Annotated in this window: 40 protein-coding genes and 1 pseudogene (2 of these 41 cut by a window edge); 14 read left to right on the top strand and 27 right to left on the bottom strand. The window is 45.9% G+C overall.

Annotated features, from left to right (window positions below; genetic code table 11):
* Together menD and ATB74_RS20900 are read right to left on the bottom strand one after the other, a co-directional pair.
* Window positions 1–1,221, bottom strand: partial view of a 2-succinyl-5-enolpyruvyl-6-hydroxy-3-cyclohexene-1-carboxylic-acid synthase gene (menD, locus tag ATB74_RS20905; RefSeq protein WP_061019611.1) — the 5' portion only. 504 nt of this gene lie to the left of the window's left edge; only the first 1,221 of its 1,725 coding nucleotides appear in the window; its start codon is at window positions 1,219–1,221; its stop codon lies off the left edge, out of view.
* Window positions 1,218–2,525: an isochorismate synthase gene (locus ATB74_RS20900; protein ID WP_081090156.1), complete on the bottom strand. Its 1,308-nt coding sequence runs from the start codon at window positions 2,523–2,525 to the stop codon at window positions 1,218–1,220. Before ATB74_RS20900 ends, menD begins: the two co-directional genes overlap by 4 nt.
* 296 nt (window positions 2,526–2,821) lie before the next feature.
* Between ATB74_RS20900 and ATB74_RS20895 the strand changes: the two genes are divergently transcribed.
* The 3 genes from ATB74_RS20895 to ATB74_RS20885 all read left to right on the top strand — a co-directional run bounded on the left by ATB74_RS20895 (window position 2,822) and on the right by ATB74_RS20885 (window position 6,207).
* Window positions 2,822–4,054, top strand: coding sequence for a pyridoxal phosphate-dependent aminotransferase (locus ATB74_RS20895; protein WP_019824769.1), 1,233 nt, complete (start codon window positions 2,822–2,824; stop codon window positions 4,052–4,054).
* 169 nt (window positions 4,055–4,223) lie between these two features.
* Window positions 4,224–4,808 (top strand): 5'-deoxynucleotidase, encoded by a 585-nt coding sequence (yfbR, locus tag ATB74_RS20890; RefSeq protein ID WP_061019609.1) that lies wholly within the window; start codon window positions 4,224–4,226, stop codon window positions 4,806–4,808.
* Window positions 4,809–4,863: 55 nt separating this feature from the next.
* Window positions 4,864–6,207 (top strand): anti-phage deoxyguanosine triphosphatase, encoded by a 1,344-nt coding sequence (locus ATB74_RS20885; protein ID WP_061019608.1) that lies wholly within the window; start codon window positions 4,864–4,866, stop codon window positions 6,205–6,207.
* 26 nt (window positions 6,208–6,233) lie between these two features.
* Here ATB74_RS20885 and ATB74_RS20880 read toward each other — a convergent pair whose 3' ends face one another.
* The gene (locus ATB74_RS20880) at window positions 6,234–6,833 is read right to left on the bottom strand and encodes a tRNA-uridine aminocarboxypropyltransferase (protein ID WP_061019607.1); all 600 of its coding nucleotides are present in this window, start codon (window positions 6,831–6,833) and stop codon (window positions 6,234–6,236) included.
* 9 nt (window positions 6,834–6,842) lie between these two features.
* On the opposite strand from ATB74_RS20880, the gene rrtA reads away from it, so the two are divergent.
* Window positions 6,843–7,391 carry a rhombosortase gene (gene rrtA / locus ATB74_RS20875; protein ID WP_061019606.1) on the top strand — a complete coding sequence of 183 codons (549 nt, stop codon included), beginning with the start codon at window positions 6,843–6,845 and terminating at the stop codon, window positions 7,389–7,391.
* Here rrtA and ATB74_RS20870 read toward each other — a convergent pair.
* From ATB74_RS20870 to ATB74_RS24530, 8 genes and pseudogenes are all read right to left on the bottom strand, one after another.
* Entirely contained in the window at window positions 7,382–7,681 is a 300-nt protein-coding gene (locus tag ATB74_RS20870; RefSeq protein WP_061019605.1) for a ComEA family DNA-binding protein, read from the bottom strand. The genes rrtA and ATB74_RS20870 overlap by 10 nt on opposite strands.
* Before the next feature lie 180 nt (window positions 7,682–7,861).
* Complete coding sequence (ppiD, locus tag ATB74_RS20865) at window positions 7,862–9,727, bottom strand: peptidylprolyl isomerase (RefSeq protein WP_061019604.1); 1,866 nt, start codon at window positions 9,725–9,727, stop codon at window positions 7,862–7,864.
* 219 nt (window positions 9,728–9,946) lie between these two features.
* The gene (locus tag ATB74_RS20860) at window positions 9,947–10,240 is read right to left on the bottom strand and encodes an HU family DNA-binding protein (RefSeq protein WP_012604504.1); all 294 of its coding nucleotides are present in this window, start codon (window positions 10,238–10,240) and stop codon (window positions 9,947–9,949) included.
* Between the two features lie 169 nt (window positions 10,241–10,409).
* Complete coding sequence (gene lon, locus ATB74_RS20855; protein ID WP_019824784.1) at window positions 10,410–12,761, bottom strand: endopeptidase La; 2,352 nt, start codon at window positions 12,759–12,761, stop codon at window positions 10,410–10,412.
* Window positions 12,762–12,893: 132 nt separating this feature from the next.
* A complete protein-coding gene (gene clpX, locus ATB74_RS20850; RefSeq protein WP_009847283.1) occupies window positions 12,894–14,174 on the bottom strand; it encodes an ATP-dependent protease ATP-binding subunit ClpX in 1,281 nt (426 codons plus the stop codon).
* A gap of 81 nt (window positions 14,175–14,255) precedes the next feature.
* Window positions 14,256–14,882, bottom strand: a complete 627-nt coding sequence (gene clpP, locus ATB74_RS20845; RefSeq protein WP_004736080.1) for an ATP-dependent Clp endopeptidase proteolytic subunit ClpP — start codon at window positions 14,880–14,882, stop codon at window positions 14,256–14,258.
* A 105-nt stretch (window positions 14,883–14,987) separates the two neighbouring features.
* The gene (gene tig / locus ATB74_RS20840; RefSeq protein ID WP_017106221.1) at window positions 14,988–16,286 is read right to left on the bottom strand and encodes a trigger factor; all 1,299 of its coding nucleotides are present in this window, start codon (window positions 16,284–16,286) and stop codon (window positions 14,988–14,990) included.
* 294 nt (window positions 16,287–16,580) lie between these two features.
* Window positions 16,581–16,763: pseudogene (locus tag ATB74_RS24530) on the bottom strand (hypothetical protein); the annotation flags it as partial.
* A 163-nt stretch (window positions 16,764–16,926) separates the two neighbouring features.
* Between ATB74_RS24530 and ATB74_RS20835 the strand changes: the two are divergent.
* The 3 genes from ATB74_RS20835 (at window position 16,927) to ATB74_RS20825 (ending at window position 20,461) form a co-directional block, all read left to right on the top strand.
* A complete protein-coding gene (locus ATB74_RS20835) occupies window positions 16,927–18,747 on the top strand; it encodes a sensor histidine kinase (protein ID WP_061019603.1) in 1,821 nt (606 codons plus the stop codon).
* A gap of 29 nt (window positions 18,748–18,776) precedes the next feature.
* Window positions 18,777–20,123 carry a sigma-54-dependent transcriptional regulator gene (locus tag ATB74_RS20830; RefSeq protein ID WP_061019602.1) on the top strand — a complete coding sequence of 449 codons (1,347 nt, stop codon included), beginning with the start codon at window positions 18,777–18,779 and terminating at the stop codon, window positions 20,121–20,123.
* Window positions 20,124–20,278: 155 nt separating this feature from the next.
* Window positions 20,279–20,461 carry a hypothetical protein gene (locus tag ATB74_RS20825; protein WP_017106218.1) on the top strand — a complete coding sequence of 61 codons (183 nt, stop codon included), beginning with the start codon at window positions 20,279–20,281 and terminating at the stop codon, window positions 20,459–20,461.
* 74 nt (window positions 20,462–20,535) lie between these two features.
* On the opposite strand, the gene ATB74_RS20820 is transcribed toward ATB74_RS20825, so the two are convergent.
* The 3 genes from ATB74_RS20820 to ATB74_RS20810 form a co-directional block, all read right to left on the bottom strand.
* A complete protein-coding gene (locus ATB74_RS20820; protein ID WP_048661477.1) occupies window positions 20,536–21,897 on the bottom strand; it encodes a TRAP transporter large permease in 1,362 nt (453 codons plus the stop codon).
* A 2-nt stretch (window positions 21,898–21,899) separates the two neighbouring features.
* Window positions 21,900–22,655 carry a TRAP transporter small permease gene (locus ATB74_RS20815; protein WP_048664262.1) on the bottom strand — a complete coding sequence of 252 codons (756 nt, stop codon included), beginning with the start codon at window positions 22,653–22,655 and terminating at the stop codon, window positions 21,900–21,902.
* Window positions 22,656–22,719: 64 nt separating this feature from the next.
* The gene (locus ATB74_RS20810; RefSeq protein ID WP_061019601.1) at window positions 22,720–23,715 is read right to left on the bottom strand and encodes a TRAP transporter substrate-binding protein; all 996 of its coding nucleotides are present in this window, start codon (window positions 23,713–23,715) and stop codon (window positions 22,720–22,722) included.
* 356 nt (window positions 23,716–24,071) lie between these two features.
* Here ATB74_RS20810 and ATB74_RS20805 point away from each other — a divergent pair, with 356 nt between their 5' ends.
* Window positions 24,072–24,479, top strand: coding sequence for a thioesterase family protein (locus tag ATB74_RS20805; protein ID WP_048661480.1), 408 nt, complete (start codon window positions 24,072–24,074; stop codon window positions 24,477–24,479).
* A 20-nt stretch (window positions 24,480–24,499) separates the two neighbouring features.
* Here the strand turns inward: ATB74_RS20805 and ATB74_RS20800 are convergent, their stop codons facing one another.
* On the bottom strand, window positions 24,500–25,327 hold the full coding sequence (locus ATB74_RS20800) for a 4'-phosphopantetheinyl transferase family protein (RefSeq protein WP_061019600.1): 828 nt from the start codon (window positions 25,325–25,327) through the stop codon (window positions 24,500–24,502).
* 527 nt (window positions 25,328–25,854) lie between these two features.
* On the opposite strand from ATB74_RS20800, the gene ATB74_RS24525 reads away from it, so the two are divergent.
* From ATB74_RS24525 to pfaD, 5 genes are read left to right on the top strand one after another with little or no spacing between them, the layout of a single operon-like run.
* Window positions 25,855–26,046 (top strand): hypothetical protein, encoded by a 192-nt coding sequence (locus tag ATB74_RS24525; RefSeq protein WP_081090155.1) that lies wholly within the window; start codon window positions 25,855–25,857, stop codon window positions 26,044–26,046.
* Window positions 26,046–33,572 (top strand): type I polyketide synthase, encoded by a 7,527-nt coding sequence (locus ATB74_RS20795; RefSeq protein WP_061019599.1) that lies wholly within the window; start codon window positions 26,046–26,048, stop codon window positions 33,570–33,572. Before ATB74_RS24525 ends, ATB74_RS20795 begins: the two co-directional genes overlap by 1 nt.
* Window positions 33,572–35,620, top strand: coding sequence for a PfaB family protein (locus tag ATB74_RS20790; RefSeq protein WP_061019598.1), 2,049 nt, complete (start codon window positions 33,572–33,574; stop codon window positions 35,618–35,620). The genes ATB74_RS20795 and ATB74_RS20790 overlap by 1 nt, the downstream gene beginning before the upstream one ends.
* Window positions 35,617–41,562 carry a beta-ketoacyl synthase N-terminal-like domain-containing protein gene (locus ATB74_RS20785; RefSeq protein WP_061019597.1) on the top strand — a complete coding sequence of 1,982 codons (5,946 nt, stop codon included), beginning with the start codon at window positions 35,617–35,619 and terminating at the stop codon, window positions 41,560–41,562. Before ATB74_RS20790 ends, ATB74_RS20785 begins: the two co-directional genes overlap by 4 nt.
* Window positions 41,563–41,600: 38 nt before the next feature.
* Complete coding sequence (pfaD, locus tag ATB74_RS20780) at window positions 41,601–43,238, top strand: eicosapentaenoate synthase subunit PfaD (RefSeq protein WP_050052725.1); 1,638 nt, start codon at window positions 41,601–41,603, stop codon at window positions 43,236–43,238.
* Between the two features lie 96 nt (window positions 43,239–43,334).
* Here pfaD and hflX read toward each other — a convergent pair whose 3' ends face one another.
* The 11 genes from hflX to prmB all read right to left on the bottom strand — a co-directional run bounded on the left by hflX (window position 43,335) and on the right by prmB (window position 56,897).
* On the bottom strand, window positions 43,335–44,702 hold the full coding sequence (hflX, locus tag ATB74_RS20775; protein WP_061019596.1) for a GTPase HflX: 1,368 nt from the start codon (window positions 44,700–44,702) through the stop codon (window positions 43,335–43,337).
* A gap of 234 nt (window positions 44,703–44,936) precedes the next feature.
* On the bottom strand, window positions 44,937–46,076 hold the full coding sequence (locus ATB74_RS20770; protein WP_081090157.1) for a S8 family serine peptidase: 1,140 nt from the start codon (window positions 46,074–46,076) through the stop codon (window positions 44,937–44,939).
* A 140-nt stretch (window positions 46,077–46,216) separates the two neighbouring features.
* On the bottom strand, window positions 46,217–47,329 hold the full coding sequence (locus ATB74_RS20765) for an ABC transporter ATP-binding protein (protein WP_060983551.1): 1,113 nt from the start codon (window positions 47,327–47,329) through the stop codon (window positions 46,217–46,219).
* A gap of 6 nt (window positions 47,330–47,335) precedes the next feature.
* On the bottom strand, window positions 47,336–48,193 hold the full coding sequence (locus ATB74_RS20760; protein WP_048661487.1) for a carbohydrate ABC transporter permease: 858 nt from the start codon (window positions 48,191–48,193) through the stop codon (window positions 47,336–47,338).
* Window positions 48,190–49,128, bottom strand: coding sequence for a carbohydrate ABC transporter permease (locus ATB74_RS20755; RefSeq protein ID WP_060983549.1), 939 nt, complete (start codon window positions 49,126–49,128; stop codon window positions 48,190–48,192). Before ATB74_RS20755 ends, ATB74_RS20760 begins: the two co-directional genes overlap by 4 nt.
* Window positions 49,129–49,309: 181 nt before the next feature.
* The gene (locus ATB74_RS20750) at window positions 49,310–50,557 is read right to left on the bottom strand and encodes an ABC transporter substrate-binding protein (protein WP_004736057.1); all 1,248 of its coding nucleotides are present in this window, start codon (window positions 50,555–50,557) and stop codon (window positions 49,310–49,312) included.
* Window positions 50,558–50,667: 110 nt separating this feature from the next.
* Window positions 50,668–52,113: an ATP-binding protein gene (locus ATB74_RS20745; protein WP_061019595.1), complete on the bottom strand. Its 1,446-nt coding sequence runs from the start codon at window positions 52,111–52,113 to the stop codon at window positions 50,668–50,670.
* 58 nt (window positions 52,114–52,171) lie between these two features.
* Window positions 52,172–52,900: a response regulator gene (locus ATB74_RS20740; RefSeq protein WP_061019594.1), complete on the bottom strand. Its 729-nt coding sequence runs from the start codon at window positions 52,898–52,900 to the stop codon at window positions 52,172–52,174.
* A gap of 156 nt (window positions 52,901–53,056) precedes the next feature.
* On the bottom strand, window positions 53,057–54,514 hold the full coding sequence (locus tag ATB74_RS20735; RefSeq protein ID WP_061019593.1) for a protein adenylyltransferase SelO: 1,458 nt from the start codon (window positions 54,512–54,514) through the stop codon (window positions 53,057–53,059).
* Between the two features lie 542 nt (window positions 54,515–55,056).
* A complete protein-coding gene (locus ATB74_RS20730) occupies window positions 55,057–55,698 on the bottom strand; it encodes a LysE family translocator (protein WP_061019592.1) in 642 nt (213 codons plus the stop codon).
* 266 nt (window positions 55,699–55,964) lie between these two features.
* Window positions 55,965–56,897: a 50S ribosomal protein L3 N(5)-glutamine methyltransferase gene (prmB, locus tag ATB74_RS20725; RefSeq protein WP_061019591.1), complete on the bottom strand. Its 933-nt coding sequence runs from the start codon at window positions 56,895–56,897 to the stop codon at window positions 55,965–55,967.
* A gap of 62 nt (window positions 56,898–56,959) precedes the next feature.
* On the opposite strand from prmB, the gene smrB reads away from it, so the two are divergent.
* Window positions 56,960–57,490, top strand: a complete 531-nt coding sequence (gene smrB, locus ATB74_RS20720) for an endonuclease SmrB (RefSeq protein ID WP_061019590.1) — start codon at window positions 56,960–56,962, stop codon at window positions 57,488–57,490.
* 111 nt (window positions 57,491–57,601) lie between these two features.
* Here smrB and sixA read toward each other — a convergent pair whose 3' ends face one another.
* A protein-coding gene (gene sixA / locus ATB74_RS20715) for a phosphohistidine phosphatase SixA (protein ID WP_061019589.1) crosses the window boundary here: on the bottom strand, window positions 57,602–57,671 show its 3' end. The gene runs 395 nt beyond the window's last position; the window shows 70 of its 465 coding nt (coding positions 396–465); its start codon lies off the right edge, out of view; it ends in the stop codon at window positions 57,602–57,604.

Here is a 57,671-nt window from a genome sequence, read left to right as displayed (position 1 = left end):
GCTGTTTCCCACAAACAACTCTCTGTCTTTAAGTCTAGACGACAAATCAACCGCAACACTCAACTCTGTCAGTTGGTCATTATTAGATATTTGTGCGAATGCGAGTTGCTGAACGGTATTGGCCACCTCGATTAAAGGCGTCGCCCAACCCGAGTGTTTGCCCAACAAAGTCGGCAGGTGTTGATCGGTGATCCATAACTCGATATTAGCAACAATATGAGTTTGCGGCAGATGGTCTTGATTTATACGGTGCGCATCAGGTGAAACCACAACATATTGCGTGCAATCGAACGAAGCCGCTTGTGACTTAACCCATTGGTTTAATCGCTTAGAAACGATACGCTCACCAAACTGAAGAATGAAATCACACTGGTTGAGTTGCTCTTTAACTGAGTCACTCTGTAACCACAGATCATAATGCTTCCAATCACTACTCACGCCCGATTGAGGATCACAGAAAATTGGCCAACCCAAAGCAGAAGCAAACTGCTGCGCTTTTGTCGCCGCTCCTTTATCAATCGAACCAATAATCACCGCACCTTTACGCGCTAGGTAATCGCCCGGCGCTAATGGTTGTACAGTCAAATGATTGGGTAAACAGGTATTAGAATACGGGGTTGTTGACGAACTCCACCCAGCGATACTGTTAGTGTAATCAGCATACATGTCAGCACTGTTCTTAGAATAGAGCGGCTCTGGAAACGGGCAATTAATATGAATCGCACCGCCAACATTGCGTTGTTTCGCAAGCGCGCTATCAACCGATGTTAGGAGCCAATTCAAAGAAACCTGTGTGGTTGGGCTTGGTAGATTTAAAGCACTTGCAACATGGGAAGAAAAGATACCCTGTTGTTGAATCGCTTGATTAGCGCCGCAATCCAATAAATCGATTGGTCGATCAGAAGTCAGTAGGATCAGTTTCTCTCGTGTCAAACCAGATTCAGCCGTCGCAGGAAGCAAATTCGCAACAGCGGTTCCTGATGTCACAATCACCGCAACTGGTTTATCACTTGCTTTTGCTAAGCCTAAAGCTAAAAATCCAAGACCACGCTCATCAAAGTGCGTGTGTAAGGTTAACTTGGGGTTGGCTTCAGCTTCGAGAGTTAAAGGCGTTGAGCGAGAGCCCGGCGCAACACAAACATGTTCAACACCGTTGCGTGTTAGCTCTTCAAGTAACGTGTGACACCAAACTCTATTCAATACGGCTTGGTCGTGATTCATGACGCGACACCCAATGGTGGGTGATCAGAAATGAGACTGAGCAGAGTAGACATCTTCTTGTTCAGCTCTTGCCACTCATGTTCGGCAACCGATCCCGGCACGATACCCGCGCCAGCAAACAGTTGTACTTGATCATTTACAATCAAGGCGCTTCGAATCGCTACGCAGAATTCAGCTCGCTGATGGCTGATATAGCCCACAGAGCCTGCATACCAACCTCGAGCAAACGGTTCGTGTTCAAGAATGAAATCCATCGCTTCTTTACGTGGCAAACCCGCCACCGCAGCAGTTGGCTGTAATGCAGCAAGTAACTGCACACCATTAACACCAGTATTAAGCTGAGCATGGATATTGCGCTTAAGATGTTGCACCTTACGCAAGCGCACTAGACGCGCATCCTTTTCAACATGGACCGTTTGAGAATGAGGAGTGAGACGCTCAATGATGTCGTCGACTACATACTGGTTCTCGTTGAGGTTTTTGCTGTCTTGAGAAAGCCAGTTGGCCAGTTCCATATCCTCAGTTGCGTTCTCTCCGCGACCAATGGTTCCAGCAAGCGCTTCGGTATCGAGCTCAGTACCATGTCGGCTATATAAGCGCTCTGGTGTCGAACCAATGAAACTGTGTTTAGAATCCAGCACCAACATAAAGTGGAAACTGTGGTGATTTTGCAGATAGCTGGCTTTAAGTAATTGAGCTGCACAAATAGGCGCATCGAGTTGCAATGTGGTTTTTCGCGCTAAAACGACTTTTTTATACTCTTCGTCGCTAATGCCTTGCAGCACTTTATCGACAAGGTTGCCCCACTGTTCTCTTTCTGGAACGTGATTGATCTGTTCAATATGGGCAGACAAAGGCGCCAATATCGCCGCTTCCACAGAAAGCTTATTCAGAGCATTAATAGAAGAAACGCGATCAGGGGACAAGTTAACTGCCAGCGACCAAGTATTGTCAAATCGGATCAATTCAACCTGAGGAAGGAAGAAAAACGACTCCATGCAACGACGGTTCTTTGCGGTGTGCCCGTCAAACGAGCGTCCACCCCAGATTCGTTGGTCTTCACCAAGAATCGCGTATGCGGGTGCCGGGTCTGAAAACGTATGTAACTGTCCGAGCGCAACCACCTCTTCACGAGTGTCGCGTGACTGCCAGTAGAACTTAGGAAAGAGCGGTTGAGCATGAAGCCATTCAATAAATGCAAACGATGGTTTTTGCGTTAGAACTTCAACACAACGAACTTCGCTTGTTTGGGCATTTTGTACTCGCTCAATCAAAGCGGAGATAGTTTGTTGGAAATGTGACAAATCGACCTCGTTCACATCTAAATTATTATTATATTAGTTTGATACTTTATGGGCAGTACCCACTTAGATCAAGAATGTACTATATCTTTTCAACATTCCTGTGATTTTAAGCGATCCCGCCCCTTTATTCATCTTAGCCAATAACCAACAAAGCTATTAATTAAAATTTAGAAAAGAGTGACAACAAAAAGGCTAAACGTGACACTGAAATGCGACATTCATCAGATTTTTATTCTATCAAACGCCATTTTGCGGTACTTTAATAAAGTATTTAAATTAATTTCAGGAAATCGGCAATGCAAAATATCGGGATGTCGTCAAAACTCAACAGCGTATGCTACGAAATCAGGGGGCCTGTACTCAAACATGCTAAGCGCATGGAAGAAGAAGGGCATAAAATACTGAAGCTTAATATTGGTAACCCCGCCCCATTTGGTTTTGACGCCCCTGATGAAATCCTTGTTGACGTAATCCGTAACCTACCGACATCTCAAGGTTACTGCGACTCAAAAGGCATCTATTCAGCCCGTAAAGCGGTTGTTCAGCACTACCAGAAAAAAGGCCTACGTAATCTTGATGTAGAAGACGTTTACATTGGTAACGGCGCATCAGAGCTTATCGTTATGTCTATGCAGGCGCTACTGGATAATGGTGATGAAATCTTAGTTCCCGCTCCGGACTACCCACTATGGACAGCGTCTGTTGCGCTTTCTGGTGGCACACCGGTTCACTACATGTGTGATGAAGATGCTGATTGGTATCCAGATCTAGACGACATGCGCGCGAAGATCTCACCGAAGACGCGCGGCATCGTTCTTATCAACCCGAACAACCCTACAGGTGCGGTTTACAGCCGTGATTTCCTACTGCAAGTTGTCGAGATTGCACGTGAACACGGCCTAATCATCTTCGCCGATGAAATCTACGACAAAGTACTGTACGACGGTGCGGTACACACTTCAGTGGCAACACTTGCTGAAGACGTACTAATGGTCACGTTCAACGGCCTATCTAAAGCTTACCGTGTATGTGGTTTCCGTGGTGGTTGGATGTTCTTAACAGGCCCTAAACACCTAGCAAAAGGCTACGTTGAAGGACTAGAAATGCTGGCCTCAATGCGTTTGTGCGCCAACGTTCCGATGCAACACGCTATCCAAACCGCACTCGGTGGCTATCAGAGTATCAATGAGCTGATTCTTCCAGGCGGTCGACTGCTTGAGCAGCGTGACCGTGCATGGGAACTGATCAACAAGATCCCTGGCGTTTCTTGTGTGAAACCGAAAGGCGCAATGTACCTGTTCCCTAAGATCGACACCAAGATGTATAACATCAAAGACGATCAAAAATTTGTGCTCGATTTCCTTAAGCAAGAGAAGGTGCTGCTGGTTCAAGGTACGGGCTTCAACTGGCCAAAACCGGATCACTTCCGCATCGTGACTCTGCCGCACATCGAGGATCTAGAAATCGCGATTGGTCGCCTAGAGCGCTTCTTACAGACCTACAGCCAAGACGACCTCATCGAAGGTTAACTAGCACAAAGAAGGATGGCTACAATTAGCTGTTTTAAAAGACTTTAACTTGTAATCAATCACTTCTATGCTTAAAGGGCTCCTGTTTAGGAGCCTTTTTTGTATCCGCTGTCTCGTATGCCCGTGTGAACACAAAATACGAGTGGAGTATTTTTTAGAAAGGACTCTTATGAAACAAAGCCATTTCTTTGCCCATCTCGCACGTATGAAACTAATTCAACGCTGGCCTCTGATGCGATCTGTCTCAAGCGAGAACATCTCAGAACATAGCCTACAGGTTGCTTTCGTGGCCCATGCCTTGGCACTTATCAAAAACAAGAAGTTTGATGGCCGGCTCAACCCTGAACACATTGCTCTGCTCGGCATGTACCACGATACCAGTGAGGTACTGACTGGAGATTTGCCAACTCCGGTTAAATACTACAACCCAGACATCGCCCAAGAGTATAAGAAGATAGAAGCCGCAGCAGAGCAAAGACTGCTCTCTATGTTGCCAGAGGAGTTCCGAGACGACTTCGCCCCATTTTTAATATCTGGAACAGCGAGTAAAGAAGAGCAAAGTATCGTCAAGCAGGCCGACACCATCTGTGCGTACCTAAAATGCTTGGAAGAGCTCAGTGCGGGCAATCATGAATACGAGCAAGCCAAGCGCCGACTGGAAGAGACACTCGAACAACGCAAAAGCCCAGAAATGGACTACTTTCTCACCACATTTGCGCCAAGCTTTGAATTATCACTAGACGAGATAAGCTAGCTGGGTATAAGTTGTTTTTAATTAGCTAAATAAAATCAATTTGATAGGTGCTATTTTGAATTCTCTACTCGAACCACCCTTTGTACTCGAACAAGAATGGCAGCATCGAAATGACGATGAACATAAAATAAGACGTGATGATCACCGTAGCCCATATCAACGTGACCGTGCGCGCGTGCTTCACTCTGCTGCTTTTCGTCGCTTACAAGCGAAAACCCAGATTCATGGCACCATGGTGAATGACTTTCATCGAACACGCCTTACTCACTCTCTTGAGGCCGCTCAGCTTGGCACAGGTATCGTTGCTCAACTGAAGAAAAAGCAACCCGAGTTTCGAGACCTATTACCCTCAGATAGCTTGATTGATTCACTGTGTTTGGCTCACGACATCGGTCATCCGCCATACGGACATGGCGGCGAAGTCGCACTCAACTACATGATGCGCGGCCACGGTGGCTTTGAAGGCAACGCTCAAACGTTTCGTATTGTCACACAGCTAGAACCTTACACTGAACATCACGGAATGAACCTATCTCGACGCACTTTGTTAGGTCTGATTAAGTACCCTTCTCTGCTTAGTGAGGTTCAAGCTAAATTGCAGTCTGAGCCCGTTAAGCATCAACGACAACTCCGAGCCAAAGATTGGATGCCAGCAAAAGGCATCTACGATCATGATGAAGAACTGTTTAACTGGGTACTGGAGCCGCTTTCAAGCAGCGACCAACAGCTTCTAAAACAGAAAAGAAAAACGCATACCGAGCCACTTGAACACAATAAGACCAAATTTAAGTCGCTTGATTGTTCGATAATGGAGCTTGCTGATGACATCGCGTATGGCGTGCACGATTTAGAAGATGCGATTGTGCTTGGATCTGTGACCAAAGCTCAGTGGGTCGAATCGGCTTACCCTCAACTGAAAGAGATGGCCGACCCTTGGATTTGTGAACACTTAGATTCAATTACAGAGATGCTGTTCTCTGGTGAACAGTATCGTCGAAAAGATGCGATTGGTGGAATCGTCAACGCACTGCTGACCAGTATCTCTATCAAGCGAGTAGATGCTAGCTTTGAGAGTGTGCTGTTGGCTTACAATGCGGTGCTTGAACCTAGCATGGACGGCACGCTCGATAAATTGAAACACTTTGTCAGCGAGTTCGTGATTCAAGTGCCTCAGGTTCAAGTCATCGAATACAAAGGCCAGCAGATCATCATGGATATGTTTGAAGCATTCAGTGCGGATCCTGAACGCTTGTTGCCACTGCCAATCAAGAAGCAATGGCTACAGCATCAAGATGAATCAAGAAAGATGCGCGTGATAGCGGATTACATTTCATCAATGACTGATGATCTTGCGCAGAAAATGCATCAGCAACTGTTCTCGGCTCATACCGAGTTTTAACTCCTGCCTCACTCTACTCAAACGCTTTAATCTAAGTAGTTTTTCTCAAATACGCCTGGCGGCATTTGATTGATTTGAAACTGAATCATTTGGTCAAATGCCGTTAGCAACGGGCTAAAGTCGCCATCACGCTCTAACAAGCTAAGCAAATGAGAGCCCGCTTCAACTGTTGAAAGGCTGTTTTCACTGGGTGCTTTGCGAATTCGATAATTACCCTTGAGATCTTTTGGTAAGTGGACCGTGTTCAACGCATGCAAGTTACTCGACACTTGCCACATCTTGAATGCTTTCTTCCACGTCCCATCCAATAAAATCACACGTAGCTTCTTGCTTGGGTATGTTGCCGACTCAACAGACACAGAGTTTTCACTTGGGTATAAAATCACATGTTGGTACTGTTCATCGGCCAGTAATGCGTTGAGTTGTTCATTGTCTGAAAAGTCTTCACCGACAAACGTCACGCTATTACTTAAAGATAACGAGAGAATACGCGCAGTTCCCATCGGACGATGCTCTTCTGATGGGTGCTGAAGAATGATAAGCTCAACATTCGATTCGAGTGGTGTAATCCACTGACAAATACAAGCTTTCAAAGCCTTGCTGCATTGGGGGCAATAACGAGACATGGATTTAATGTGTACCCTGTTTTAATTTTCACTTCACTTTTATGCGTCTTATTCCAACTTGAGCCAATACAAGCTTGGGTCGTTTGGGATAGCAATGCGATTGCCGAGGGGCAATGGTGGCGAATCCTAACAGGAAACTTTTCACATACCAACTACTCACACCTTCTGATGAATCTAGCAGGCTTGTGGATCATCAGCTATCTGTTTCAACCGAGCAAAAAACAGCTTGTTGCAGCTTTGCTTGTGATTAGTTTAGCGACTGGCGTCGCTCTATTATCTTCGAGTATTCAGATCTATGTTGGCCTATCTGGCACTTTGCATGGGTTGTTTGGCTTATTCGCGCTCAAAGAGGCTTTAAACGGCAGGAAATCTAGTTGGCTATTAGTATTGGGATTAGTCACTAAAGTCGCTTGGGAGCAGCTTATTGGTCCTTCTAGTACGACTGGTGAACTGATTAACGCTCGTGTCGCGATTGAAGCCCACCTAGCAGGTGCACTGGCCGGGGGCTTCATAGCTATCGTTTTATACCTAACCAATAAAGAAACGGATCAAAGTTGAATTCTTTCGCGGTTCTTTTTAACTGTCGCTTCACCTATCCCTTTGACACTCGCCAAGTCATCAGCAGTTGTAAACGCACCGTTCTGCTCTCTGTAGTCGACAATCTCTTGAGCTTTTTTGTCACCCACACCAACCAGTAGTGCTGATAACTCTTCTGCTGTCGCGGTATTGATGTTAACCGTAATCTCAATGCCATCGTAAAGCTCAGCCTTAGTTGGGCTATCTGCAAACACTGCAGGGCTTAAGAGCATCAGAAATGAAAGAAGTAGTGTTGAATATATCGTGCGCATAAATCGTTCCTTTGTGCAAAAAAGGTAACTTATGCATTTGCCGCGCTAGATAACACAATCACCAGACAAAAATAAAGCGGGTCACCTAAGTGACCCGCTTCGTTATACATCTTGTTTTCATCAGTTTGTTTGTTGGCTCACAAATCTGCTTTGTGGCTTAACTTGCGAGACAATTGATGATTATTGACCTTGGCCTACTACGTAGTATTCAACGTCTGCGTTTTTACGAAGTACGTTTAATACGTTAGTCAGATCTTGTTGGTTGCCAACTCGCTCCAACTGTGCACCAATTTGAGTGCTGTAAGCTGGGTTAATTTCAGCCGTTACTTTAGAAAGCTCAACAACAACGATGTTACCGTCTTGGTCTTTAGATTGACCGAACACAGCTTGGCCTGCTTCTGGTTTCGCTAGAGCGAATACAGATGCTGCTAATGGAGAGTTACGGTCAATCGTTTCAAGTTCAGTGAACTCAAGGTTGTTGTCCGCTAAAACTGCTTCATTGCCAGCTTTAAGTTCGTTCACTAGAGAAACACCTAGCTCAACCGCTTGTTGCTCAGCTTGTACAGCAGACAATGCAGCTACAACTTGATCTTTCACTTCAGCTAGAGGAAGAACTGTCTCGTCGCGAGTCTCTTCTACACGAACAACGATTACATGCTCAGGAGCCACTTCGATAACTTCAGAGTTTAGACCGTCTTCTTTCACTTCAGGGCTCAAGATAGCTTGCATAACTGCAGGCGTCATCAGAACTTCTGGAGCGTCAATTTGAGAGATGAAATCTGTTGTTATGATCTTCGCATTGATAGCTTCTGCAGAATCATCTAGAGAATCTGGGAATTCAAACGCTACTTTTTCTAGCTCAGTTTGTTGCTCGTAGAACTGGTCTACAGCGTGCTGGTCTAGAAGCTCTTGCTTAATCTCTGCCGCTACTTCAGTGTAAGGCTGAGCTTGAGACGCTTTTAGTTCGTCTAGCTTGATGATGTGGTAGCCGAAATCAGATTTAACTAGGCCAGTCGTGTCACCAATATTCTCAAGAGCGAAAGCCGCGTCTTCGAATGCTGGGTCCATCACATCGCGCTCAATCCAACCTAGGTCACCACCAACGTCTGCACTACCGAAATCGTCAGATTTCTCTTCCGCTAGCGTAGCAAAATCAGCGCCTGCATTTAGCTCGTCCAGGATAGACTGAGCTTTCGCTTCGTCATCGCCTTGAACTAGGATGTGGCTAACTTTACGTTGCTCTTCAGTTGAGTATTTGTCTAGGTGCTCTTGGTAGTATTTCTGTGCTTCTTCATCGCTTACTTCAAGCTGAGACTTAAGCGCTTCAGCAGAAAGCTCAATGTAAGAAACCTTAGCTTGCTCTGGACGAGTATAAGCCGCAGGGTTCTCTTGGTAGTACTGTTCGATTTGCTCGTCAGTTAACTCGATGCCTTTTGCTAGGTCAGCAACAGACAGTGTCACTGTGCGAATGTCACGAGTTTGTGCGATAAGCTTGCTCTGAATATCGATTTCGCCTTGAAGAACGAATTCACTGCCTTGAAGTGCAGTCACAAGCTGGTTACGCATTAGGTCACGACGCATGTATTCAGCGAAGCTCTCTGCGCTGAAACCTGCACGACGTAGTGCCGATTGGTAAACTTCTTGGTCGAATTGACCAGCTGTTTGGAACTGAGGCATTTCTAGAATCATTGTACGGATTTGAGAATCACTGATTCGTAGGCCTAAAGACTCAGCTTGCTGCTCAAGCAGTACATCGTTGATCATGCGATCAAGTACTGATTTACGGAAAGACTCTACGTATGCAGGGTCTGCAAGCATTTGAGCGAAGTAATCGCCAAGTTGAGACTGCATGCGATTACGTTCGTTTTGGTAAGCCTGTTCGAACTCACCACGAGCAATTTCTGTGTTGCCAACTTTAGCTGCTGCGTTGTTACCGCCACCGGTGATGTAGCTGCCTACACCTGCGAATACGAATGACAGGATAATCAACCCAAGGATAATTTTTACCGCGATGCTATTCACGCCTTCGCGTAATCGATCCATCATAATTTAAGTGCTCTCCGGATATGAAGCATTGGCTTCAAAATAAAAATCTATTCACGCGATATTATCAGAAAAAGAAATGCGCATCAGTAGGATGCGCATAATTTAAATAAGTTCAATGTGCTTTGTACACATACTGTTTAAGGATGAAACATCATTTTTCAAACAGTAAACGCATTTTACAGCCTTCCCCTCGCAAAACCGAGGTTTCAGCAGTAGAAATTAGTTACATGCGTCTTTAAGTGCTTTACCCGCTTTGAAGCCAGGTACTTTAGCTTCTGCGATTTGGATCTCTTCACCAGTTTTTGGGTTACGACCTGTACGAGCAGCACGAGTACGAACACTGAAAGTACCAAAGCCAACAAGTGCAACTTGGTCGCCTGATTGTAGCGTTGTGCCAACTGCTTCGATGAATGCGTCTAGAGCGCGGCCAGCTGAAGCTTTAGAGATGTCTGCGTTTTCTGCGATTGATTCTACTAGTTGTGTTTTATTCACTGTTTTTCCCCTATGTGTCATCTGTGACTACTTCTTGATGACTGTACGTTCCATTTTGGTTTTAATTTAGCCGCAAGCCTTATTGCAAAAGGGCTGCCGCTTTGATCAATAACTTAGCGTCCAAAAAAAACGCTGACAAGCCTTTTCGGGCCTATCAGCGTAATTCTTTACTTATTTTTGCTATGCATCACTATTTTTTCACGTCAAACTCGACCCCTGACGGATCTCGTTCTAGCGCTACTTTGAGTACTTCATCAATCCACTGAACCGGGATCACCTTCAAGTCAGCGATTACGTTGTCAGGAATCTCTTCCAAATCACGCTCGTTGTCTTTAGGAATCAGTACCGTTTTGATACCGCCACGGTGTGCTGCAAGCAGTTTTTCTTTCAAGCCACCGATAGGTAAAACTTCACCACGAAGGGTAATTTCACCTGTCATACCGACCTCTGCTTTAACAGGGTTACCCGTCAAGCTAGACACCAATGCAGTACACATTGCGATACCCGCACTCGGGCCATCTTTCGGTGTCGCCCCTTCCGGTACGTGAACATGAATATCGCGCTTTTCGTAGAAATCTGAGTTAATACCCAGTTTTTCTGCACGAGAACGAACTACGGTCATTGCCGCTTGAATCGATTCTTTCATCACATCACCAAGTGAACCGGTTTGCGTTAGCTTACCTTTACCCGGCATTGCTTCAGTTTCGATAGTCAGTAGATCACCACCAACTTGAGTCCAAGCTAAACCAGTCACTTGACCAATACGGTTACTTTCATCCGCTTTACCGAAGTCATGACGTTGAACGCCTAAGTACTCTTTCAGGTTATCAATATTAACCGTTACAGACTTAAGGTCGCTGTCTAGCAAGATGTTCTTCACTGCTTTACGACAGATCTTAGAGATTTCACGCTCTAGGCTACGTACACCCGCTTCACGCGTGTAGTAACGAATGATGCCGATGATGGCAGAGTCTTCAATCTCAATTTCATGAGGCTTAAGACCGTTGCGTTGAACTTGCTTGTCCAATAGGTGGCTCTTAGCGATGTTCAGCTTTTCATCTTCTGTGTAACCAGACAGGCGAATCACTTCCATACGGTCCAATAGTGGGCCAGGAATGTCCATCGAGTTAGACGTTGCCACGAACATCACATCAGATAGATCGTAATCGACTTCTAGGTAGTGATCGTTGAATGCGTTGTTCTGCTCAGGGTCGAGTACTTCTAGAAGTGCTGAAGATGGGTCGCCACGCATATCAGAAGACATCTTATCGATTTCATCTAATAGGAACAGTGGGTTCTTAACACCAACTTTAGACATCTTCTGGATCAGTTTACCCGGAAGTGAACCGATGTACGTACGACGGTGACCACGAATTTCAGCTTCATCACGAACACCGCCTAGCGCCATACGTGTGTACTTACGACCCGTTGCCGCAGCAATCGAACGACCTAGCGAGGTCTTACCAACACCAGGAGGACCTACAAGACAAAGGATCGGGCCTTTTAGCTTGTTGATACGGTTTTGTACTGCCAAGTACTCAAGAATACGTTCTTTAACACGCTCTAAGCCGTAGTGATCTTCGTTTAAGATCTCTTCCGCTTTGGCTAAATTCTTTTTAACTTTTGAACGCTTAGCCCAAGGAACACCAACCATCCAATCAATGTAGCTACGTACTACTGTTGCTTCAGCAGACATTGGCGACATCATTTTCAGTTTTTGAAGTTCTTGCTCAGTTTTCTCACGAGCTTCTTGAGGCATCTTAGAATCTTCGATCTTCTTCTTCAGAGTCTCGAATTCATCAGGTGCGTCGTCCATCTCACCAAGTTCTTTCTGAATCGCTTTCATTTGCTCATTCAGGTAGTACTCACGCTGAGATTTTTCCATCTGCTTCTTAACGCGGCCACGGATGCGTTTTTCAACTTGCAGGATGTCAATTTCTGACTCCATTTGGCCCATCAAGAATTCCAGACGTTCTGTCACATCTAAGATTTCTAGAACGTGCTGCTTGTCTACCAACTTAAGTGGCATGTGCGCAGCAATCGTATCAGCAAGGCGAGCTGCCTCATCAATACCGTTCAGAGAGGTCAGAACCTCTGGTGGAATCTTTTTGTTTAGCTTAATAAAACCTTCGAATTGATTGATCGCACTGCGAACAACCACTTCTTGTTCTTTTTCGTCAAGTTCTGAGGTAACAACGTATTCGGCATCCGCTAAGAAGAATTCACTTTCTTTGAATTGGTGGATTTTTGCACGCTGCTGACCTTCAACAAGTACTTTTACCGTACCATCAGGGAGCTTTAGTAACTGAAGAATAGTAGCGACTGTACCTACGTTAAATAGGTCGTCGATTGAAGGCTCATCAGTGTCCGCTTCTTTCTGCGCTACAAGTAGTACTTGTTTGTTAGCTTCCATTGCCGATTCAAGGCATGTAATCGATTTTTCACGACCAACAAACAATGGAATAACCATGTGTGGGTAAACCACTACATCACGTAGAGGTAGCACGGGGATTTCGATACGCTCGGAACGTTCCAAGTTCATATATTTCTCTCTTCCGCTTTAACTTATAAAGCAGTATATGGGGCTTAAACGACTGGATTCAATGGAAGAATAAAAAAAAGGAGGTAATTGCTTACCTCCTTTTTCAATTTGAGTGACTTGTCTAAAAAAGACCTACTCTGCAACAGCTGCTTGGTTATCTGAGTTGCTGTAAATCAATAGTGGTTCTGATTCACCATTAATTACCGACTCATCAATCACAACCTTGCTTACATCAGTTGAAGATGGCAGTTCGTACATAGTTTCTAGTAGAACACCCTCCAAGATAGAGCGTAGACCACGAGCACCTGTTTTACGGTTCATTGCTTTTTTAGCAATTGCACGTAGGGCGTCTTCACGGAATTCTAGCTCTGTATCCTCAAGCTCAAATAATGCTGCGTACTGTTTTGTCAGTGCATTCTTTGGCTCACATAGGATTTGGATTAGCGCTTCTTCATCAAGCTCTGTCAGTGTTGTTGTCACAGGTAGACGACCAATGAATTCTGGAATCAGACCATACTTCACTAGATCTTCAGGTTCTACTTGAGTGAACAATTCACCGATAGTTTTGGTTTCGTCTTTTGAACGCACTTCTGCGCCGAAGCCGATACCTGAACCTGTTTCTACACGTTGCTCAATCACTTTATCTAAGCCGGCAAACGCACCACCACAGATAAATAGGATCTTAGACGTGTCCACTTGCAAGAACTCTTGCTGTGGATGCTTACGACCACCTTGAGGTGGAACTGAAGCCACTGTACCTTCAACAAGTTTTAGTAGAGCTTGCTGTACACCTTCACCAGACACGTCACGCGTGATTGATGGGTTTTCAGCTTTACGAGAAATCTTGTCGATTTCATCGATGTAAACAATGCCACGTTCCGCTTTCGCTACGTCGTAATCACATTTCTGAAGCAACTTCTGGATGATGTTTTCAACATCTTCGCCCACGTAACCCGCTTCGGTTAGTGTTGTTGCGTCTGCCATTGTGAATGGAACGTCTAGGAAACGAGCCAATGTTTCAGCCAGTAGTGTTTTACCACTACCAGTAGGACCGATAAGAAGAATGTTACTCTTACCTAGCTCTACGCCTTCAGCTGTCGTATCACCATTACGTAAACGCTTGTAGTGGTTATAAACTGCAACTGCTAGCACTTTCTTCGCGTATTCTTGACCGATTACATAGTCGTCAAGATGCTCACGAATCTCTCGCGGCGTTGGCAGCGATTCCGATTCTTTCTTAGGAAGAACATCTTTAATTTCTTCACGAATAATGTCGTTACAAAGATCGACACATTCATCACAAATGTAAACAGAAGGACCTGCGATTAACTTGCGAACTTCGTGTTGGCTTTTGCCACAGAAAGAGCAGTAAAGCAGTTTACCGCTACCACCCTCTTTGCTTTTATCTGTCATTCGCTAACCTCTTAGCCTTTACTCTCTATGCTTGAGTGTATATCAATTTGAATCACTTTGCGTTAAACAATTGCCCTGCAATTATTGACCGCGGTGATTAAGAACTGAATCCACCAAGCCGTATTCTACTGCTTGATCAGCAGACATGAAATTGTCACGATCTGTATCACGCTCAACAACTTCTAGAGGCTGACCCGTGTGCTCTGCCAATAGTTTGTTTAGCTTTTGCTTGATCGTTAGGATCTCTTGCGCGTGAATTTGAATATCAGACGCTTGGCCTTGGAAGCCGCCAAGTGGCTGGTGAATCATTACACGTGAGTTTGGAAGCACGTGACGCTTACCTGGAGTACCACCCGCTAGTAAGAATGCACCCATAGAGCAAGCTTGACCCATACATACTGTGCTCACGTTTGGCTTGATGAACTGCATTGTGTCATAGATAGACATGCCTGCTGTTACGCTACCGCCAGGTGAGTTGATGTAAAGATAGATATCTTTGTCTGGGTTTTCTGATTCCAAGAAAAGCAGTTGAGCCACGACAAGATTTGCCATGTGGTCTTCCACTTGACCTGTTAAGAAAATGATACGTTCTTTTAATAGACGAGAATAAATATCGTAAGAACGTTCACCACGGGAAGTCTGTTCAACCACCATAGGAACTAGTGCGTCCATAATCGATGGCATTGTGTTTTTTTCTTGGTAGCTCATATTCTTATGTCCCTAAAATAAATGGCCCGAATGATTAAATCATACGGACCATTGTTAGCAGAATTGTTGACCGTACGTCAACCTTCTACGTCAGATATTACTATATTAAGCAGGTTGCTGATTCATTAGCTCGTTGAAGCTAACTTCTTTATCAGAAACTTGAGCTTTAGCGATGATTGCATCAATAGCTTGCTCTTCTAGAGCAACATTGCGCATGTTGTTCATCATTTGCTCGTTTTGCTCGTAGTAAGCAATAACTTCTGTTGGATCTTCGTATGCTGTAGCCATCTCTTCGATGATAGCTTTAACTTTCTCGTCGTCAGCTTTTAGCTCTTCAGTCTTGATTACTTCACCAAGAAGAAGACCTACAACTACGCGACGTTTAGCTTGCTCTTCGAACAGCTCACGTGGAAGTTGGTCAGCAGCTTCAGTGTTGCCACCGAAACGTTGAGCAGCTTGTTGACGTAGAACACCGATTTCTTGATCGATTAGAGCAGAAGGTACGTCGATGTTGTTTTCGTTAACTAGACCGTCGATAGCTTGCTCTTTGATGCGGTTCTTAACAGCTTGCTTAAGCTCACGCTCCATGTTCTTACGAACTTCAGCTTTAAGACCTTCAACGCCGTCAGCAGCGCCGAACTTAGAAACGAATTCTTCGTTTAGTTCTGGAAGTTCACGAGCTTCAACTTTGTTCAGCTTGATAGAGAACTTAGCTGCTTTACCTTTTAGGTTTTCAGCGTGGTAATCTTCTGGGAAGTTTACGTCGATTTCGAATTCCATACCTGCTGTTTTACCAACGATACCGTCTTCGAAGCCAGGGATCATGCGACCAGCGCCCATCTCTAGTGGGAAGTTCTCAGCTTTGCCGCCTTCGAACTCTTCACCGTCGATAGAACCAACGAAGTCGATAGTTGCACGAGAACCAGCGTCAGCAGCAGCTTCAACTTCAGTCCAAGTTGCTTGTTGCTTACGTAGAGTTTCGATCATCTCTTCAACGTCAGCTTCTTTAACTTCTACTGCTGGTTTCTCAACAGTGATGTTTTCTAGACCTTTCAGCTCAACTTCTGGGTAAACTTCAAAAGTTGCGTTGAATACTAGGTCAGCGCCTTCGTTGTTTTCAACTGGTGCGAAAGTAGGTGCGCCAGCTGGGTTGATTTTCTCTTTAACGATCGCTTCGATGAAGTGACGTTGCATTACTTCGCCCATCACGTCTTGACGTACTGCTTTGCCGTACATTTTAGCAACCATCTTCATTGGCACTTTGCCTTTACGGAAACCATCGAAACGACGGTTTTTCGCGATGTTGCGTAGTTCAGCTGTAACTGCATCTTCGATGTTAGCAGCAGGAACAGTAATATTAAGACGGCGCTCTAGGCCTTCTAGCGTTTCAACAGTAACTTGCATTATATAAACCTCAAAACTGGCTCAGTAATCTGAGCATATGAGCCGTAACTTAGCTTTAATTCAAAAGCAGACGTTGTTGGCTGCATCCTTGTGTAGTGCTCTATCCGAACACCTAATTTAAAATCGAGCATTGATGTCTGAATTGATTATTCAACCAAACACCAGACTAATCAGCGATATCTTCGTTCTTCACACGTCGATTAAAACGCAATAAAGCTTGTTTTCAGAAACAAGAAAGGTATCTCCGATTAGCCTCAGGACAGAAATTTTAGACGCGACATTCTAGCGATCTGTTTAATCTCTGTCGAGCCGTTCACCTCTGCATGATGATGAATGCTCTAAATTCGTCCAACTAAATGATACAAAAACGATCAAATCATCACTTAGCACAACAGAAATGGGGACAATAGCGACTTTTTCAAGGGAATCGAGGGCTTTTTTTGCTAAAAACCTTAAAAAGAGATCTTGCTCTTGTTTTACCCCTCAGAGTCGATAACTTTTTCAACAATCCCCGTTACAAACCCTTAACCTACCCCCATCTGTTCACTCTCTGCTTTCAGCAAAAACCACCGCTATTTGCTACCATAAACGAGAGAAGACAGGCTTGATTGTTTACCAAAAAATTTAGCGGAGAGCCTTAATGTTTCAAGCTTTTAGAATCCCAATACTATTAATGGTCACATACAGTTTACTGATGGTGTTTGGTGGTCATTGGGTGTGGAGCACAAGCCATGAAAGTTTGTTAAATGAACATCAATCTAAGCTCGACCGTTTTTCGGTTCATATTTCAAGTCAATTGGACAAGTTCGCTCACATTCCCGAGCTGCTTTCAAAAGACAAAGAATTGGTGGATGCCCTACACTCCCCAAGTAACTCTGCACAGATCGAACTCACGAATCGTTATCTAGAGCACGTAAACTCGGTGATTCAAGCATCCGATACCTACCTATTAGACAGTATCGGCACCACCATCGCAGCCAGTAATTGGAACCAACCGCGTTCTTTTATTCGTCGTAATTTTGCTTTCCGCCCCTACTTTCAAGAAGCGATTCTTGGTAATGAAAATCAATATTTTGCGCTAGGTTCAACCTCAGGAAAACGTGGCTATTATTATTCTTACCCCGTCTCCTATGCCGCCGAGATTATTGGCGTCATTGTTGTAAAGATGGATTTATCGCTGATTGAAGCAAGTTGGAAAGGCAAACAGAGTTTTTTTGTTGCTGACGATAAAGACCAGATCGTATTTATGTCGAGTAACCCTGAATGGCTGTTCAAAAGCCTTCAACCACTAAGCGAAGAACAACACTCTCGAATTCAAGAAAGCAGACAGTATCTCGATACCAAAATAGAAAGCCTGCATTTCTCCGGTGATTTAGAGAGCGCTACTAGCAATATTGAGTCTTCGCATAAGCTCGTCCAAGAGCATTTTTTTAGCTCTTCACGCTTTTTAGCCGAACCAAAACTTACAATCCGAGTGTTCTCTCCAACTCATTTAGTTTGGTGGGACTTGGTGGCTTACCTTGTAGTTCTCAGCCTTATCTTTGCGATTATTTATCTAACAATGCAGCTCAATCACCATCGACAACAAAGACGTGCTCAGATAGACAGGCTGCAATCCGAAGCCAAGCAAAAACTCGAATTTCAAGTGCTTGAACGTACATCGGAGTTGCATGTTGAGATCAAACACCGTATCGAAACCGAGCATGTACTGAGACAAACCCAAGACGAGCTCATCCAAGCCGCCAAACTGGCAGTGCTAGGGCAGATGTCAGCGAGCATCAGCCATGAATTGAATAACCCGCTCGCTGCGATTCGCAGTTATGCCGACAATGGCCGACTGTTTCTTGCCAAAGATAAAACCGATCGGGTCGACGACAACCTATCGCGAATCTCGGCACTCACTGATCGCATGGCGAAAATCAGCCACCAGCTTCGCTCCTTCGCCAAGAAATCCACCGCAGAAGAGCTACACACATTACAGATACTCCCAGTTTTACATTCATCGAAAGAGCTGATGAAGCCACAGCTCAAGAGTGAACGAGTTAAGGTCAACGAACTCCCTGAAACCTTTGATGCTTGCGTGCTGGCCAACGCTATTCAACTGGAACAGGTGATCATTAACCTGCTAACTAACGCGATTCAGGCGATGGAACAACAAGATGACAAACAATTAGCTATTCTGTTAGAGATTAGGGAATCCGACCATCAACAAGCCCAGACCTTGCTGATTCATGTCGATGATAATGGTCCCGGCTTCACCTCCCCTTCGAACGGAAACTTTTTTGAACCCTTCCATACCACCAAGAAAAACGGACTTGGACTTGGGCTATCGATTTCTCAACAAATAATCAGCGGAATAAATGGCAAGCTCGTTACAGGAAGCAGCCCTCAAGGTGGTGCTCGATTCAGTATAGAGTTACCCCTTGTTGAACAAGAACAGCAAGTAAAAACGCAGCAATAACCAGAATACAAAGAAGTAAAGGAATCACTATGTGTCACGTCTATTTCATTGATGATGAATCCGATCTAAGAATGGCGATTGAACAGAGCTTCGAGCTCGCCGACATTGATGCCGAATTCTTTCCCGATGCGGAGTCTGCTCTGCTCGCGATTCAAGAAAACGGCCTACCTCACGTGATCATCACTGATATCTGTTTACCAGGGGTTTCCGGGCATGACTTGCTAAACACCTTGATGCACAAAGACAAAGAGATCCCCGTGATTATGATTACTGGTCACGGCGATATTTCGATGGCCGTTCAAGCAATCCAATACGGCGCCTATGACTTCATCGAAAAGCCGTTCGCCAATGAGCGCCTAATCGAAACCACCAAGCGAGCGATAGAAAAACGTCAACTCACCCTCGAGAACCTTGAGTTAAAACGTTCACTCAAGGCCAGCCAAGCGCTTGGCCCAAGGATCATTGGTGACACGCAATCAATGACTGAGCTGCGGTCTATCATCACTCACGTTGCCGACACCAACGCTGATATTTTGTTATTTGGCGAAACAGGTACAGGCAAAGAGTTGGTCGCACGCTCTTTACATGAACAAAGCAGCAGACGAGAACAAAACTTCGTCGCGGTCAATTGCGGTGCGGTCCCTGAAAACCTGATTGAGAGTGAACTGTACGGCCATGAAAAAGGCGCATTCACTGGCGCAGAAAGCAAGCGAGTGGGTAAATTTGAATTTGCTCAAGGCGGAACTCTATTCTTGGATGAAATTGAGTCCATGCCGATGCAAGCACAAATTCGCCTGTTGCGCGTCTTGCAAGAGCGAGTCATCGAAAGGGTTGGATCTAATGGTTTAGTCCCTCTGGACATTCGAGTGATTGCGGCCACTAAAGTCGACTTAAAGAAAGCCGCTGAAGAAGGCACTTTCCGCCAAGATCTCTATTATCGACTTAACGTTGTGACCTTAGACTTGCCGCCGTTAAGAAGCAGACAAGAAGACATCCCAGCCCTGTTCCATCACTTCTTACTGGTTGCTGCGGCGCGTTATGGCAAGACAGCCCCAGCCCTTCCACAAAAGGAACTGCACGCACTTTTGGCTCATGATTGGCCAGGGAATGTACGTGAGCTACGTAACAGCGCTGAACGCTTCATCTTACTCGGAAAACTAGCTCAATTGGGGGATGGTGCGAACTCAGAGATCCATTCAGACGCCAGTATTAGCCTATCGGACCAAGTGTCAGAGTTCGAAAAAGCGGTGATCGAGCGCGCGTTGATTGAGAATGAAGGGAGTATAAAATTAACCATGTCTCAATTAAATGTCCCTAGAAAAACGCTTTACGACAAAATGCAACGCTATCAAATCGACAAAGATAATTTTAAGTAAACAATAGATTTTGAAGTAAAAATTAAGCTACGAAATAAAAGAATCAACAACGAAACAAAACGCAAAGCGCAACTTGATCTGAATGTCTATCGAAACTGGCAGAGATAAGATTCCTCTTCCATAATTCATATGTCGACTTTAAGGATAAGTTGCATATGAACGAAAAAACGACCATTCCTGTCATTGTAGATACAGTGCTTATTGATGACCATTATGAAGTAGAAAGAAGATCTGGGCGCGATCGAAGAAAGAAAAAACTGCGCTGGAAAGGCTATGACAGACGCATAAGCGGTACTTTACGGCGCGGGAAAAAGAAAGCGATAGATGAAAAAGTATAACTCTTCATCTATCGCTGTTATCTCGATTGATAATAAAACCGTTCGTTAGATTAGCCGTGTATCTAAACCGCCAACTACTTGGTAATAATCTCCGGCCCCATCAAGGTGGTTGGTAACCATGTTGACACCCAAGGCACGTAAGTGACGATAATCAAGAACAAGAACATTACGCCTACCCAAGGCAGTGCGGCTTTTACCACGTTCATCATCGACATCTTCGCGACACCTGCGGTCACAAACAAATTGAGCCCGACAGGCGGCGTTATCATCCCTATCTCCATGTTCACCACCATCATGATACCTAAGTGAATTGGGTCGATACCGAGTGCAATGGCAATTGGGAATACCAACGGCGCTACGATTATCAGCAAACCTGATGGCTCCATGAACTGCCCACCAATCAAGAGTAGAACGTTCACCACAATCAAGAAGGTGATCGGTCCTAAGCCAGCAGAAAGCATAGACTCAGTGATCATTTGAGGAATACGCTCTTCTGTCAGTACATGCTTAAGAATCAACGCGTTGGCAATAATAAACAGCAGCATGATAGTCAGCTTACCCGCATCATAGAGCGTGTCTTTGGTGTCTTTGTGACAAAAGGTTTGGAACACCTTCACCAGCGCAGGCTTGGTATTGTTCTTGTCAGCGAAAGGTCCCATATCTTTATAGATGAAGTTGGCAATAAAGAATGCGTAAACCGCTGCTACAGCCGCCGCTTCTGTTGGTGTAAAGATTCCGCCATAGATACCACCCAGAATGATGACAATCAGTAGCAAGCCCCAACTCGCATCTTTCGCTGCTGCGAACATCTCGCCCCAACCCACAAACGGCTGTGCCGGAATCTTCTTAATACGTGCCGCAATGTAGATAGCTATCATCAACATCACGCCCGCCAACAGGCCAGGAATCACACCGCCTAGGAACATACGACCTACCGATACATCGGTCGCCGCAGCGTAAACCACCATCACGATTGACGGTGGAATCAAAATACCCAAGGTACCTGCGTTACAGATAACCCCTGCAGCGAATTCTTTTGTGTAGCCGTTTTTGATCATACCTGCGATAACAATACTACCGATCGCCACTACCGTTGCAGGAGATGAACCAGAAAGGGCTGCGAACATCATACATGCCACAACCGATGCCATAGCCAAACCGCCGCGGAACCAACCCACCATCGCGATAGCAAAACGAATAATCCGCTTCGCCACACCACCCGTAGACATGAAGCTAGAGGCCAAGATAAAGAAAGGAATCGCTAAGAGTGTGTAGTGGCCTGCAAATGCATTAAACAGCGTTTGTGCGACTGAAGCTAATGACGCATCTGAATGCATCAATAAGAATATTACGCTCGATAAACCGAGGGAAATTGCAATTGGTACACCGACCAACATGAAAGCAATTACCATTAAAAATAGAAATAACATTGCCATGATTAGTCTTCCTTACCGTTAAATTTTGTACCCGACTCGTTCGCTTTGTTCTGCTTAGTCGAATCCAATACTGCTGTCGCGTCTTCATCAGAACCCGCTAACACATCAGCTTTCAAGGCATCCAGCTCTTCTTCGGCTTCGTGTCCTGCAATCATACGGTCAAGCTTGCCTGTTACGACTTGGTAAGCAACTTGAGCAAAACGGAACGTCAGCATTGCCATACCAATCGGCAACGCCATATAAGGAATAAAACGTGGCAGTTTCTCGTATCGCTCTCCTTCATTCAGCCAGTCAGCAAGAAACTGAAGCATCTCTGGCATTGGAATATCGTCGGTCTCGTACCATGCGCGATCGGTCGCGAATGGGTACCAATAATTCCAAGAGCCGATAAGAAGTAAGATTGAAAATGCTAGGCAGCTTGTCACGGCGATTAGCGCGTACACTTTGCGTAGCTTTTCTGGGGCAAGGTTGATGATCACATCAACACCAATGTGGAAATGTTTTTTAACACCATAAGATGCGCCGACCAACACCATCCAAGCAAACATGAACACCGTCAATTCCAGTGCCCATAATATGTTGTCATTGAATGCGTATCGAAATACCACATTGGCAAAAGTAAGTAGCGTCATTGCGCCAAGGAAAAATGCGATTAATGACTCTTCAATCACATCCGTAACTCTTCCGACTTTGGAAAAAAGAGAGGTTTCCAGTGCTGATTCGCTAGAATTTGGTTGTTCCATTTGAGGCTTTTCCATAATTGACTCCGCTTATAATTGTTTTAATAAGGAGTGACGAATACTCGCCACTCCCTTAGCGGTATTATTGGTTTGAAGCTAACGCTGCATCGATAAGATCTGAACCGATGTCTTTTTCAAACTTCTTCCATACAGGTTGAAGCGCAACTACCCATGCTTCACGCTGTTTAGGCGTAAGTGTACGAACCTCACCACCAGCTTCGATGATGTTGTTTTTGTTCGCTAGGTTAACTTTTGAAGATTCTGCGTTACGCGTCTCAGACACTTCCTGAACGATAGTACCAAGCTGTGTGCGTACATCTTCAGGTAGGTCTTTCCAGAAGTCGTTTGACGTTACCACTAGGTAATCCAAGATACCGTGATTGGTTTCAGTCACGCCGTCTTGTACTTCAAAGAACTTCTTACCGTAGATGTTTGACCATGTGTTCTCTTGGCCATCGATAACCTTGGTTTGCAGGCCACCGTACACTTCTTTGAAAGACATCTTCTGTGGGTTAGCGCCTAGTTGTTCAAACTGAGCTACCAAAACGTCTGATGCTTGCACACGGAATTTCAAACCTTTTGCATCTTCAGGGCTGATAAGAGGTTTGTTCGCCGACATTTGTTTCATGCCGTTGTGCCAGAATGCTAAGCCTTGAAGACCACGACGCTTCATCGCATTCTTCAGTTTTTCACCAGATTCTGAGTTTTGGAAACGGTCGACGGCTTCTACGTCTTCAAATAGAAAAGGAAGGTCAAAAATGCGGTATTTCTTAGTGAATTTCTCAAATTTAGACAGCGAAGGTGCCGCCATTTGAACATCACCATTTAACAGGGCTTCCAGTACCTTATTATCATCGTAAAGTGTCGAGTTAGGGAAAACTTGCATACAAGCTTTACCATTCATTTCAGTGTTTACTCGCTCTTCTAGTAGAGAAGCGGCAATGCCTTTCGGGTGCTTATCGGTATTGGTTACGTGACTGAATTTAATCACGATTTCACCAGGGTCACAGTTTGCAGCAGCATTAAAACTTGTGAGCGCCAGAGCAGATACAGACAGCAGGGTAAGAGGCTTAAACATTATTATTCTCCTTAGTAAACAAAGCAGCCCTTCAATGGGAACTGCGTGCTTTCACTAAGGCAATTAGCGCGCCACATTGACACAAATCATTAACAACCCTTTAACCATAAGGCTTCATCAGTTCTATCTGCAGTAGTCGCGAACTCGCGGTAAGAGCTAATGGGTGGAAAATGACACATAGAATATTTGTAAATGGGTGGAAGCTGACCAATGTATTAGTAATGAATAAGGCCGAATGAGGTCTGACCAAAAGCTCGATAGTCGATGATGCCTTGAAGTAATTTCGACCTATCCTGTAAAGTGCTGCACAACTTAGTCAGATTTACTGATCCACTACTTACCAAGAGTTGCTACCAATGAGTCAGGTCTACCATCACCCAGTACAAATTTACTATGAAGATACCGATCACTCAGGTGTGGTTTATCACCCTAACTTTCTTAAATACTTCGAGCGTGCGCGCGAACATGTCTTGGGCAGCGATAAACTGGCGACCTTGTGGAATGAGCACGGATTAGGTTTTGCGGTGTATAAAGCCAACATGACTTTCCAAGATGGGGTTGAGTTCGCTGAGATTTGCGATATCAGAACCTCTTTTGAACTCGATGGAAAATACAAAACGCTATGGCGACAAGAAGTGTGGCGCAAAGATGCCACTAAGCCTGCTGTGATTGGTGATATTGAAATGGTCTGCCTTGATAAAGACAAGCAACTTCAGCCTGTACCCGCTGAAGTATTAAAAGCGATGCTTGGCGAAACGAGCTAACTTCACCTCACCAAGCTAGCTTAAAAGAGATGAGATGATGGAAAGGTTCTCATCTCTATCTGCATCGGTAGCAAATTTCCGCCGAGCGTAACCGCAAAGCGATACTGCTCATCCAACCGCCCTAAGCAACATTGCCAATCTGTAGAAATATCGGTTTGCTCAGTAACATCCAACCCAACTCCACTGTATATGCTGATTTCACCATGAAATCTAATTTCATCCTGCAACTTTGGTTGAAAATTCGAAGGGTGAATTGGCAATGTTTGCTCCGTCAGATTGGAGAAATCAAACGAAAAGCTTCGCAACGATGTGGCTAGCCCCCTGCCCGTCGCTTTGATATACGACTCCTTCAGCGCCCATAGATCGAAAAAGCGCTCTCTCTGCAGCTCTTTACTAAGTTTAAGTAAATCCGCCAATTCCATATCTGAAAAATAGTGCTTCATGATCGAATCGATATTGGTCGAGCTTCTTGCATGTTCGATATCGACACCCAGTTGAACTCGCTTCCCTTCTCTCTGGCAAACCGCGACTAACAAATGTTCTTTGCTATGACTGATATTGAAATTCAGGCCGGTTTCTATTTGTTGTTTCTCAATTAATCTTGGCTTCCCTTTCTCACCATATTCAAAGCACCACGCTTCAGGCATCAAATCAGAATAGCTAGACAGCACCTTTCTTAGGTAGTTGCGAACATACAGGGCCTGAATTTGAGATGAAGGCATTCGATAGCGCTCAACTTTGGCTATCTCGTCGGCCGTCAGTCTCTTTTTGAGCTGAGATACAATGTCTGGCTGGTCATTCAAGTTACCCAGAGAACATAGCCACAAATCAACAACGGGAGTTTTCATTTAACTCGAACTCACTTCTATAAATCACTCTTCAAAACACGATCGGAACAACCCAATCGAACAAATTTAACTCACCTATGAATTAAGTGGAACCTAGAGAATACGGGAGGGAAACCCCCTTCATATGAGGACTTAAAACTAATTTTTCAAATAATAACAAATTAAAACACAGATCACACTTAGCCTTACACAAGAGGCATCCATTAAATGTTACTTACAAAAATATGACATAGATCTCACCAACTCAAAATATAGAGCAAAAACACTAAAAAACAACTCATACCCATTAATTATCAATAAGTTAATTAAATTAAAAATACAAAAATCAAAACCATGCCAAATTCATCTGGTCTGAACAGATCATAGTGGCCTCTGGGAGCATTGTATCGACCACTCACCTCGGGTAGCCTGCTCAACCATTAAACAAATTCACACGTTTTCTTTGCGGATACCGACTTGTCGTTTAGTCAGACTTTGAACAGGATTTTAATGGACATCGCCTCAACATTTGAATGCCACCGTCGCGCATGAAACACCTCCCCTACTCTCGTAAGTCAACGCACTTCGAAAGCCTAATTTCTATCTGGTTGCCGCCACTCAGCAACCTGAATTTTCAGCTGCGCTTCCCTAAATCTGTTTCAGATTTTCTTTCTATAGCTTTAAAAGCGCAGCCTCAAAACACGACATCGCCCTCAGTGATTTCAAGTGGAGACTCATAATGAGCCAACCCGAAAAAAATACACCGGAATCAGTCGACGACACTCGACTTAATAAACGTCTTAAAGACATGCCTATTGCTATCGTTGGAATGGCAAGCATGTTTGCGAACTCTCGTTACTTAAACAAGTTCTGGGATTTGATCAGCGAAAAGATCGATGCAATTACCGAAGTGCCTGATACGCACTGGCGTCCAGAAGATTACTACGATTCAGATCGTACGACGCCAGACAAGTCTTACTGTAAGCGCGGTGGTTTCATCCCAGAAGTTGACTTCAACCCTATGGAGTTCGGTCTTCCGCCAAATATCCTTGAACTGACTGATACGTCACAGCTGCTTTCTCTGATCGTGGCAAAAGAAGTACTTGAAGATGCGAAACTTCCTGAAGGTTACGATCGCGATAAGATCGGTATTACGCTCGGTGTGGGTGGTGGTCAGAAGATCGCTCAAAGCCTAAATGCTCGTCTTCAATACCCGGTTTTGAAAAAAGTCTTCAAGAGCAGTGGCATCAACGACGAAGACAGCGAAATGCTGATCAAAAAGTTCCAAGACCAATACATCCATTGGGAAGAGAACTCGTTCCCTGGTTCATTGGGTAACGTTATTTCAGGTCGTATTGCTAACCGCTTTGACCTTGGTGGCATTAACTGTGTAGTAGATGCTGCGTGTGCAGGTTCTCTAGCCGCAATGCGCATGGCGCTGAGTGAGCTGGTTGAAGGCCGCAGTGAAATGATGATCACTGGTGGTGTGTGTACTGATAACTCACCAACCATGTACATGAGCTTCTCGAAAACACCTGCATTCACCACTAATGAAACCATTCAACCTTTCGACATCGACTCCAAAGGCATGATGATTGGTGAAGGCATCGGCATGGTTGCTCTTAAGCGCTTAGAAGATGCTGAGCGCGACGGCGACAGAATCTACTCTGTGATTAAAGGTGTCGGTTCTTCTTCGGACGGTAAGTTCAAGAGTATCTACGCGCCTCGGCCTGAAGGACAAGCAAAAGCACTAAAACGCGCTTACGATGATGCTGGTTTCGCACCGTACACGCTTGGCCTTTTAGAAGCGCACGGCACAGGTACCGCAGCAGGTGATGTGGCTGAATTTGGTGGCTTAAACTCGGTATTCAGTGAGAACAACGAAGAGAAGCAACACATTGCGTTAGGCTCTGTGAAATCTCAAATTGGTCACACCAAATCAACCGCAGGTACTGCTGGTTTAATCAAAGCTGCATTAGCATTGCACCATAAAGTACTTCCGCCAACGATCAACGTATCGGCTCCAAATCCTAAATTGGATATCGAGAACTCACCATTCTACCTAAACACACAAACGCGCCCTTGGATGCAACGTGTCGACGGCACACCGCGCCGTGCAGGTATCAGCTCATTCGGTTTTGGTGGCACTAACTTCCACGTTGTATTAGAAGAGTACACGCCAGAGCACGCTCGCGGTGACAAATACCGTCAGCGCCAAGTACCGCAAACTCTGTTGTTCAGCGCAGAATCTCGCCAAGCACTGATCGACGAGCTAAAACAGGTTTCAACTCAAGCTGCCGATGCTGCGTTCAAACTGGAAGCACTTGCTGAGCAACACTCTCTACGTGAAGTAAACGCTCAGCATGCTCGTCTTGGTTTAGTCGTGACTGACCAAGCAGACCTTCAAGCGCAACTGACTCAAGCGATTTCTATGCTTGAGAGCCAAACCAAAACACATTGGCAGATGCCGAACGGTACTAGCTACCGTGAGTCAGCACTGATTGCTGAAAACGGTGCAGGTAAAGTTGCGGCACTATTTGCAGGTCAAGGTTCGCAATACCTCAACATGGGTCGCGAGCTTGCTTGTCATTACCCAGAAATGCGCCAACAGCTTGCTCAAGCGGATCAAGTATTTGGTCAGCACAAGAAAACGGCTCTGTCGCAAATTCTGTTCCCAATTCCAACCTTCACACCAGAAGCAACCAAAGCTCAAGAAGCTGTGTTAACCAACACGGCCAACGCGCAAAGTGCGATTGGTACTGTGTCTATGGGTCAGTTCGACATCATGACTCAAGCTGGCTTCAAAGCAGACATGGTGGCAGGCCACAGCTTTGGTGAACTAAGCGCACTATGTGCATCGGGTGTTATCTCGCAAGACGATTACTACCAGCTAGCTTTCGCTCGTGGCGATGCGATGGCAGCGACACCTGATCAAGGCGACAGCGGTACTATGTTTGCAGTCATCCTAGATGCAGACAAACTTCCAGCCGTTGAAAGCTGCATCAGCCAATTTGAAGGCGTGAGTATTGCTAACTACAACGCTCCGACTCAACTGGTTATTGCAGGTCCAACTGCGACGGTTCAACAAGCAGCACAAGCGCTAACTGAACAAGGCTTCAAAGCGATTGCTCTGCCAGTTTCTGGCGCTTTCCACACACCGCTTGTTGCTCACGCTCAAAAACCATTTGCTTCTGCAATTAATAAAGCATCATTCAGCGCTCCAACACTGCCGCTTTACTCAAATGCGACGGGCAAGCTGTACAGCAAAGACGCTAAAGCGATTAAGAAAGCATTCAAACAGCACATGCTGCAATCGGTTCGTTTCAGCGAGCAAATTGAAGCGATGTATGAAGCAGGCGCGCGTGTATTCGTTGAGTTCGGTCCGAAAAACATTCTTCAAAAGCTGGTTGAGAAAACATTGGCTGATAAGAACGAAGAGCTTTACGCAATCAGTATCAACCCAAGCCCTAAAGGCGACAGTGACCAACAGCTTCGTTTAGCTGCAGTTCAACTATGCGTGGCAGGTGTTTCATTAGACAACATTGACCCTTACCAAGCTGACATTGCTGAACCTGCGAAGGCATCACCAATGAACATCAAGCTGAATGCAACCAACTACATCAGCCCTGCTACTCGTAAGAAAATGGATCAATCATTGGCTTCGGGCAACGTCACCGAAAAGACTGAGATTGTTGAAGTGAAAGTTGAAGTCGAGAAAATCGTGGAAAAAGAAGTGATTAAAACAGAAATCGTTGAAGTACCTGTGGCTGCTCCTCAAGCTTCAAATGTACAACAGTCAACTGCTCCAGCACCAAGAGCACAAGTAGCAACAGCTGCTCCACAATCACAAGTGGTTCAAACTGCCCCAGCAACTATTCAGCCAGCAGCTCAAGTAACCGTTGATGAATCTTCACTGCAATCGTTCTTCAATGCTCAACAACAAGCAGCAGAAGTACATCAGCAGTTCCTTGCGATTCCTCAGCAATACGGTGACACGTTCAACACCCTAATGTCTGAACAAGCGAAAATGGCAACAGCAGGCGTAGCAATTCCTGAAAACCTACAACGTTCTATGGAGATGTTCCACCAGCACCAAGCAGAGACGCTAAAAGCTCACGCTCATTACCTAGAGATGCAAGCGCACAGCAACAACTCAGCACTTAACATGCTGACGCAAGGTTCAGTCGAAACAGCACAACCAACCTTCGTTGCTTCTGTAAATGCTCAGCCAGCGATTCAAGCTACTCCAACAGCTATCGTTGAGCAGCCTGTAGCTCAAGTGCAAACTGCTCCTGTACAAGCGGCGCCAGTTCAAGCTGCACCGCTTCAAAAGACAGCAGCTCAGCAAGCTCCTGTACAGAAAGCCGTTCCTACACCACAAGTAGCGGCTCAAGCGGCAGCGCCTGTTGCAGCTCAACCTGCGCCAGTTATAGCGCAACCGGCTCCTGTGGCTGCACCAGTGGCAGTACAATCAGCCGATGCTGAAAAAGTGATGCTAGAAGTGGTCGCTGAGAAAACGGGTTACCCAACGGAAATGCTTGATCTAGAAATGGACATGGAAGCAGACCTTGGTATCGACTCAATCAAGCGCGTAGAGATCCTTGGTACCGTTCAAGACGAAATGCCGAACCTACCAGAGCTGAACCCTGAAGATTTAGCTGAATGTCGCACTCTTGGCGAAATTGTTGCTTACATGAACAGCAAGCTCCCAACTTCTGCACCAGTTGCAGCACAAACGGAAGTAGTTGCTCCAGCAGCAGCTAACAATGGACTAGATGCAGCTGTTGTTCAGAAGACGATGTTAGAGGTGGTAGCAGAGAAGACGGGCTACCCGACTGAAATGCTAGACCTAGCAATGGACATGGAAGCTGACCTTGGTATCGACTCAATCAAGCGTGTTGAAATTCTAGGTACAGTTCAAGACGAGCTACCGACTCTTCCAGAACTGAACCCTGAAGATCTCGCTGAGTGTCGTACTCTTGGCGAAATCGTAGACTATATGAACAGCAAGCTTCCAGCTTCTGCTCCAGTAGCAGCTCAAGCATCTGCACCAGCGCAAGCAGTATCAAACGGTTTAAGCGCAGAACAAGTTCAAAGCACAATGTTGAGCGTAGTAGCTGATAAAACGGGCTACCCAACAGAAATGCTCGACCTAGCAATGGACATGGAAGCTGACCTTGGCATCGACTCAATCAAACGTGTTGAGATCCTTGGTACGGTTCAAGACCAGCTACCAACATTGCCAGAGCTGAACCCTGAAGACCTAGCTGAGTGTCGTACTCTGGGTGAAATCGTTGACTACATGAACAGCAAGTTAGCTCCTAACGCAGCAACTGCGACAGTAGCAGCTACAGCCGCCGCAGAAAGCACGAGCAACGACCTAAACCCTGCGCATGTTCAATCCACAATGATGGAAGTGGTTGCCGACAAAACAGGCTACCCAGCAGAAATGCTCGACCTAGCGATGGATATGGAAGCAGACCTTGGCATCGACTCAATCAAACGCGTTGAGATCCTGGGTACTGTTCAAGACCAGCTACCAACGCTGCCAGAACTAAACCCTGAAGACTTAGCTGAGTGTCGTACGCTTGGTGAAATCGTTACCTACATGCAAAGCAAGCTATCTGCTGCACCCGTAGCGACTCCAAAAGCAGATTCAGTAACGCCAATCGCAGAAACAGCGACAGCGGAACTTCCTCCACACAATGAGGTAGCGCTAAAAAAGCTACCAGCGGCAGATAAACTCGTCGATTGTTTCTCAAAAGACGCTTGTGTCGTGATCACAGATGATGGTCACAACGCCGGTGTTCTAGCAGAAAAGTTGACCGCTAACGGCATTCAAGTTGCTGTAGTGCGTAGTGCTCTTTCTGCCGCGTCACCTTTAAACAGTGAAATCGCAAGCTACACACTCAACAGCGTCGATGATGCTGGTGTGACTGCAGTTATTAACGACATCGAAGCAGACCTTAAAACGTCGAACAAAGTGATTGCGGGCTTCATTCACCTACAAGCTATCGTTGATGCTAAACAAAGCAACGAGCAAGCGGTTAACTTGAATGCAGACTCAAGAGCTTCACTGACGACAGCGTTCTTATTCGCCAAGCACCTAAATGGCCAACTGAATGCCGTTTCTGGTCGTAGCGTGTTCTTCACACTAAGCCGTATCGATGGTGGCTTTGGTTACCTAGATACTAAGCAATTAGCGAATGCAGAACTTAACCAAGCGGCTCTATCTGGTCTAACTAAGACACTGAGCCATGAATGGTCAAACGTGTTCTGCCGTGCATTGGATGCTGACGCTTCTATTGATGCTCGTCACCTAGCTGAAGCTATCATAGGCGAACTGTTCGATATCGATACCAACACCGTTGAAATCGGCCTTAGCCATGCGGAAAACGGTGAATCTGGTCGTGCAACATTGATTGCTGCAACACCAGGTGCTGCACAAACTAAAAACACAGGCGCTCAACTCACCAAGAGCGATAAAGTTCTGGTAACTGGTGGCGCTAAAGGCGTGACGTTTGAATGTGCACTGACGCTTGCTAAGCAATGTAAATCTCATTTCATTCTTGCAGGTCGTAGTAAGCATATTACTTCAGCTGAGCTACCTCAGTGGGCACAGGGCAAGCAAGAGAAAGAGCTAAAACCAGCGGCTATCGCTCACCTACAAGCAACAGGTGACAAACCAACACCGAAAAAAGTTGATGCCTTGCTAAAACCGGTATTGAGCAGCCTTGAAATCAACGCAGCACTTGCCGCTTTCAACGAGATTGGCGCGAGCGCTGAATACCTAAGCCTAGATGTATCGAACCATGAGTCTGTAGCGAAAACACTGGCGAATTTCGACGGCATCACGGGGCTAATCCACGGCGCAGGTGTATTGGCTGACAAACACATTCAAGACAAAACGCTTGATGAACTGAACATGGTTTACGGCACCAAAGTGGGTGGACTAGAAGCGGTTCTTGGTGGTCTTGATAGCGGCAAGTTAAAACTGATTGCGATGTTCTCTTCGGCGGCGGGTTTCTATGGAAACACAGGCCAAAGCGATTACTCGATGTCTAACGAGATCCTAAACAAAGCGGCTCTACAACTGTCTGCGCGTAACCCTCAAGCGAAAGTAATGAGCTTCAACTGGGGACCGTGGGACGGCGGCATGGTAAACGCAGCACTGAAACGTATGTTTACAGAGCGTGGTGTGTACGTAATTCCTCTTCAGGCAGGTGCAGAACTGTTTAGCTCTCAACTACTGAACGAAACTGGCATTCAACTGCTGGTTGGTACGAGCATGCAAGGTTCTGACAACAAGGAAGCTGCTGTAAAAAAGCTTAATGCGGAGTCTGTGCATCTTGCAGAGAGTCCGCTGAATACAAGCATCACTGTGACACGTCATCTTGATCCTAAGGCATTGCCTTTCATTCAAGATCACTGCATTGCCGGTAACCCAGTGTTACCGACAGTGTGTGCCATCCAATGGATGCGTGAAGTGGCTGAGCAACTGTTAGGGGTGAACGTTAGCGTTCACAACTACAAACTGCTTAAGGGTGTGATTTTTGATACTGATGAAGTGCAAGAGCTGAAGCTGGTTCTTTCCTCTGATGCTAAATCAAAAGTTCAGCTAAAAGCGGTGATCAGTTGCCAAGGGCGACCACAGTATCAAGCTCAGTTGCAAGTTGCCTCTGTGCAAGTGTCTGAAGATGTTCAACAAGCGTCGACAAAACGCTTTGAAGCTAACTCTTCAACACCAGTAACAACGGCGCAAGCTCTATACAGTGATGGCACTCTGTTTCACGGACCAAGATTGCAAGGTATTACTTCAGTCGAGCGCTTTGACGACTTAGGCTTATTGGCTCAATGCCAGTTGCCTCAGATTGAAAACAGCGACTGCGGATCATTTATTCCGAAGCAAAGTTTTGGTGATAGCCAGCCATTTGCAGAAGATTATCTGTTGCAAGCCATGTTGGTATGGGCTCGATTGAAATACGGCGCGGCAAGCCTACCGTCTGCAATTGGTGAGTTTATTTGTTACGCACCAATGCACAATGGTGACAAAGGTTGGCTAGAACTGAACGTGATAAAAAGCACGGCTCGTTCGCTGCAAGCTGATATCTCGCTTTACCACCAAGATGGTCGTTTAAGCGCAGTAATGAAAGGTGCCAAAGTCACCATCAGCAAGAGCTTAAACGACGCATTTTTGCCGAAGTCTAGCTCAGCAGTATCAAAGAAAGAGGCGACTAAGAACCCAGAAAAGGAGCAATTGTCATAGTGACTGTTCCTACTAATAAAGCGATGCCATTGCGCATCGCTCTTTTAGCTCAGCCAGCAAACGCGGCTGAGCTTTCTGCCGACTTATCACCTTCGCTTCCAGAGATTGTTACTGTTTTGGTTGATGGCAATTTTAATCAAGCACTTGCTCACGCCATCGAGACAGTCAATCAAGGTAATGTTGTTAAACTTTGTTTGGATTCTCACTCACCATCATTGTTGATGTTGAGTGCGTTGAGGGCTGCTCAAAACAAGATTCATCCACACGCTTATCTAGCGGGTTTTGTAGATACAGCTACCGGAGATAGCATTCAGCTTGCTCTGGATATTGCGCGCCGCCCCGCTACAGATTTAAGTCATCAACAGCAACACTCTGACTTATCGGCTTCGCAACAGTTTGGTCAATTGCTGAATATGGTGAATGCAATATCGAGCCGTTCATTGCCGAGTCATTCATTGCCGAGCCATTACTGGTTCACTGAGCCGAACAAAGCACGTGTTGCTGCGTTAACTTTCAGTGACGATAGCCAAAAAGCCACCAGCCTGATATTGACTCAAGCGACCGGTTTGCAAGAACCGAAACCATTGCTATCGAGCGAGCGTTTGATGTTTGTAGTTTCTGGCAACGAACAAGCCGAATTGGTTTCTCTGTTAGCCTCGTTAAGAGAAGAGCTTAAATGCGTTAACGAATCGGCAGACCGTGAACTTGCTATCGCCACCATGATGCATTCAAATCTAAGTCACTTCCAAAGCATTCAACACAATGCTGACCGCGGTGCGAATATCGTGATTCAAGGTGCTTCAATTGATGCTGCACTACAAGAGATCACAGCGCTAGAAAATGCGTTGCCAAAAGTAATGGCTGACAATAGCCAATACAAAACGCCAGCGGGCAGTTGTTTCTCACCTATGCCTCAAAGTAAAGGTGGTGTTGCATTTGTTTACCCTGGTGTTGGCACGGTTTATCCCGGTATGTTGCGCGAATTTCACCACCATTTCCCACAGTTATTTGCTCGTTTAGAGCGCGAAGGTAACTTGAAAGAGATGCTGCAGGCTGAAAAAACCTACGCTGAAAAGGCGCAAGAAATGTCACTCAGTGAATTGGCCATTGCAGGTGTGGGCAGTAGTTATCTGTTAACACAACTGCTGTGTGATGAATTCAAAGTGCAGCCAGATTTCGCCTTAGGCTACTCCAAAGGTGAAGCTTCCATGTGGGCGAGCTTAAATGTTTGGAAGAACCCACATGCGCTGATTGAGATGACTCAAACTAGCCCTATTTTCACGACGGCTATTTCTGGTGAACTCACCGCAGTTCGTCAAGATTGGCAGCTGAACGGCGACGAAAGTATCCAATGGAACAGCTTTGTGGTTCGCAGTGATGCGCAAGCGATTGAGGCTCTTTTACCAGAATTCCCACGCGCTTATCTCGCTATCATCCAAGGTGATACTTGCGTGCTAGCAGGTTGTGAAAGCACCTGTCGTTCTCTGCTCAAGAAACTGGGTAAACGTGGTATTGCCGCGAACCGTGTTACTGCAATGCACACCACGCCAGCATTGAGCCAACACAACCAAGTGCGAGAGTTTTACACGCAGCCACTGTTCGACGAGTTGCCAAAGCATATCCGCTTTATCAGCGCAGCAGGCTTACCGACTGGCGCCCCAATCAATATCGACAGCGATAGTATCGCCCTTTCGATTGCCGACACCTTCTGTTCAACGCTCGATTTCACCGCGTTGATCCAGAGTGCTCGTCAACAAGGTGCGCGCCTGTTTGTCGAAGTAGGTGCCGATCGTCAAACCAGTACATTGATCGACAAGATCAACCGCAGCGACAACGTAGCAGACCAGTACAGCTCAATCGCTTCCAATGCCAAGGGTGGTGATGATGTTGTCACGCTCATCAAGTGCATTGGTCAGCTCATTACTCATCAAATTCCACTGTCTGTCGAGCCACTTCTTCAAGGGCTAGAACAACAGATCACCACCGCTAAGCAATTAAGTGTTGTGTCTCATGGCAGCGCAGTGAATCATCAAGGAGAGCTAGTATGAGTTCTCAATATCAGGCTCAGAATAAGCAGCAAGTGAAGTGCAATAAGATCGCGATTGTCGGTATTGCCAACCAATACCCGGAAGCTGATACGCCAAAAGATTTTTGGCAAAACTTGCTGAACAAAAAAGATTCTCGAACCACATTAAGCGCTGAAAAGTTAGGTGCTAAGCCTGAAAGCTATCAGGGTGTGCAAGGTGAGTCAGACCGCTTTTACTGTGATAAAGGTGGCTACATCGAAAACTTCAATTTCGATGGCAATGGCTACCGCTTAACAGCCGAATCATTCAAAGGTGCTGACCAGAGTTTCCTATGGGCTTTGGATACCAGTCGTAAGGCTTTAGTCGACGCTGGCATTGATTTGAATGCCGATGTTTTAGAGCGCACAGGCGTGATCATGGGTGCCCTTTCGTTCCCAACCACACGCTCAAACGACCTGTTTCTGCCGATGTATCACTCGGTGGTCGAGAAAGCACTTAAAGATAAATTGAATAATGACCAGTTTTCACTGCTACCAACCAATGAAACTGCTCAAGACCTCAACCCGATCAACGGTGCAGCAGCACACAACGCCTCTAAGTTAGTGGCTGATGCGCTAGGTTTAGGCAACGTACAACTTAGCCTAGATGCGGCATGTGCAAGCTCAGTGTATTCATTGAAGTTAGCGTGTGATTACTTGAACACGGGCAAAGCCGACATGATGTTGGCAGGCGCGGTATCCGGTGCTGACCCATTCTTTATCAACATGGGTTTTTCCATCTTCCACGCTTACCCAGACCACGGTGTTTCGGTTCCGTTTGATAGCAACAGTAAAGGTCTGTTTGCTGGCGAAGGTGCCGGTGTTTTAGTGCTAAAACGCTTAGCTGATGCAGAGCGTGATGGCGACAACATCTACGCAGTCGTCAGCGGTATTGGCTTGTCGAACGATGGCCGTGGCCAGTTCGTATTAAGTCCAAATAGCAAGGGACAAGTCCAAGCCTTTGAACGCGCTTACGAGGCTTCAAAGCTATCACCAGACAGCATTGAAGTGATTGAGTGTCACGCAACCGGCACACCATTAGGTGACAAGGTTGAGTTAACCTCAATGGAGCGTTTCTTTGCTGGCAAATTGAATGGCTCTAACCCGCCATTGATTGGCTCTGCGAAGTCAAACCTCGGTCACCTGCTGACGGCAGCAGGTATGCCAGGGATCATGAAGATGATCTTCGCGATGAAAGAAGGCGTGCTTCCACCAAGTATTAATTTGGACAAGCCGCTATCGTCGCCAGAAGGTTTATTTGGTTCACAGACGCTACCAACACAAGTGCAACCTTGGCCAAGTAAAGCGGGCAACCAAGAGCGCTGTGCGGGTGTTTCTGTATTTGGTTTCGGTGGTTGTAATGCTCACTTACTGCTTGAAGCGTATTCAGGTACGGGTCATGCAAACCAGACTCAAGAGTCAGCATCTCCAAGCCTACAATCGCCTAATTTAAGCATTACTGGTCTCGCGTCTCACTTCGGTTCTCTGCAAAGCATCAATGCACTAAGCACTGCGATTGAGACTAACAGCGATGCTTTCATTGCCTTGCCGAAGAAACGCTGGAAAGGCTTAGACCAACATCCAGAACTGCTGAATCAGTTTGGTTTACACGGCATTCCAAATGGCGCGTACATCGATCAATTCGACCTCGATTTCCTACGCTTCAAAGTACCGCCTAATGAAGATGACCGTTTGATCTCTCAGCAGTTGCTACTGATGAAAGTTGCAGACGAAGCCATCAAAGATGCCAAGCTCGTGGCAGGTCAAAAGGTTGCGGTTTTAGTGGCAATGGAAACAGAACTTGAAATGCACCAATTCCGTGGACGCGTAAACCTGCATAGCCAATTGGCTGACAGCTTTACCAACATGGGGATTGAGCTGACACAAGACGAATACCAAGCGCTAGAAACCATTGCGATGGACAGTGTGATGGACGCAGCCAAGCTGAACCAGTACACCAGTTTCATCGGTAATATCATGGCTTCGCGCATCTCTTCATTGTGGGACTTTAACGGCCCTGCCTTTACGATTTCAGCCGCTGAACAGTCGGTTGCTCGTTGTATCGATGTCGCACAAAACCTAATGTCGCAAGAATCCATGGATGCAGTCGTGATTGCAGCCGTTGACCTTAGCGGCAGCGCAGAACATGTGATTCTGAAGAACAGCGTGAGCCCAGTGTCACTTGATCCTAAATTCGGACAACCGCAAGACGGCAGTTGGAATGTCGGTGAAGGCGCTGGTGCAATCGTTCTTGTTGAAGAGAGTCGAGCCACCGGAAACCAAGATACGGCTTACGGCAGCATCAATGCATTGGCCTTTGGTTCAAGCGAGCGTAGCAACGCCGTTGCTGATGAGTTACTGACTCAAGCAGGCATCGGCTCGAACGATGTATCTCTGCTTGAGCTTAACCATGCACCAGAGTCTTCATCACACGAGCTTGTATCTCTCAATCTAGGTGTAACCAAGACCACTCAAGCAAGTCTACGTGTGGGTCACTGCTCTGCAGCTTCTGGCATGGCAAGTCTGCTACACGGCCTGCTCAACCTAAACCTTGAGTCTCTGAATCCAAACATCAGCTCTAAGAGCGCGATTGTTGCCAACATCAGCGAAGGACAATGTTCACAGCTGCTACTAAGCCAGTCGAGTGTTGAATCTCAGTCACTTTCCGTTCGTTTAAGCAATGAACTAGCGAGCGATGCTAAACGTCAATTGGTTAAGCAAGTGACATTAGGTGGTCGCGATATCTATCAACATATTGCTCAAACCCCAGTGGCCAACTTGGCAACGATTCAACAGAAAGCTTCTGGTAAACAAGCAGCAAGAGTGGCGTCGATTCCAACGACAGCAAGCATTCAAGCAGCCCTTGCGCAAAAAGAGTTAGAGAAGAAAACATTAGCGCAGAACGCGGTAGAGCCAGTAATCGAAACTCCTACATCAGTATCCCCTACTCTGGCGCCAACTCGCCACAGTCAGCTAACAGGTAACCACAGCAATATGACTCATGTCCTATCCGCTAAAAATGGCGCGTCTCAAATCGACGCTAAGACGGATGCAGCATTACAACCGTCTGTAACACCACATAACCAAGCTTTTGCTCAAAACCAGCAAGCGGCCCAGCAAGTTCACAAAGCATTCCTGCACACTCGTGCCCAAGGCATGCAGATGGCTGATGCGCTATTAAAGGCACAGTTAAACGCAATTACGTCTGGTTTAGATAGCAATGCCCTGATTCAACAAACGAGTGGTCAACAAATAACTGGTCAACAAACGTCAACTCAGCCTGTACAAGCTCAATCGACTCAGGTTCAGTCAATGCCAGTAAACGCACTTACGACGCCAGCACCAGTAAAACCTATCCGTAAGCCATGTATCTGGGATTACGATGATCTGGTTGAATACGCGGAAGGTGATATTGCGAATGTATTTGGCCCTGATTACGCGATCATCGATAGCTACTCGCGCCGCGTTCGCTTACCAACCACCGACTACCTATTGGTATCTCGTGTGACCAAGCTCAACGCGACAGTAAACGAGTACAAGCCAAGCACCATGACCACTGAATACGACATCCCTGTTGATGCGCCGTATCTTGTTGATGGTCAGATCCCTTGGGCTGTCGCGGTTGAATCTGGTCAATGTGACCTAATGCTGATCAGCTACTTAGGCATTGATTTTGAAAACAAAGGCGAGCGCGTTTATCGCTTGCTTGATTGCACGCTGACCTTCCTTGGCGACTTGCCTCGTGGTGGCGACACACTGCGTTACGACATCTCAATCAACAGCTTTGCTCGCAATGGCGACACGCTACTGTTCTTCTTCTCGTACGAATGTTTCGTTGGCGACAAGATGATCCTGAAAATGGATAACGGTTGTGCAGGTTTCTTCACTGATGAAGAGCTAGCAGATGGCAAAGGTGTGATTCACACTGAAGATGAAATCAAGGCTCGTAAGCTTGCAACTAAGCAACGCTTCGACCCTATGCTGCACTGCCCTAAAACGCAGTTTAACCACCAAGAACTGCGCCACCTACTGACTGCAAACATTGCCGAGTGTTTTGGCCCAACTCACCAATCTGATCGCCATCAGCCTTCTTTATGCTTCAGCTCTGAGAAGTTCATGATGATCGAAAAGGTCAGCCGTGTTGAACCGCAAGGCGGCACATGGGGACTTGGTCTGATTGAAGGTCACAAGCAGCTAGAGCCTGAGCACTGGTACTTCCCTTGTCACTTCAAAGATGACTCAGTAATGGCTGGCTCTTTGATGGCAGAAGGTTGTGGTCAACTGCTGCAATTCTTCATGATGCACCTTGGCATGCACACGCTTGTTCAAAATGGTCGTTTCCAGCCTCTTGAAAATGCGCCTCAGCAAGTACGCTGTCGTGGTCAAGTTCTACCACAATCGGCAGAACTTACTTACCGCATGGAAGTGACTGAGATTGATCTAAGCCCTCGCCCATACGCGAAAGCCAACATCGATATCTTGCTCAACGGCAAAGTGATTGTTGATTTCCAAAACTTGGGTGTGATGATCAAAGAAGACGACGAATGTACTCGTTACCTACCTTCTTTAGAAACAGCTGTCGCGACCCCTGTTATCGAAAACTTGGGTCATACACCAGCAGTGAACCAACAAGCTTCAGCAAATGCACCACTCATGGCGCAAATTGAAGACCTAGAAACTGCGCCAAACAAAGGGGTAATTCCACTTCAACACGTTGAAGCGCCGGTGACTCCAGATTACCCGAACCGCACACCCGATACGGTTCCGTTCACGCCTTATCACATGTTCGAATTCGCGACTGGCGATATCGAGAAATGTTTTGGTCCTGATTTTTCTATCTATCGCGGGATGATTCCACCACGTACTCCATGTGGCGACCTACAGTTAACTACACGTGTGGTTGAAATCGACGGTAAGCGTGGCGACTTCAAGAAACCTTCATCATGTATCGCAGAATACGAAGTGCCAGAAAATGCATGGTACTTTGATGAAAACAGCCATCACACCTTGATGCCTTACTCGGTATTGATGGAGATTTCATTGCAGCCAAACGGCTTCATCTCTGGCTATATGGGCACCACATTGGGCTTCCCAGGTGAAGAGCTGTTTTTCCGTAACCTAGACGGCAGCGGCAAAATGCTGCGTAACGTCGACTTGCGTGGCAAAACGATTACCAACGATTCTCGTCTGCTTTCAACGGTAATGATGGGCACCAACATCGTACAGAGCTTCAGCTTCGAACTGAGCACCGACGGCGTGCCTTTCTACCAAGGTACCGCTGTATTTGGTTACTTCAAAGGCGCAGCACTGAAAGACCAACTTGGTTTGGACAACGGTAAAGTGACTCACCCTTGGCACGTTGATAACAACCGCACACCGGATGTAAACATCAACCTGCTAGACAAAACGACTCGTTACTTCAATGCACCTGTTTCTGCTACTGGTGAAGTGCAAGAGCACTACCAACTGGCTGGCGGTCGCTTGAACTTCATCGATACCGTGCAGATCACCAGCGATGGTGGTAAAGACGGCCTTGGTTACCTATACGCTGAGCGCACGATTGACCCAAGCGATTGGTTCTTCCAATTCCACTTCCATCAAGATCCGGTAATGCCAGGTTCTCTAGGTGTTGAAGCGATCATCGAACTGATGCAAACCTACGCGCTAAACAAAGATCTTGGCGCTGGCTTCCGCAATCCGAAGTTTGGTCAAATCCAATCTGAAGTGAAATGGAAATACCGTGGTCAGATTAACCCTCTGAACAAACAGATGTCTCTGGATGTACACATCACTGCGATTAAAGATGAAAACGGTAAACGCATCATCGTTGGTGACGCAAACCTGAGCAAAGATGGTCTGCGTATTTACGAAGTGAAAGACATCGCGATTTGTATCGAAGAAGCCCCTGCTATCGATAAAGCATAAGCCGCCATTAGAGACAGAGAATTAGGAAAGAATTTAGTATGACAACTCAAACTACAATCAATAACGAAAAGCTATCTCCGTGGCCTTGGCAGATCGAAGAGAACACAACGCGTTTCGATAACGCAGCAATGTCGACAATTTTGAAAGATTTAAGCCTTGCTTGTTACGTAGTAAACCACCCTGAAAAAGGCTTAGGCGTAAGCCAACAAGCTGAGATTGCATCGGGCGATTCAGCAAGCTCAGCGAACAGTCAGCCCGTTAGCGCTTTTGCTCCTGCTCTTGGTACACAAAGCCTAGGCGACGAAGATTTTCGTCGCTGCCACGGCGTGAAATACGCTTACTATGCTGGTGCAATGGCAAACGGCATTTCATCTGAAGAGTTGGTGATTGCGCTTGGTCAAGCTGGCATTCTTTGTTCATTTGGCGCGGCAGGCTTAATCCCGTCTCGCGTTGAGCAAGCGATTAACCGCATTCAGGCTGCACTACCAAACGGACCTTACGCGTTTAACCTGATTCACAGCCCAAGCGAACCCGCACTAGAGCGCGGCAGTGTAGAGCTGTTTTTAAAGCACAAAGTGAAAACAGTTGAGGCTTCTGCCTTCTTAGGTCTAACACCGCAAATCGTTCACTACCGTGCAGCAGGTCTTAGCCGCGATGCACAAGGTGAGATTCAGATCGGTAACAAGGTAATCGCCAAAGTAAGCCGTACTGAAGTTGCGAGCAAGTTCATGCAACCAGCTCCGGTGAAAATGCTGCAAGCCTTGGTAGATGAAGGCCGAATCACAGCAGAACAGATGGAACTGGCTCAGCTGGTTCCTATGGCTGATGACATTACTGCAGAGGCCGATTCTGGTGGTCACACTGATAATCGTCCGCTAGTAACCCTACTGCCAACGATTCTGGCACTGAAAGAGCAAATCCAAGCACAGTACCAATTCAAAACACCGCTGCGTGTTGGCTGTGGTGGTGGCGTAGGTACGCCTGACGCTGCTCTAGCAACGTTTAACATGGGCGCAGCTTACATTGTTACTGGTTCAATCAACCAAGCGTGTGTTGAGGCTGGCGCGAGCGAGCACACACGTAAGTTGCTTTCAACAACTGAAATGGCTGACGTGACTATGGCCCCGGCGGCAGACATGTTCGAAATGGGCGTGAAACTGCAAGTGGTTAAACGCGGCACTTTATTCCCAATGCGTGCGAACAAGCTGTACGAGATCTACACACGTTACGACTCGATTGAAGCGATTCCAGTTGAAGAGCGTCAAAAGCTCGAGAAGCAGGTATTCCGTTCAACATTGGATGATATTTGGGCTGGCACTGTGGCGCACTTTAACGAGCGCGATCCTAAACAGATCGAACGTGCTGAAGGTAACCCGAAACGTAAAATGGCGTTGATCTTCCGTTGGTACTTAGGACTTTCTAGCCGTTGGTCAAACACGGGTGAACAAGGTCGTGAAATGGATTACCAAGTATGGGCAGGCCCTGCACTTGGTGCATTCAACGCATGGGCAAAAGACAGCTACCTAGACGATTATCAACAGCGTAATGCGGTCGACCTTGCTAAGCATCTGATGCACGGTGCGGCGTACTTAGCGCGTGTTAACCTTCTGACTTCACAGGGCATCAAGCTTGACCCAGAACTCGCACGTTGGAAGCCGACGCAAAGAATGGCATAGGCATTTCAATACAGCGTTAATTAAGCTCAACGAATAAAAAAGCGACCTTATCGGGTCGCTTTTCTTTTGCTCATTCTTCTTAAACTAGCTAAAAGATTAAGACTTCTGCATACGCTTTTTCAATCGTGCTAAATCAATTGCGCTTGAACGAACTGTAAGTTTGATATGTTCGTAGTCGTACTCTTCTTTCACCACACTCATGTTTGAGCGAATCTCGCCGATGATGCCTTGTCCAGAATAAGGGATAGTGATCTCTTCTTCGATCATGCCTTCTTCTGCAACACCAACGATGTATTTGTGTAGCTTAGTGATATCCAGCGGATCACGAGTCGACGTTAGCATCGCATCTGGGAATTCTTCGATCAGCTCTAATTGCTGTTCTTCAGTCAATCTATCGCACTTATTCAGCACTAATAGTTTTTCGCTGCCTTCAACACCCACTTGCGCTAATACGTCGTGTACTACATCCAGCTGCGCGCGGAATGAAACATCAGAAGCATCAACTACATAAAGCAGCAATGAAGCATCATGTGCTTCTGCTAGCGTTGAGTGGAACGAAGCAACCAGATCGTGTGGCAATTTCTTGATGAAACCCACTGTATCCGAAACCAGAATACGCGGCTGAGTAATTGGTTGAAGCGCACGAACCGTGGTATCTAGCGTTGCGAACAGTTTATCTTCACCCACTACTTCGGTTGCGGTCATTGCACGCATCATCGAAGACTTACCGGCATTGGTGTAGCCAACTAAAGCAACAGTGAAAAGCTCCGCGCGTTTGGTACGTCGGTTCTTCATTTCATCTTGTACGCTTACTAGCTCACGTTTAAGCGCTGCGATTTGGTCACGTACTTTACGACGGTCAAGTTCTAGTGATGTTTCACCCGCACCTTGGCCCATTTGGCGTTCTTTGTCGCCCTCAGACACTTCACGAAGTCGTGGAACTAAGTAGTTTAGACGAGCGATTTCAACTTGCAGGCGAGCAGTACGAGTACGAGCGTGGCGACTGAAGATCTCAATGATGATGCCTGTACGGTCAAAAACTTCGACACCTAGGTGAGATTCGACATTACGCAGTTGAGACGGGCTCAAATCACAGTCGAATACCACAACATCAGCAGCGCCGTATTGAAAGTCGCCCGTTGGAAGATCATCAAAATCTAGCTCGTCGATTTCTGAATCAAACAGACCAGATTCATCAAGGAAGTCTTCATCTTCAGCTTCTTCAATCGAACCTTGGTAACCAGTTAGGTGTGCAATTTCCGCAAGCTTACCGGCACCCAACACGTTTTGTCGTTGAGTTGAACTGTGGTGCTGCGATTGAGTACCGACCACTTTAAACCCTAGGGTTGTTACTAAGCGAGCAAGTTCGGCAAGAGACTCTTTTGCTTCGTCACCTTTGAAGTCCGGTGTCGTAATAGAAATAAGTAAAGCGTTACTAGCTGAGGGTTTTGCTGTTAGTTTCATGTATTCTTCTGTTTATGCACCAAAGTGCAACCTAGTATTTGATCTAAAGTTGAGTCGATCCTACGCGTTTCTACGTCAGCTTTATATAGCCACATCACACTAAATATCAGCTTTGATGATAATTAACTGTCTACTCGATGATTATTCACAATAAAAAACGACCCAACAGGTCGCTTTTTATTGCCTACAACGGCATTTGTTACACCACTTAAACTATCAACACTGTCAAACGAATTAATTACTCACTGCAATAGGGTCAGGAGATCCGTCGGGATCATTATTCACGGCTCCATCCAAAGAGAATGAGCCTCCGGTGGCTAATAGTACTCCACAAAAGTGAGGAGCCGCCATTGAGGTACCATTGTAAGAAACTGTTCCTCCCCCCGCTTTGGTCGATAACACATCAACTCCCGGTTGAGCGTAATCTACATCAGAACCATAATTGGAAAAGTAAGCGAAGTTATCGCTAGTTTCACCAAATGCGGAGATAGTAAATATATTCGTGCCGTTGGTGCTAGCTGGCGTAAAACCACTGGCATCCTGGCCTGAATTACCCGCTGCAATTGAGAAAAATATCCCTTTTGCTGCCGCTGTTTTAATTGCACTATCCAAGGCCGCCGAATATCCCGAGCCTCCCAAACTCATATTGGCACAGTCACCAGAGGCGCCATAGCGTGCAACATGATCAACACCTGCAATCACGCCCGACATTGAACCACTACCACTGTTATCTAACACTCGTACGGGAATGACCTGTACACCGGGAGCAACGCCAACGACATCAAAACCGTCATCATAAGCCCCAATGGTGCCTGCTACATGCGTACCGTGCCCATTACCATCATTAGTATTGTTTTTCTTACCGCGAGTAAAATTTGCCCCTCGGGATTTATTTACATTTAAATCTGGGTGGTCGCTGTCAATACCCGAGTCTATAACCCAAGCAACGACGGAGGCACCACTCATATCACCAGTACCACCGTTAACTCTGGTGATCCCCCAAGGGATCTGTTGTGGATCTCGCTCAACACTATCTCCACCTCGATTAGGTTTGCCTCCTCGAGGTAAAGCGTGCATGACGATATCAGGCTCAATATAATCAATCTCGGGGAACTTATTTTTAAGACCTTTGAGAGCTTGCTCTGGGACCTTAAGAGAAAATCCTTTCAAGGCGTGGCTATATTGATGCCCCACCACACCGTGTCCTTTGGCAACTTCACGCGCGATATCACTCGCCCGAGACTCCGATGTACTCTCTTTAAGAACAACAATATAACTGTCTCTCAAATCATGATTAACAACAGCAGATACAGGAAAGGAAAGAAGAGCAAGTAACATTGCTCCTGCAAACATTTGGACTCTCATTACAGATATCCTTCTTCCAAAAATTAATACCTCATAAAGCATAGTCGTTACTGAGCTTTTTATCATCAACATGACAATTAGTCTGTCCTGATACAAAAACACCCCATCCAATGATGAGGTGTTTGGTAAAACTAACTTGCTAGCAACACTTAAAAATCAATTCTCGCTTCTGTCTGTGCATCAAAGAATACCGCCTTTGATAAGTCAAAATGCAGTGGTGCCATTTGACCAACCGATACCTCAAATTCCGGTGACAAACGACACGCCACTTCTTGGTCATTCACTTTGACCATTGCAATAGTATCTGGCCCTGTCGGTTCCAATACCTCCAGTTGTAAGTCTAGCTTCGTGGTTGCCGACACATCATCACCTTCTTGCTCAGTAATGTGTTCAGGACGCAACCCAATCACCAACTCTTTGCCATCTTGGTCGCGCATACTCTGTGGCAAACGAATGTGGTGTTCTTGATCTGCCGTGCCAACCACCTTGATAATCGGATTCTGTTCCTCATCCAAATCCACCATGGTTTTAATGAAGTTCATTGACGGTGACCCCATAAAGCCAGCCACAAACATGTTATTTGGCTTAGTGTAGATCTCTTGTGGTGTACCTAGTTGCTGCAGTTCACCATCTTTCATTACTGCGATGCGATCCGCCAGTGTCATTGCTTCGATCTGATCATGGGTTACATAAACAATCGTAGTGTTGAGCTTCTGGTGCAGACGTTTAATCTGATGACGCATCTCAACACGCAGCTTGGCATCCAAGTTAGAAAGCGGCTCATCAAACAGATACAGCTTAGGACGACGAGCCAGAGCGCGGCCCATCGCGACACGTTGACGCTGGCCACCAGAAAGCTGCGATGGTTTACGATCAAGTAACTGTTCGATTTGCAGCATTTCAGCAACTCGATTGACTTCAGCATCGATCTCTTCCTGAGGCATCTTACGAATCTTCAAACCGAAAGCGATATTGCCGCGTACCGTCATGTTTGGATAAAGAGCGTAAGACTGGAAGACCATCGCTATGTCGCGGTCTTTAGGTTCAACCTGCGCCACGTCTACGCCATCAATCACAATCTCACCCGAGCTAATATTCTCTAGCCCTGCAATGGTGTTCATTAGGGTGGATTTTCCACACCCCGAAGGGCCGACAAGTATCAAAAATTCCCCCGAATCGATACTAATGTCGATGCCCTTTAACGTTTCGTTGTCCGCGTTGCGATAGGTTTTACGGATCTGTTTTAAATCTAATGTTGCCATGGGTAATTATCCTTTTACTGATCCTGCCGTTAGGCCACGAACAAAATATTTTCCTGCGAAGACATACACCAGCAGCGTTGGCAGTGCAGCGATGATCGCGGCGGCCATGTCGACGTTGTACTCTTTTACGCCTGTGCTGGTGTTGACTAAGTTGTTTAATGCCACAGTGATCGGCTGAGTTTCTGAGCCGGAATAGACCACCCCGAACAAGAAATCATTCCAGATTGCGGTGAACTGCCAGATCACCGTCACCATGATGATTGGCGTTGAGATCGGTAATAAGATCTTGAAGAAGATGGTAAAGAAGCCCGCACCATCAAGCTTTGCCGCCTTGATCAATTCATCAGGAATCGAGATGTAGAAGTTACGGAAAAACAGTGTAGTAAACGCCATGCCGTAGATAACGTGCACAATCACCAAGCCGATGGTTGTGTTAGCCAAGCCCATCTTGCCAAGCATAGTTGCCATCGGCAGTAGCACCACTTGGAACGGAATAAAGCAACCGAATAACAACAAACTAAAGAACAGGTTTGAACCTCTAAATTGCCACTTCGTCACAACATAACCATTGAATGCACCGAGCAAGGTTGAAATCGCTACCGCAGGAATCACCATTTGGAACGAGTTCCAGAAGTAGCCTTTAATGCCTTCGCACTTCACACCAGTACAAGCGGTGTCCCATGCTTTATACCAAGCATCAAACACCCACTCTTTTGGCAAGCTCATCAAGTTACCCGCCTTGATATCAGGCAGAGTTTTGAATGACGTCAGCACCATTACAAACAATGGCATTAGATACACTAAACAGAAGAAAAGCAGTGCTGAATAGATAAACATTCGAGCAAAATTGATGTTATTCATCATGACTTTTTCTCCCTAAGTTCAGAGTAAAGATAAGGCACGAGAATCGCTAAGATACCGGCAAGCATCATCATGGCACTGGCAGCACCAAGGCCGATTTGTCCACGAGTAAAAGAGTGTGCGTACATGAATAGCGCAGGAAGATCCGATGAATAACCGGGGCCACCCGCTGTCATTGCCGTCACAAGGTCGAAACTCTTAATTGCAATGTGTGACGTAATGATCACCGCGCTGAAAACCACAGGGCGCAAGCAAGGTAGAATAATTTTGAGATAGATAGTGGGTAAGCTTGCCCCATCGATTTGAGCGGCTTTGATGATTGATGAATCGATGCCGCGCAGACCCGCTAAGAACATCGCCATCACAAAGCCTGAAGACTGCCACAGTGCCGCGATAACTAAGGTATACACCGACATTTCCGAGTCGACTAACCAATCAAATTTGAAGTCATTAAATCCCCAATCTTGCATCAACTTTTCAATGCCAAGACCCGGATTAAGAATCCATTTCCAAGCGGTACCTGTCACGATGAATGACAACGCCATTGGGTACAGATAGATAGTACGAATTGCCCCTTCTTGTCGGATATTCTGGTCAAGCAATACCGCTAAACCAACACCAAGCAAGATGGCAATAGCCATGAATAGAAAACCAAACACACCGAGGTTGGTGATTGAGGTGATCCAGCGATCGTTATCCATCAGCTTTTCATATTGGGTTAAGCCAACGAAGTTAAAGCTCGGCAGAAATCGAGAGTTAGTGAACGACAACGCTGCCGTCCAAAAAATGTAGCCGTAGATACACACCACGGTCACTAACGCGGTCGGCGCCAGTACAATTTTAGGTAACCAATGTTGCAACCTGTCAGCAAAACTCGGTTTCGGTGCAGGCTGGCTCCTTGTGGGTTTTGGAGTCGACTCAGTCAAAACATGCTCCATAACTTATCCTTGTTGCACAATCGAGCCAATGGCTTACCTTTCGGCACCACATCAGCATCACGCATATCAGAATTGGGAGTGAAGAGTAGATAGGCTCCCTACGAGCCTACCCACCCTGGGGGTTTGGTAAAGCAACACAACCCGTCACTCACGTGCGTTGTGTGTCGCTTATCAAGTTAGATTAAATAGCGGCTTTCACTGCTTTCGCTAACTTAGCTGCCGCTTGTTTTGGATCGGCATCTTTCTCGTTGAAGAAGTTGGTTACCACGTCGTAAATCGCGCCTTGAGCGTAACTTGTCGTCGCTAGGCCGTGAGCCATACTCGGAACAAGGTCGCCAGACTCTGCACTTGCTTTGAAGGTTGCCATTGAGTCCAACGCACATTGGTCAAACTTAGACATGTCCATATCTAGACGTACAGGGATAGAACCTTTGTTAAGGTTGAAGACTTCTTGGAAATCTTTGGTAAGAATGGTTTTCGCTAGATCTTGCTGCGCTTTTTGATTTTCTTTGTCACTCAGCTCAAAGAACGCAAAGCTATCGATGTTGAAAGTGAACTGGCCATCAGTACCTGGAGCCGGTGCACAGATGTAGTCTTTGCCCGGCACTTTACCTGCTGCTGTAAACTCGCCTTTCGCCCAATCACCCATGATCTGCATTGCTGCTTCGCCATTGATAACCATTGAAGTTGCTACGTTCCAATCACGACCTGGAGAGTTGCTGTCGATATAGTCACGCATCTTTTTGAACTTGGTGAAGACTTCCACCATCTTGTCGCCAGATAATACGTCCATATCAAGGTCAACGAACGCTTTGTTGTAATCTTCACTGCCTAGTACATCAAGTGCTACGGCTTCGAATACCGTCGCGTCTTGCCAAGGTTGACCACCGTGAGCCAGTGGAATGAAGCCAGCCGCTTTAATCTTGTCTGCAGCAACAAAGAACTCATCTAATGTGGTTGGAACCGTCACACCCGATTTTTCTAAAACAACAGGGTTTGCCCAAAGCCAGTTAACACGGTGAACGTTGACAGGAACCGCCACATATTCGCCATCCCACTTCATCACTTTAGTCACCACCTCTGGCAATAACTCATCCCATTGTTCTTGTTTAGCAGTCGCATCGAGAGACGTTAGAAAACCTAAACCACCCCACTCTTGAATATCATGACCTTTGATCTGCGCTGCAGAAGGTGGATTGCCCGATACTGCTCGAGTTTTCAAAACAGTCATCGCACTTTCGCCGCCGCCACCAGCCACTGCGAAATCTTTCCAAGTATGGCCTTGTTCTTCAATCATCTCTTTCAGTACCGCTGCGGACTTCGCTTCGCCACCGGCAGTCCACCAGTGAAGCACTTCCACTTCACCAGCTTGAGAAAATGTTGAGGCAGCAAGAAGAGATAGAGTAAGTAGGGTTTTATTGATTTTCATTATTATCTTCCATGTTTAGCGGACTCGACGTCCGGTTCAATACAGAGTCTACTTATTCTGATTTATAAGATTGAAACAAAAGGTAAGCCCCATGTAACACAATTGTTACATTACACTTCTAAGCCTCTTGGTATATAGACTTTGGCTTCTAAGCCACCTTGAGAGGAGTTGCGAATAATGAGATCTCCGCCGTGTCCGTGCAGGATATTTCGGCAGATCCCGAGCCCTAAGCCGTGTCCTTGATCGTCGGTAGCCAGCCTAAAGTAAGGCTCAAACACCAGTTCAAGTTTATCTTCTGGTATCCCCTTGCCGTGGTCTTGAATCGTCACGATAACCCACACAGGATTACTGCTGATATCGACCTCTGCTGACGCTCCATATTTCACTGCGTTGTCGATAAGGTTGGTCAGTACGCGTTTAATGGCTAATGGCTTTGCGACTAACGGTTCAACCACAACTGGCTCAAACTCGACTAAGGTTTGATGTTGGTTGTGCAGTTCAATCACGGAGAGCATCATCTCGTTGAGATCGATAATGGCATTGTTTTCGTGAAGGTCAGTGTCTCTTACTGCTTGTAGTGCCCCCTTGACCATCATTTCTAACTCATCCAAATCCTTGTTGAACTTATTCTTCTTTACCTCACTTTCTAATAGCTCGGCTCTTAGCCTTAAGCGAGTGATCGGTGTCTTTAAATCATGAGAGATAGCAGAGAAGAGATGTTCTCTATCGGCCACATAACGACGAATCCGCTGCTGCATGCGATTAAAAGCCCGAGTCGCGGTGACCAGTTCCGTTGCCCCTTCTTCATTAAGTGGCGGCTGCTGAATATCCATGCTCATCTCATTGGCGGCTCTTGCTAACTTTTTAAGAGGACGCACTTGGCGACGAATCATCAAGTAGGTCAGCACCAGCAGAATCAACGTTGATGAAACTAAGAAGATCACCTGCTCACGGCCGATAATCGTATCGTCAAGCTTGACGTATGGAGCTGGTAACAATGCAGCAATGTACACCCATTCATGGCTGGCTAACTCTATTTGAACAACTAGGATGGGTGGATTCAGAGGCTCTAGGGTTAACGTATGATGTGCCCACGATCGCGGGAGATCGCTTAAATAGATGTCATTCTTAAGCAGTCGAAGGTGTTCAGGACGAGAGAAGTCGACACGTACCGACTCCACCTTATTGAGCTTGCTACTCAACACACTCTCTATCGCTTCAATCGATGCGGTCTTTAAACGAGTGTCAGGTATCGGTTCTACAATCAATGCCTCTTTATTGAAAGAGACGAAGAAACGCGTCCCGCCCATATTTCGAATTTGGTCTAACACGATATGACGATATTTAACGGGCAAAGATTGGAAAAAAGTCACCGTTGAGGCAAACATATTGGCCATGCTCGATGAAGCAGAACGAATCCCTTCCAATTCCTTGTGCTTGGATTCGCTGTACCAAATCGACGTTGCGATACCCTGTGCTATGACGACGGCTAGCAAGGTCAACAATAAGGTTCGAGCAACCAAGGAGTTAGGCTTTAAACGTCTCAACCAGTTCATACGAGATACTTCATTGGCAATATTTCATTAGCATTAGTTCATTAACAGTAAGTCATACTTAGTGTTCATACTGCACAGGCACAGCAAGAATATAACCATTGCCACGCATGGTTTTGATGTAGTGAGGATATTTACCGCTATCGCCTAATCGGCTTCTCAGGCGACTAAGTTGCACATCAATGCCCCTTTCAAAAGGCAGTGCTTCACGTCCTCTCGTGGCAAAAGAGATAGTATCTCGGTCTAACACTTCATTAGGGCGAGTTAGGAACAGCATTAACAATGAAAAGTCACTACCCGACAAATCCATCTCTTCCGAGCTTTCATTATGTGAGATTCGATGTGCGAGTGTATCGAGCGTCCAGTCACCAAAGGTGATCTGTTTAGGCAGAGAATCATTGGGTTTGTCATCAACCACTTGAACGCGGCGTAACAGGGCTTTGATACGCGCCATTAACTGACGTGGGCTAAACGGCTTGGCAATATAGTCATCGGCACCAATTTCTAAGCCAATGATCTGATCGGTTTCATCCGATACCGCAGTAAGCATAATGATAGGCACATTGGAATTTTTACGAACACGCTGACACAAGGTAAAACCATCGTCACCGGGTAGCATCACATCAAGCAGAATCAGATCCGGGTAACCTTGGTTTTGCAGATGAGTTTCTAGTTCAACACCATCTCCCACAGAAGAGACATCGAAACCCGATTTTGTGAGGTACTCTTCCAGCAACTCGCGGATTTCTTGGTCATCATCCACCACGAGAATTCGAGTATTTGTTGGCATCGCCCAAACCTATTAAATTTACAACTTATTCACATAGTGTATAGGCTGACCGATAGTTTGATTATTGACATGTTTGTAAAGTTAGAACAATGAACAGATAAAGATCACAACTTGGTGACCTCTATCTGTACTTTGCTGTTCACAAATAGTGAAAGGCTAAGAAGAACAACTGATCTCCATGGCTTTACCCCACTCAGGAGGTAGAGCTGCAAGGTGTTCATAATCCGGGTGTTCCGCATAAGGGTCTGCAAGTACCACCATTAATGCTTCAATATCACTGCTATCACCGCGCTCTGCTTTGTCGATAGCTAGCTGGGCTAGGTAGTTTCTGAGGATGTATTTAGGATTTACCTGCCTCATCTTTTCGCAGCGCTCTACCACTGAACTCTCTTCTAATTCGCAGCGTTGTAAGTAATTATCTACCCACAGCTTTGCTGCATCTCGGTCGATAACTAAGTCAGTCACGTCTTGCGGTTGCAAGGTATCTAAGTTCGACAGCGTTCTAAAGAATCTTGGGTAGTCGACTTTGTTTTGTGACATTAACTCGAACATAGATTCAAACAAGCGGCTGTCACCTTCTTGTTTGGAAAGTAGTCCAAGCTTTCTGCGCATCAGCTGACTAAAGTAACCATTCATTTGCGGTTCGTACTGCTCAAGTGCCGCTTCTAAGTCAACCCTCTCCACCAGCGGTGACAACGAGTGTGCCAATGCAGATAAGTTCCACATACCAATTCTAGGTTGTTGATTGAACGCGTAACGACCTTGGTAATCCGAATGGTTACAGATCAAACGAGGGTCATATTCATCAAGGAAGGCGAACGGGCCGTAATCGAAGGTTTGCCCGATGATCGACATGTTATCCGTGTTCATCACCCCGTGAGCAAAACCATTCGCTTGCCACAACGCAATCATCTCTGCGGTACGATCAACGATTTGATTAAACATGGCTGCGTATGGCTTTTCTTCTTCAAGACACTCAGGGAAGTGCCATTCGATGACTTTATCTGCCAGCAACTTATGCTCAGCTAATTGATTGGTGTAAAAAAGATGCTCAAAGTGGCCAAATCGAATGTGTGATTCTGCAGCACGCACCAGTAATGCGCCCCACTCTTGTTTCTCTCGGTAAACAGGCGTGTCACTTGTCATCATGGCTAATGCACGTGTGGTTGGGACATTAAGCCCTGCCATTGCTTCGCTACACAGATACTCACGCACCGTTGAACGAATAACCGCGCGGCCATCGCCCATACGTGAATAGGGTGTTTTCCCCGCACCTTTAAGGTGTAAGTCGAACGTTTCACCGCTTTTAGCGACAACTTGCGCCAAAAGCAGCCCTCTTCCATCACCTAAATCGGGATTATAAGAGCCAAACTGATGGCCTGCGTATTTCATTGCTACAGGCGAAAACTGCTCAGGCTCAACATTGCCAGATAACGTCTCAAGCAGATCTTCGGAGGCATCATCAAATAACGGAAAGCCGAGTTCATCCGCAAGGTTATGGTTCCATGCGAGCCATTGAACATTGTTTAGCGGTGTAGGTTGAATTGGGGTATAGAACAGTCGAGGTAATGCAGTAAATCGATTGTTAAATGAAATAGAATCCCAGACAGACATGAGAGGCACACTGTAGATAAAAGATGATTAAAGATTATCACAGTTTCGTAACAACTTCAGACGTGCGATGGCGCTTGTCTATAGAGGTGAAGTAACGAACCAATCCACTAAAAGAACGAGGTGATTAAATAGACGAAGGTTACTAAGAGAAAGTGGTAACTAGGAGAAGATGACTAAGAAGAAGTTAAGTGGCTGCCCTGATGAGAAAAGCCACATTTATAAGAGAAAGAGTTCTAACTTTGAAGACTTTTTAACAAGTGATTTCATAATAAAAACTGAAAATATAGAGCCATGAAGCTGACTACATTAGAGCAAGAATACCCAGAAGAGAAAGGGTAGAGAAAATCCAAGTACGACTGATTACGCCAAAATTACTGTGTTGAATCATTTCTTGATGCTGCATATGTCTCTCCTTGAGAACGTGATGGTGTAACACCAATATATCGACTTTATGTCGATATCAGCAAGCACATTAATATTAACCTTTTATGACAGCATCAAGAATATTCTGTAATCAATCATCTCTCTGATAAAGCAGAAAGTTATGCTCGACTGGTCGTCGAAAGCAATGCACCAGCTCCAATAAAAACGCCTCCAGTGACACGATTGAAAGCCTTAGCTCGGCCTTTTGCAAACAACCAGTTTGACGACTTCGCACCCAAGTAGGCATACACCAGTAACCAAGATAATTCCATCACCGCGAAGGTCAAAGCAAACACGAAAAACTGTGGAAGTAGAGCGATCGATGGGTCAATAAATTGAGGAAAAAGTGCGGTAAAAAATAGGATAGCTTTGGGGTTACTCGCGCCAACAATAAAGCCACTGAGGTAATGCTGCGCAGCACTTTCTTTGACAAATTGAGCACCGCCTTGTTGATCCGATAACTTGTCATAATCTTGTTGGCTAGAGCGCAAAGATTTCCAACCGAGGTAGATTAGGTAAGCGGCACCTGTCCATTTAATAACGTTAAACACCACTTCAGACGACGCAATGATCACCCCTAACCCGGTAAACGATAGGGTTAGAATGCCAGTAATCGCAGTTAAGCTGCCCAGCGCGGTAAATATCGATAATTTAAAGCCTGATTGCACGCCTTTAGTCATGCATAACAAAGAGCTTGGGCCTGGTGATGCCGTTAAGATCAGCACCGCTAATAAGTAATAGATCCATGTATCAAAGCTCATCGTGAATTCTCCTTAACTCACTAGAATATATAAATTTTAAGCTCCAATATGAATTAGATGTGCAACTTGATCAACTTCATCCCACTGCTTTCGTTCGCACTGAACGGTACTTCACATTATAAATCGCCAAACGACCAGCGTAATATTCTAGCCTGCTCGAAAATAGTAAAACCTTTATTCAAAGATAGAGGCAAACTAAGTATGACTCGCCAAAAACAAAAAAGCCGCACTGTTCAGTGCGGCTTTTGATTCGTTCATTCTGCTAATTAGTCTTTGTAGATAGAGAACTCATCAGCACAAGCAACGAGCTGCTCACGAGTGATCATGAATACGCCGTGGCCACCGTTAGAGAATTCAATCCAAGTGAATGGAATCTCTGGGTACTGATCCATCATGTGAACCATTGAGTTACCCACTTCACAGATAAGAATACCGTCGTCAGTTAGATAGTCTGGTGCGTTAGCTAAGATGCGGCGAACCAATTTCAGACCGTCTGTACCCGCAGCTAAACCAAGTTCTGGCTCATGAGTAAACTCATCTGGCAGGCTGTTCATATCTTCTTCGTCCACGTATGGCGGGTTCGATACGATCAAGTTGTATTTCTCTTTTGGCAGATCACGGAAAAGATCCGAACGGATTGGGAACACTTGTTGCTCCATGCCGTGATCTTGAACGTTCTGTTCTGCAACTTGCAGTGCGTCTGTAGAGATATCAATCGCATCTACTTCAGCGTCTGGGAATGCATGAGCACAAGCAATAGCAATACAACCACTACCCGTACACATATCCATGATGCGAGTTGGCTCTTCAGTTAACCAAGGTTGGAATTGAGCTTCGATCAGCTCACCAATTGGAGAACGAGGCACAAGAACACGCTCATCAACGAAGAACTCCAGACCACAGAACCAAGCTTTGTTGGTTAGGTAAGCCGTTGGTGTACGATCATTAATACGCTTGATTACGCGCTCAACAATACGCAGACGCTCGCTGCTCGTTAGACGAGAGTTCATTACATACGAAGGAACATCAATCGGCAGATAAAGAGTAGGTAAGATAAGTTGTACTGCCTCATCCCACGCGTTATCAGTGCCGTGACCATAAAATAGGCCAGCTGCGTTAAAACGGCTAACAGTCCAACGAATCACATCTTGAAGCGTGTGTAGTTCTGATACCGCTTCTTCTACAAAAATCTTATCCAAAATTGTCTCCGAAAAGCGCTACAATACTGCTAATTACGTTTCTAATTAGAATTCATAACCTGATGAGCAAAAAAGACACCGACTTTGATGACGATTTCGCCCTGTTCAACGATGCAGTAAAGGGCGTTAAAAAGTTGCAACAGGATACCATAGTCCAGCAGCCAAAAAGAAATACCAAGCAAAAAGAAATTACTCGAACGGCAAGACAAGCCAGTGATAGCGAGTTTTATTTCTCGGATGAGTTCATTCCACACCTTAGCGAAGAGGGTCCGACACGCTATGCGCGCGATGATGTCTCGAAATATGAGGTAAAGCGCCTACGTCGTGGTGTCTACGTTCCTGATGTGTATCTCGATATGCATGGTATGACTCAACAAGAAGCCAAACGTGAACTTGGCGCTATGATTGCGCACTGCGTAAAAGAGAGCGTGGCGTGCGCCTGCGTTCAACACGGTATCGGTAAACACATCCTTAAACAGAAAGTGCCGTTGTGGCTAGCACAACACCCAGACGTGATGGCTTTTCACCAAGCGCCATTAGAATTTGGCGGTAACGGTGCGTTGTTAGTCTTGCTTTCGGTTCCTGAGAAATAATTCTGGTTTACGAATTCTCTCTCACCAAAAAACAACAAAGGGCATCCCAATCATATTGAGATGCCCTTTCTAATTGTCTGCAACTTTGTCATCAAACAGAGCTCAACGAGCTTATGGATTGATGTTCCAAAGCAACTCACCTTTTTGTGTCTCAAGGTTGAAGTCGATACACGCTAAGCCC

It is taken from the genome of Vibrio splendidus (assembly GCF_001557875.1).
In the GTDB taxonomy this organism is placed as follows: domain Bacteria; phylum Pseudomonadota; class Gammaproteobacteria; order Enterobacterales; family Vibrionaceae; genus Vibrio; species Vibrio splendidus_F.
This window is presented reverse-complemented; position numbering and strand designations above follow the sequence as displayed.

Bases quoted from the DNA above. Each gene is read 5' to 3' on its own strand.
- ATB74_RS20735 (WP_061019593.1), bottom strand. From the start codon at position 54,514: ATGTCTGTCTGGGATTCTATTTCATTTAACAATCGATTTACTGCATTA.
- ATB74_RS20805 (WP_048661480.1), top strand. From the start codon at position 24,072: ATGAGTCAGGTCTACCATCACCCAGTACAAATTTACTATGAAGATACC.
- ATB74_RS20800 (WP_061019600.1), bottom strand. From the start codon at position 25,327: ATGAAAACTCCCGTTGTTGATTTGTGGCTATGTTCTCTGGGTAACTTG.
- ATB74_RS20870 (WP_061019605.1), bottom strand. From the start codon at position 7,681: ATGCGCACGATATATTCAACACTACTTCTTTCATTTCTGATGCTCTTA.
- tig (WP_017106221.1), bottom strand. From the start codon at position 16,286: ATGCAAGTTACTGTTGAAACGCTAGAAGGCCTAGAGCGCCGTCTTAAT.
- ATB74_RS20820 (WP_048661477.1), bottom strand. From the start codon at position 21,897: ATGGCAATGTTATTTCTATTTTTAATGGTAATTGCTTTCATGTTGGTC.
- pfaD (WP_050052725.1), top strand. From the start codon at position 41,601: ATGACAACTCAAACTACAATCAATAACGAAAAGCTATCTCCGTGGCCT.
- ATB74_RS24525 (WP_081090155.1), top strand. From the start codon at position 25,855: ATGAAACACCTCCCCTACTCTCGTAAGTCAACGCACTTCGAAAGCCTA.
- ATB74_RS20730 (WP_061019592.1), bottom strand. From the start codon at position 55,698: ATGAGCTTTGATACATGGATCTATTACTTATTAGCGGTGCTGATCTTA.
- smrB (WP_061019590.1), top strand. From the start codon at position 56,960: ATGAGCAAAAAAGACACCGACTTTGATGACGATTTCGCCCTGTTCAAC.
- ppiD (WP_061019604.1), bottom strand. From the start codon at position 9,727: ATGATGGATCGATTACGCGAAGGCGTGAATAGCATCGCGGTAAAAATT.
- ATB74_RS20760 (WP_048661487.1), bottom strand. From the start codon at position 48,193: ATGATGAATAACATCAATTTTGCTCGAATGTTTATCTATTCAGCACTG.
- ATB74_RS20835 (WP_061019603.1), top strand. From the start codon at position 16,927: ATGTTTCAAGCTTTTAGAATCCCAATACTATTAATGGTCACATACAGT.
- hflX (WP_061019596.1), bottom strand. From the start codon at position 44,702: ATGAAACTAACAGCAAAACCCTCAGCTAGTAACGCTTTACTTATTTCT.
- ATB74_RS20765 (WP_060983551.1), bottom strand. From the start codon at position 47,329: ATGGCAACATTAGATTTAAAACAGATCCGTAAAACCTATCGCAACGCG.
- ATB74_RS20755 (WP_060983549.1), bottom strand. From the start codon at position 49,128: ATGGAGCATGTTTTGACTGAGTCGACTCCAAAACCCACAAGGAGCCAG.
- ATB74_RS20860 (WP_012604504.1), bottom strand. From the start codon at position 10,240: ATGACACATAGGGGAAAAACAGTGAATAAAACACAACTAGTAGAATCA.
- ATB74_RS20825 (WP_017106218.1), top strand. From the start codon at position 20,279: ATGAACGAAAAAACGACCATTCCTGTCATTGTAGATACAGTGCTTATT.
- ATB74_RS20795 (WP_061019599.1), top strand. From the start codon at position 26,046: ATGAGCCAACCCGAAAAAAATACACCGGAATCAGTCGACGACACTCGA.
- ATB74_RS20810 (WP_061019601.1), bottom strand. From the start codon at position 23,715: ATGTTTAAGCCTCTTACCCTGCTGTCTGTATCTGCTCTGGCGCTCACA.
- lon (WP_019824784.1), bottom strand. From the start codon at position 12,761: ATGAACTTGGAACGTTCCGAGCGTATCGAAATCCCCGTGCTACCTCTA.
- ATB74_RS20895 (WP_019824769.1), top strand. From the start codon at position 2,822: ATGCAAAATATCGGGATGTCGTCAAAACTCAACAGCGTATGCTACGAA.
- clpX (WP_009847283.1), bottom strand. From the start codon at position 14,174: ATGACAGATAAAAGCAAAGAGGGTGGTAGCGGTAAACTGCTTTACTGC.
- ATB74_RS20750 (WP_004736057.1), bottom strand. From the start codon at position 50,557: ATGAAAATCAATAAAACCCTACTTACTCTATCTCTTCTTGCTGCCTCA.
- ATB74_RS20745 (WP_061019595.1), bottom strand. From the start codon at position 52,113: ATGAACTGGTTGAGACGTTTAAAGCCTAACTCCTTGGTTGCTCGAACC.
- ATB74_RS20815 (WP_048664262.1), bottom strand. From the start codon at position 22,655: ATGGAAAAGCCTCAAATGGAACAACCAAATTCTAGCGAATCAGCACTG.
- clpP (WP_004736080.1), bottom strand. From the start codon at position 14,882: ATGAGCTACCAAGAAAAAAACACAATGCCATCGATTATGGACGCACTA.
- ATB74_RS20880 (WP_061019607.1), bottom strand. From the start codon at position 6,833: ATGTCTCGTTATTGCCCCCAATGCAGCAAGGCTTTGAAAGCTTGTATT.
- ATB74_RS20785 (WP_061019597.1), top strand. From the start codon at position 35,617: ATGAGTTCTCAATATCAGGCTCAGAATAAGCAGCAAGTGAAGTGCAAT.
- ATB74_RS20740 (WP_061019594.1), bottom strand. From the start codon at position 52,900: ATGCCAACAAATACTCGAATTCTCGTGGTGGATGATGACCAAGAAATC.
- ATB74_RS20830 (WP_061019602.1), top strand. From the start codon at position 18,777: ATGTGTCACGTCTATTTCATTGATGATGAATCCGATCTAAGAATGGCG.
- yfbR (WP_061019609.1), top strand. From the start codon at position 4,224: ATGAAACAAAGCCATTTCTTTGCCCATCTCGCACGTATGAAACTAATT.